This is a genomic window from Psychrobacter sp. TPE 89C, from assembly GCF_055522395.1.
Map to the genome: position 1 here is coordinate 1 of NZ_JBVFXW010000014.1, position 57,671 is coordinate 57,671.

General features: G+C 42.0%; 49 protein-coding genes (1 of these 49 running past the window's edge). 31 read left to right on the forward strand and 18 right to left on the reverse strand.

All coding sequences use genetic code 11. The features are described from left to right. The 4 genes from ACZW67_RS06200 to ACZW67_RS06215 all read left to right on the forward strand — a co-directional run. Positions 1-2,178, forward strand: a 2,178-nt coding sequence (locus ACZW67_RS06200; protein WP_465182559.1) for a glycosyltransferase family 4 protein, incomplete at its 5' end; no start/stop codon positions are given. Between the two features lie 37 nt (positions 2,179-2,215). Further along, positions 2,216-4,078, forward strand: coding sequence for a heparinase II/III domain-containing protein (locus ACZW67_RS06205; protein ID WP_465182560.1), 1,863 nt, complete (start codon positions 2,216-2,218; stop codon positions 4,076-4,078). A 22-nt stretch (positions 4,079-4,100) separates the two neighbouring features. Continuing rightward, positions 4,101-5,093 carry a hypothetical protein gene (locus ACZW67_RS06210; RefSeq protein WP_465182561.1) on the forward strand — a complete coding sequence of 331 codons (993 nt, stop codon included), beginning with the start codon at positions 4,101-4,103 and terminating at the stop codon, positions 5,091-5,093. Beyond that, positions 5,090-5,866, forward strand: coding sequence for a hypothetical protein (locus tag ACZW67_RS06215; protein WP_010200826.1), 777 nt, complete (start codon positions 5,090-5,092; stop codon positions 5,864-5,866). The genes ACZW67_RS06210 and ACZW67_RS06215 overlap by 4 nt, the downstream gene beginning before the upstream one ends. A gap of 59 nt (positions 5,867-5,925) precedes the next feature. On the opposite strand, the gene ACZW67_RS06220 is transcribed toward ACZW67_RS06215, so the two are convergent. Next, positions 5,926-6,375, reverse strand: coding sequence for a hypothetical protein (locus ACZW67_RS06220; RefSeq protein ID WP_465182562.1), 450 nt, complete (start codon positions 6,373-6,375; stop codon positions 5,926-5,928). Positions 6,376-6,468: 93 nt separating this feature from the next. Then, positions 6,469-7,797, reverse strand: coding sequence for a right-handed parallel beta-helix repeat-containing protein (locus ACZW67_RS06225; protein ID WP_465182563.1), 1,329 nt, complete (start codon positions 7,795-7,797; stop codon positions 6,469-6,471). Between the two features lie 180 nt (positions 7,798-7,977). On the opposite strand from ACZW67_RS06225, the gene ACZW67_RS06230 reads away from it, so the two are divergent. The 4 genes from ACZW67_RS06230 (at position 7,978) to ACZW67_RS06245 (ending at position 12,961) form a co-directional block, all read left to right on the forward strand. Beyond that, positions 7,978-8,907, forward strand: coding sequence for a CgeB family protein (locus ACZW67_RS06230; RefSeq protein ID WP_465182564.1), 930 nt, complete (start codon positions 7,978-7,980; stop codon positions 8,905-8,907). A 60-nt stretch (positions 8,908-8,967) separates the two neighbouring features. Beyond that, on the forward strand, positions 8,968-9,840 hold the full coding sequence (locus ACZW67_RS06235; RefSeq protein WP_465182565.1) for a UTP--glucose-1-phosphate uridylyltransferase: 873 nt from the start codon (positions 8,968-8,970) through the stop codon (positions 9,838-9,840). A 3-nt stretch (positions 9,841-9,843) separates the two neighbouring features. Further along, positions 9,844-11,535, forward strand: coding sequence for a glucose-6-phosphate isomerase (gene pgi / locus ACZW67_RS06240; RefSeq protein WP_465182566.1), 1,692 nt, complete (start codon positions 9,844-9,846; stop codon positions 11,533-11,535). A gap of 79 nt (positions 11,536-11,614) precedes the next feature. Next, the gene (locus ACZW67_RS06245) at positions 11,615-12,961 is read left to right on the forward strand and encodes a UDP-glucose/GDP-mannose dehydrogenase family protein (protein ID WP_465182594.1); all 1,347 of its coding nucleotides are present in this window, start codon (positions 11,615-11,617) and stop codon (positions 12,959-12,961) included. Between the two features lie 98 nt (positions 12,962-13,059). Here the strand turns inward: ACZW67_RS06245 and ACZW67_RS06250 are convergent, their stop codons facing one another. After that, a complete protein-coding gene (locus ACZW67_RS06250; protein WP_465182567.1) occupies positions 13,060-14,547 on the reverse strand; it encodes a phosphohexomutase domain-containing protein in 1,488 nt (495 codons plus the stop codon). 188 nt (positions 14,548-14,735) lie between these two features. Here ACZW67_RS06250 and mazG point away from each other — a divergent pair, with 188 nt between their 5' ends. The 8 genes from mazG (at position 14,736) to yjgA (ending at position 22,416) form a co-directional block, all read left to right on the forward strand. Then, positions 14,736-15,617: a nucleoside triphosphate pyrophosphohydrolase gene (mazG, locus tag ACZW67_RS06255; protein WP_201588896.1), complete on the forward strand. Its 882-nt coding sequence runs from the start codon at positions 14,736-14,738 to the stop codon at positions 15,615-15,617. Then, entirely contained in the window at positions 15,601-15,975 is a 375-nt protein-coding gene (locus tag ACZW67_RS06260) for a ComEA family DNA-binding protein (protein ID WP_465182568.1), read from the forward strand. Before mazG ends, ACZW67_RS06260 begins: the two co-directional genes overlap by 17 nt. 166 nt (positions 15,976-16,141) lie before the next feature. Beyond that, entirely contained in the window at positions 16,142-18,370 is a 2,229-nt protein-coding gene (pcnB, locus tag ACZW67_RS06265) for a polynucleotide adenylyltransferase PcnB (protein WP_465182569.1), read from the forward strand. Further along, entirely contained in the window at positions 18,363-18,896 is a 534-nt protein-coding gene (folK, locus tag ACZW67_RS06270; RefSeq protein ID WP_465182570.1) for a 2-amino-4-hydroxy-6-hydroxymethyldihydropteridine diphosphokinase, read from the forward strand. Before pcnB ends, folK begins: the two co-directional genes overlap by 8 nt. Before the next feature lie 92 nt (positions 18,897-18,988). Beyond that, entirely contained in the window at positions 18,989-19,789 is an 801-nt protein-coding gene (gene panB / locus ACZW67_RS06275) for a 3-methyl-2-oxobutanoate hydroxymethyltransferase (RefSeq protein WP_465182571.1), read from the forward strand. A gap of 39 nt (positions 19,790-19,828) precedes the next feature. After that, on the forward strand, positions 19,829-20,728 hold the full coding sequence (gene panC, locus ACZW67_RS06280) for a pantoate--beta-alanine ligase (RefSeq protein ID WP_465182572.1): 900 nt from the start codon (positions 19,829-19,831) through the stop codon (positions 20,726-20,728). 160 nt (positions 20,729-20,888) lie between these two features. Then, the gene (gene rapZ / locus ACZW67_RS06285) at positions 20,889-21,854 is read left to right on the forward strand and encodes an RNase adapter RapZ (RefSeq protein WP_465182573.1); all 966 of its coding nucleotides are present in this window, start codon (positions 20,889-20,891) and stop codon (positions 21,852-21,854) included. A 49-nt stretch (positions 21,855-21,903) separates the two neighbouring features. Continuing rightward, the gene (gene yjgA, locus ACZW67_RS06290) at positions 21,904-22,416 is read left to right on the forward strand and encodes a ribosome biogenesis factor YjgA (protein WP_110922009.1); all 513 of its coding nucleotides are present in this window, start codon (positions 21,904-21,906) and stop codon (positions 22,414-22,416) included. 195 nt (positions 22,417-22,611) lie between these two features. Here yjgA and ACZW67_RS06295 read toward each other — a convergent pair whose 3' ends face one another. Beyond that, on the reverse strand, positions 22,612-23,235 hold the full coding sequence (locus ACZW67_RS06295; protein WP_197099643.1) for a thiol:disulfide interchange protein DsbA/DsbL: 624 nt from the start codon (positions 23,233-23,235) through the stop codon (positions 22,612-22,614). A 462-nt stretch (positions 23,236-23,697) separates the two neighbouring features. Here ACZW67_RS06295 and ubiG point away from each other — a divergent pair, with 462 nt between their 5' ends. The 4 genes from ubiG (at position 23,698) to ACZW67_RS06315 (ending at position 26,664) form a co-directional block, all read left to right on the forward strand. After that, entirely contained in the window at positions 23,698-24,525 is an 828-nt protein-coding gene (gene ubiG, locus ACZW67_RS06300; RefSeq protein WP_465182574.1) for a bifunctional 2-polyprenyl-6-hydroxyphenol methylase/3-demethylubiquinol 3-O-methyltransferase UbiG, read from the forward strand. A 77-nt stretch (positions 24,526-24,602) separates the two neighbouring features. Continuing rightward, positions 24,603-25,313, forward strand: a complete 711-nt coding sequence (locus ACZW67_RS06305; RefSeq protein ID WP_197099645.1) for an HAD family hydrolase — start codon at positions 24,603-24,605, stop codon at positions 25,311-25,313. 146 nt (positions 25,314-25,459) lie between these two features. Continuing rightward, on the forward strand, positions 25,460-26,245 hold the full coding sequence (locus ACZW67_RS06310; protein WP_465182595.1) for a YciK family oxidoreductase: 786 nt from the start codon (positions 25,460-25,462) through the stop codon (positions 26,243-26,245). Positions 26,246-26,397: 152 nt separating this feature from the next. Further along, complete coding sequence (locus ACZW67_RS06315; RefSeq protein ID WP_110922005.1) at positions 26,398-26,664, forward strand: DksA/TraR family C4-type zinc finger protein; 267 nt, start codon at positions 26,398-26,400, stop codon at positions 26,662-26,664. Between the two features lie 61 nt (positions 26,665-26,725). Here the strand turns inward: ACZW67_RS06315 and ACZW67_RS06320 are convergent, their stop codons facing one another. Then, a complete protein-coding gene (locus ACZW67_RS06320; protein WP_465182575.1) occupies positions 26,726-27,949 on the reverse strand; it encodes a CobW family GTP-binding protein in 1,224 nt (407 codons plus the stop codon). Positions 27,950-28,028: 79 nt separating this feature from the next. After that, complete coding sequence (gene ompR / locus ACZW67_RS06325; protein ID WP_197099647.1) at positions 28,029-28,787, reverse strand: osmolarity response regulator transcription factor OmpR; 759 nt, start codon at positions 28,785-28,787, stop codon at positions 28,029-28,031. A 391-nt stretch (positions 28,788-29,178) separates the two neighbouring features. Between ompR and ACZW67_RS06330 the strand changes: the two genes are divergently transcribed. Beyond that, entirely contained in the window at positions 29,179-31,716 is a 2,538-nt protein-coding gene (locus ACZW67_RS06330; RefSeq protein WP_465182576.1) for a Tex family protein, read from the forward strand. A gap of 206 nt (positions 31,717-31,922) precedes the next feature. Here ACZW67_RS06330 and ACZW67_RS06335 read toward each other — a convergent pair whose 3' ends face one another. Both ACZW67_RS06335 and ACZW67_RS06340 read right to left on the reverse strand, forming a co-directional pair. Continuing rightward, positions 31,923-32,363, reverse strand: a complete 441-nt coding sequence (locus ACZW67_RS06335) for a hypothetical protein (protein WP_465182577.1) — start codon at positions 32,361-32,363, stop codon at positions 31,923-31,925. A 613-nt stretch (positions 32,364-32,976) separates the two neighbouring features. Beyond that, a complete protein-coding gene (locus ACZW67_RS06340; protein WP_465182578.1) occupies positions 32,977-34,263 on the reverse strand; it encodes a saccharopine dehydrogenase family protein in 1,287 nt (428 codons plus the stop codon). Positions 34,264-34,841: 578 nt separating this feature from the next. Between ACZW67_RS06340 and ACZW67_RS06345 the strand changes: the two genes are divergently transcribed. Next, the gene (locus ACZW67_RS06345; RefSeq protein WP_082624527.1) at positions 34,842-34,997 is read left to right on the forward strand and encodes a DUF1328 domain-containing protein; all 156 of its coding nucleotides are present in this window, start codon (positions 34,842-34,844) and stop codon (positions 34,995-34,997) included. Between the two features lie 127 nt (positions 34,998-35,124). On the opposite strand, the gene ACZW67_RS06350 is transcribed toward ACZW67_RS06345, so the two are convergent. The 4 genes from ACZW67_RS06350 to ACZW67_RS06365 all read right to left on the reverse strand — a co-directional run bounded on the left by ACZW67_RS06350 (position 35,125) and on the right by ACZW67_RS06365 (position 38,987). Beyond that, positions 35,125-35,418, reverse strand: a complete 294-nt coding sequence (locus ACZW67_RS06350) for a 4a-hydroxytetrahydrobiopterin dehydratase (RefSeq protein WP_110921998.1) — start codon at positions 35,416-35,418, stop codon at positions 35,125-35,127. A 420-nt stretch (positions 35,419-35,838) separates the two neighbouring features. Continuing rightward, positions 35,839-36,132, reverse strand: coding sequence for a GNAT family N-acetyltransferase (locus tag ACZW67_RS06355; protein ID WP_110921997.1), 294 nt, complete (start codon positions 36,130-36,132; stop codon positions 35,839-35,841). Positions 36,133-36,307: 175 nt separating this feature from the next. Next, positions 36,308-37,636, reverse strand: coding sequence for a fatty acid desaturase family protein (locus ACZW67_RS06360; protein WP_465182579.1), 1,329 nt, complete (start codon positions 37,634-37,636; stop codon positions 36,308-36,310). 103 nt (positions 37,637-37,739) lie between these two features. After that, complete coding sequence (locus ACZW67_RS06365; protein WP_465182580.1) at positions 37,740-38,987, reverse strand: flavin reductase family protein; 1,248 nt, start codon at positions 38,985-38,987, stop codon at positions 37,740-37,742. Between the two features lie 479 nt (positions 38,988-39,466). On the opposite strand from ACZW67_RS06365, the gene ettA reads away from it, so the two are divergent. Continuing rightward, positions 39,467-41,128 (forward strand): energy-dependent translational throttle protein EttA, encoded by a 1,662-nt coding sequence (ettA, locus tag ACZW67_RS06370; protein ID WP_110921994.1) that lies wholly within the window; start codon positions 39,467-39,469, stop codon positions 41,126-41,128. A gap of 115 nt (positions 41,129-41,243) precedes the next feature. Here ettA and plsB read toward each other — a convergent pair whose 3' ends face one another. After that, positions 41,244-44,012 (reverse strand): glycerol-3-phosphate 1-O-acyltransferase PlsB, encoded by a 2,769-nt coding sequence (gene plsB / locus ACZW67_RS06375; protein ID WP_465182581.1) that lies wholly within the window; start codon positions 44,010-44,012, stop codon positions 41,244-41,246. Positions 44,013-44,259: 247 nt separating this feature from the next. On the opposite strand from plsB, the gene ybaK reads away from it, so the two are divergent. Then, positions 44,260-44,748 carry a Cys-tRNA(Pro) deacylase gene (gene ybaK, locus ACZW67_RS06380; protein WP_465182582.1) on the forward strand — a complete coding sequence of 163 codons (489 nt, stop codon included), beginning with the start codon at positions 44,260-44,262 and terminating at the stop codon, positions 44,746-44,748. A 102-nt stretch (positions 44,749-44,850) separates the two neighbouring features. Further along, a complete protein-coding gene (locus ACZW67_RS06385) occupies positions 44,851-45,225 on the forward strand; it encodes a 5-carboxymethyl-2-hydroxymuconate Delta-isomerase (protein ID WP_194196135.1) in 375 nt (124 codons plus the stop codon). Between the two features lie 123 nt (positions 45,226-45,348). Here ACZW67_RS06385 and ACZW67_RS06390 read toward each other — a convergent pair whose 3' ends face one another. Beyond that, complete coding sequence (locus tag ACZW67_RS06390; RefSeq protein ID WP_197099653.1) at positions 45,349-47,169, reverse strand: acyl-CoA dehydrogenase C-terminal domain-containing protein; 1,821 nt, start codon at positions 47,167-47,169, stop codon at positions 45,349-45,351. Between the two features lie 410 nt (positions 47,170-47,579). On the opposite strand from ACZW67_RS06390, the gene ACZW67_RS06395 reads away from it, so the two are divergent. Next, positions 47,580-48,698, forward strand: coding sequence for an FUSC family protein (locus tag ACZW67_RS06395; protein ID WP_465182583.1), 1,119 nt, complete (start codon positions 47,580-47,582; stop codon positions 48,696-48,698). Between the two features lie 84 nt (positions 48,699-48,782). Here the strand turns inward: ACZW67_RS06395 and aroE are convergent, their stop codons facing one another. Further along, positions 48,783-49,643, reverse strand: coding sequence for a shikimate dehydrogenase (gene aroE / locus ACZW67_RS06400; RefSeq protein WP_465182584.1), 861 nt, complete (start codon positions 49,641-49,643; stop codon positions 48,783-48,785). Between the two features lie 478 nt (positions 49,644-50,121). On the opposite strand from aroE, the gene ACZW67_RS06405 reads away from it, so the two are divergent. Then, positions 50,122-50,790, forward strand: coding sequence for a hypothetical protein (locus ACZW67_RS06405; protein WP_465182585.1), 669 nt, complete (start codon positions 50,122-50,124; stop codon positions 50,788-50,790). A 15-nt stretch (positions 50,791-50,805) separates the two neighbouring features. Beyond that, positions 50,806-51,783, forward strand: coding sequence for an aminotransferase class IV (locus ACZW67_RS06410; protein ID WP_465182586.1), 978 nt, complete (start codon positions 50,806-50,808; stop codon positions 51,781-51,783). Between the two features lie 23 nt (positions 51,784-51,806). Here the strand turns inward: ACZW67_RS06410 and ACZW67_RS06415 are convergent, their stop codons facing one another. Beyond that, positions 51,807-52,001 carry a DpnD/PcfM family protein gene (locus ACZW67_RS06415; RefSeq protein ID WP_465182587.1) on the reverse strand — a complete coding sequence of 65 codons (195 nt, stop codon included), beginning with the start codon at positions 51,999-52,001 and terminating at the stop codon, positions 51,807-51,809. 153 nt (positions 52,002-52,154) lie between these two features. Between ACZW67_RS06415 and ACZW67_RS06420 the strand changes: the two genes are divergently transcribed. After that, positions 52,155-52,649 (forward strand): hypothetical protein, encoded by a 495-nt coding sequence (locus ACZW67_RS06420; protein ID WP_465182588.1) that lies wholly within the window; start codon positions 52,155-52,157, stop codon positions 52,647-52,649. On the opposite strand, the gene ACZW67_RS06425 is transcribed toward ACZW67_RS06420, so the two are convergent. Beyond that, the gene (locus ACZW67_RS06425; RefSeq protein WP_465182589.1) at positions 52,646-53,410 is read right to left on the reverse strand and encodes a DpnI domain-containing protein; all 765 of its coding nucleotides are present in this window, start codon (positions 53,408-53,410) and stop codon (positions 52,646-52,648) included. The two genes, ACZW67_RS06420 and ACZW67_RS06425, sit on opposite strands and share 4 nt — an antisense overlap. 170 nt (positions 53,411-53,580) lie before the next feature. Between ACZW67_RS06425 and mltG the strand changes: the two genes are divergently transcribed. Then, positions 53,581-54,861: an endolytic transglycosylase MltG gene (mltG, locus tag ACZW67_RS06430; RefSeq protein WP_465182590.1), complete on the forward strand. Its 1,281-nt coding sequence runs from the start codon at positions 53,581-53,583 to the stop codon at positions 54,859-54,861. 107 nt (positions 54,862-54,968) lie between these two features. Beyond that, entirely contained in the window at positions 54,969-55,670 is a 702-nt protein-coding gene (gene tmk / locus ACZW67_RS06435) for a dTMP kinase (protein ID WP_465182591.1), read from the forward strand. Positions 55,671-55,855: 185 nt separating this feature from the next. Here tmk and ACZW67_RS06440 read toward each other — a convergent pair whose 3' ends face one another. After that, positions 55,856-57,671 carry the 3' portion of a cation:proton antiporter gene (locus ACZW67_RS06440; RefSeq protein WP_465182592.1) on the reverse strand. It continues 506 nt past the right edge of the window, so the window shows 1,816 of its 2,322 coding nt (coding positions 507-2,322); its start codon lies beyond the right edge, outside the window; it ends in the stop codon at positions 55,856-55,858.

A 57,671-nucleotide genomic window follows, 5' to 3' on the forward strand; every position in this document is an offset into this window, starting at 1 on the left:
TCAGACCTTATCATCAAATCAAAAGAAATTTTCTTAGAGAAATCAGATAAGGAGTTTTTTGAGGAAAGTTTGATTCTTTTGCTAAGAAATGACATATCTAGTTTAATTGCTTTCTTCGAAGCAAGGTACATAGGTTTAGACAGCAAGCATAAATCTCGTCTATATATTCAGTTAATGAATTATGCAAAAAAGAATGATTTTAAAAAATCCAGTCTACAAGTCCTGAGTAAAATTGCTCTATCGCTTCATGAAGATAGATATACGTTAATGGCTCATGCGGGGATATGTGTAAACACTGGTAGTATCATAGAAGCAAATCAAGCGATTCTAAAGCTTCAGAATAAATATCAAGTTGAAGAGGAGAAAATAGCGAAACTCAAAACTAATTTACTATCTACGCTTGAACAACACATACATAAAGTTGGCTTAAAGGGTGATTCGATCAGTATAGTAAAAAGTGATAATAAGAAACTGCTTAATTTATCCTTTGAACAGAATCAGATATATAACGACAGATATACTGAAGAATATGTTCTTAATATATTACATAAAGAAGGTGCTGAAAGTCTTATAAAGCTTATAGATGTTGAGCTAATGAGTAATAAGGCTAAGGCCACACTTGCACTAAAAATGGCCAAAGTAGTACGTAATTATACGAATTCTCGTCCAGCAGATTTTGAAAAAGACACTAATTTGTTAGCATCGTATGCTTATAGCCTTGATAAAAGTGAGAGCACACTGCGTAACGTTTATTTTGCTTATCAGCGTACACTTGAATACGACAAGTTAGAGGAGATCATTGCTCTTTTACGTATGATCGCAGGAGACAACCCGACATCAAGGCAGCGTAAATTATTATGGTCAACACCTTCGCATCTCATTACCTTAGCCAGTCAGGTTCCTGAACGTCAGCAGGGTATGGCTTATGAACCTACACCGGGTAAAATCTGTTATGTAATTCATAACAGTTTGCCTTATTCCAGTGGTGGTTATGCCACTCGTGGACATGGTTTACTTACTGCGTTGAAGGGTCAAGGTCTAGACATCTATGCTATCACTAGGCCTGGCTACCCCCATGATATCAGTCAAGTCCAAATAGAAGATATAACGCCAGCTGATCGCATAGATGATGTTGTCTATAAGCGTTTATTATCACCTTCTCGCCGTGATTATTCAAATTATGAGTACATATTAAAAGCAGTAGAAAGTTATAAGCAAGCTTTTGAAGTAGATAAACCTGCTCTCATTATTGCAGCATCAAACCATCTAGATGGTATGCCTGCTATGTTTGCTGCTCGTACTCTTGGCATTCCATTTATCTACGAAATACGTGGTTTTTGGGAAATAACTCGTCTTTCAAAGTATCCTGAGTTTGAACAAGATCCTATGTTCGAAGTAGAAAAGCGCTTAGAAGCGGTTGTTGCAGAACATGCCGATCATATATTTACGCTTACTCAAGGAATGGTGGATGAATTAGAGTCGAGAGGTGTACCAACTAAAGATAGAGTCACCTTATTACCTAACTCGTGTAATATCGAACGCTTTAACCTTATGTCAAAAGATATAGAATTGGCTGCTGAGCTAAATATTCCCCTAGATGTGCCTGTGATAGGTTATGTTGGCACCTTAGTCAGTTATGAAGGACTTGATGATCTTGCTTTTGCTTGTTCAAAACTCAAGCAATTAGGCTATGAGTTTAGATTACTTATAGTAGGCAATGAGAATGCGACAGGGCAAGGCAAAGGTAGCATCATACAACAGATAGAGAAAATTGCCCAAGATACAGGATTTATGGATTGGCTGATCATGCCAGGTAGAATACCTTTTGAGCAAGTTGAGCGATATTACTCACTGATTGACATCGCTCCATTCCCTCGCAAAGCATGGCCAGTATGCGAGATAGTTCCTCCTATGAAAACCTTAGAAGCACTTTCAATGAAAAAGGCAGTATTAGTATCAAGCAATAAGGCTTTGACGGAAATGATCACTCATGACGTGAATGGTCGAGTGTTTGAGCGTGGTAATACAGAGGACTTAGTAGTGCAACTCAAATACTTGCTTGATCATCCAGAAAAGTGGTTAGGCTACGGTGAGGAAGGACGTATATTCGTTGAGAATGAACGTACTTGGCAGCGTACTGCTGAAAAGGCATCTCTAATAATTCGTGGCATTTTATAAGTTTCTGCTTGATAAGCATACTAGAGATAATTATTTTATGAAAATTCCTTATGAAAATCTGACAAGCAGAAAAAAATCGAAAGAAGAAGCGACTCTAGAAGCTTATGATATTCTTGAAAAAGGTTGGTCACGAAGGAACTATCCTTTCATAGATATAAATAATCCAATACCATGGGCGCTTAGTACCCAAGATGAGCGCTCATGGAACTTCTATATCCATTCTTGGGATATGATAGATATATTATTATATGCCTATGATAAGGCTCCAGAAGATAAAATATTTAACCCAGCATTAAATATAGCTTTAGACTGGATAGATCAGTATGTAGATATAAAGGCGAATACTCCAGTCAACTATGAAAATAGTACAGATTTTGCTTGGTACGATATGGCAGTTGGTTTAAGAGCTTATAGGCTATCCTATATATATGACGCATATACACAGAATGTAGAAAAGGATGATTCGATTAGTGCAAAGCTATGGAGTGGTATCTTAGCTCATCAGGCTTACTTAAATTTAGATAGTAATATAACTTTTCACAATAATCATGGTTATTACCAAGCTGCTGGACAAATTGCTATGGGGAGACGATTCAAAGAAACGTCTCCTATAATGGCATTTGCATTAGAGCAAGGTATATCACGATTCAAAATAATGTTAAACCAGCAGTTTACAGAAGATGGTGTCCATCGTGAGCATTCTCCAGACTACCACCGCATGGTTTACGATACATTGATCGGTGTAATAAAAGCCGATTTAATAAAAGATGAAGAAATTCTGTCATTCACCTTTAAGATAGAAGAAGCTCTGTCTTGGTTTATATTACCGAATCAACATATCGCTAATTTTGGTGACTCTGATTGGCGTTTAATGAGTATAAAAAGCTCAGCTGCTGAAAGAAAATGGCAAACTTCAATGATGAAGTTTGTCACGACGAATGGAAAAGTAGGGAAGCTAGGAAGCAATGAGCTAAAAGAGTTCAAAGAAGCAGGCTATTTTATTGTACGTAATAGCAATTCTGTCAAAGACTTAGGTTATGATAAATACAGTTATCTTGCACAAACTGCTGCTTTTCACTCACGTACTCATAAACATGCAGATGACTTGAGTTTTATATGGTATGACCGTGGGCATAATATCCTAATAGATGCAGGTCGATATGGCTATATTGGCAAAGCTGAAATGGGGTCAGAGCTATGGTCACAAGGCTACTGGTATACTCACCCTAACAGACTATATTGCGAATCTACACGCGCACACAATACGCTAGAATTTGATGACAAAGACTATATGCGTAAGGGTGTAAAACCCTATGGAAGTGCAACCAAAAGATCTAAGCAATATCCAAATGGTCTCACAGTACTTGAAACGGAATGTAAGCACAATAAGAGTATTAGACATGCAAGGGTGCTTGTATATATGCCTAATCAATGGCTAATTGTATTTGATTGGTTCAAAGATAATTTGGATGGTCTGCATGATGTTAAACAATGGTTTCATTTTGATCCAAAAATTGCGCTGACTCAATTCAATAACTCTTACCATTGTAAACTAGATGATGAAAATGAGCTGCATATTACAAGTTTGTTGAAAGGAGCTCAAGGATCTGAAGTAATGAATGGGATCAAAGAACCAAGGTTACAAGGTTGGTTTTCGCCTGCAGAGCGGGAGTTTATACCATCAGATTCTATTAACTTTAGCTTATCTCAAGTTAGTACTAGTTCATTTGCTACGCTGTTTAGCTTTAATGGCGCGTGTGAAGTAAAATTAGAATATAACTCTGTTAATACATCAGGTAGAAAGTTATATTTTACTTGGGTAGATGATATTGGTGTACATGAGTTTTCATTGCTTAGAGAAAAAGATTTAGAGTTTAAAGTACAATATATACTTAAATAGAAACTAATTTTTGGAGAAAGAAATGAAACTTATTGGCGAATTTACCTTTAATCCTTATCTAGAGAAAGAGTTGGATGAAAAAGTTAGATTAGTTATACATGATAACGTAAAAAATGAATTTAGCTTACTAAAGATATTAGAATCGCGCGAAGTATTTGTTTTAAACCATAATGAATTAGAAAGCCATTATAACTACAAGTATAAATATCAAAAACTTGATACAGATACTAAAAGATGGACAGATTTAGGGGATGGCTATCGTTATTTAATTCCAGAAATAGCAGATGAAAGTGGTTTAAAATATGCATTCTATCCTTCCCAGAATCCAAGTAGCTATCTGGTAGTTTGTTTCCAAGCTATACAAGCAGTTCCTAAATACAATTATATAAGAACAATAGCACATATTGATGCTCATAGATTATATATTAAAGATGGGTATGGAAATGACGAAAATACGCATTCAAGTTATTATCTAAATGAAAATAATCCTATTGCAGTAGATGATTTAGTACAGAGTCTTATAAACGCTTATGTTCTAGATTTAAGTATCCCTAAAGTTAATGCAATATTTATTGGATCAAGTAAAGGTGGTTATGCGGGGCTATATCATGGCTATAAGTTTGGAACAGGACATATTGTAGTTGGTGGCCCACAAACGATGCTTGGGGATTACTTATGCGTATACTCAGATTCCTCTATAAGATCTCCTATATTTAGAGGGATTTTCGGTGCAGAAAATGAAATGAATAAGAGTTATGCCAACAACCTTATGTATAAAGTTTTAGAAAACTCTAAAAAACCATTCCCTAATACTATGATACACGTTGGTAAAGGGGAGCCACACTATGCTGAGCATGCTGTTCCTTTCATGAAATGGGTCGATACGCTAGACATAAGTAATGTGAAGTGGGATTTTGGTGATTATGATACTCATGAAGAGTTGGCAGTTCACTATCCAATATTTTTAGAAAAATCAGTCAAAGAAATTATTAATAGTGGGGTAGCTCAAGAATGAATTCAAAATTAGAGTCTAGTTTCCAGATATTTGGTATCTATGGTTTGATAACTTATTTAAATCAAAATAACGAAGAAAAAAATCCAAGAGTTCAAGCCTATAACTTATTAAAAGCTGGTCGTGAACTGGCAAAGAAATCAGCCAATGAGACATTAAGCTATCTACCAGATATTGCTTTTGATTTGAGTAGACATGAGAGTGTCTATCGTATGTCAGCTTTATTTTATATCGAATTAGATAATACTCATGAAGCCTTAAAGTGTTTGTCCTATCTGCACTATTATTATGAGGAGCAGTCTGTAGAACCTCACAAACAGTATGCTCTGATTAAGCAGCAATTAGTCGATAACAATAAAGACGACGTCGATATTGAAGCCTTCATAGAAGAGTATCAGAAACAGTATCAATACCAGAAAATAGCAAATAACATTAAAGAATATTCTGAATCTATACCAACGGAAGATTTGTCAGAACAAAAAATGTATTTTAAGCGCTTATATCGTCGTTATGGTGTTGATACTTTAATATTCGCTATAGAAAACGACACTCGCTTTAATAACAGGGTAAAGGCGGTACTACTTATTAGAGCAAGTCGTGCAATAGGAGCCATTGCGGAAGAAGGAACAAGTATCGAATCAGTTTTTGCCAACAAAGCGCTTCAACTAGATGAGTCTAAAGCAGTAGTAGAGAATAGCTATCAAGCTTATCTGAGAGCTGGCGACTTAAATAAGCTGGCTCAGTTAAAAGAAAAGCACCCAGAAATTTTATTATAACTGAACAAAATTATACTGATGTACGTTTTAGACTACAGAACAAAAGTAGATGAAAACAATTAATCAGCTGGTAACAGAGCATTTAATCTTTTATTTATCTTAGGGCAGTCAGGCTTTAGCGTGGCTGCTTTTTTTATAAAGGTTAAAGCTATGTTTCGATTATAAAAAGCATAAAGGTTACTCGCATCTCCAAAGAAGAAAGATTCATGTCTAGACTCTGGGTATTTATCGCGTAACATAGTTAGGCAGTATTTCATGACGATACGTTCTCTAGCTTCAGTCATCTGTGGGTTAAGGCTCGACATAAACCGATGATAGCCTATATAGTTACGACGTTTTTTTAATGTCTTAAAATTTTTTGATTTAGATGAATGATAACTGTCTGTCACAATACTATTTAACATCAGATCTAGAGCGTCAATTTTAGTAAGGTGGCTAGGTATGCTATGGCCTATACCGGGAACTCTTATCTGTATAACTCGCGCACACTTTTTAGGAAAGGCTCGCATTATGAGTTCTTTATAAACCTAGTTTTGCTTCGATAGGCAATGATGCTATTGTCATAATGAGTCTCCATTAAATTAATTTAATAAAATAAGTCACTATTTAAAATTTTCATTAAATGTATTAGTAGTATTACCTTTTCTAATATTTCTATCGTTATTTGAACCTGTATTGTTAGTGACCTTATTATGTTCAGCTTTGTCAACTAGCCTAATAGCTACTTTAGAATCTGTAATAACGTTATTATTGATAATGTTGTTAGAGGAAGCTAGCGAAATCGCATACTCTTTACAGTGTTGTAAGTGGTTATCAGTGATGGTTAAGTAATTGAACTCCGTTTTATTAGCCATACATCCATAAGATGCCTTAATAATCTGGTTGCTTTTAATAATCATATGATCGCCATTACAACGTATAGAAACATGTTCAGTATCACGGATGATATTATCAGCGATGATACTAGACGAGCCAGCGGAAACACCATCATAGAAACCTATGACGGTGTTATTAGCAACCATACAATGCTCTGCCCCATTTAGTTTAATACAGGCTCCTTTCTCTTCAATGGTTTGATCGATATAATTGTTTAAAACGTGAATATCACGAGATTTTTGCTCGGGTAATTCAGCTTCTGATGACGTTTCTGCTTTTACAAGTGAGCGAATATGATGACCTATGCATCCTTTTATAATGCCTTTGCCAGAATTAAGCTCATATAAAATAGCGTCATTACCAACGTGTTCAAAGACACAAGCATCCACTATATTGTAACGACCGGAATCTTTGTCCTTGTCAGAGTTGAAGCGTCCAAACCTGATAACATGCTCTTTACAATGTAAAAAGCTGACACAATATACTTGATTATATTGCCCTTTGAAGGAGTAAATATTATTGCTTTGGCAGTCCTTGATAATGCCACCTCGCACTACATTGTGTGAAGTTCCTTGTTCGAATATAGCCACGTTGTTTTTAAAATTGTGCGCATCTATATTGTTTAGCTCAATTTGCTTGTTATTTTCGAACCTTAAAGCAACTTGATAGGATTTTTTGGACTGAACCGTAGTCTTACCATCGAAAGCAATATTTGATATTTCAATAGCGTTCGTTGATGAGTCAAACATGAGGTAACGATGGTTTGTATCTTGATTGCTCATAATACAAGCTTGATCACCAGAAAAAGAAACCCCTTTTATATCTATACCGGATACTAGATAAATCCCAGAAGGGAAAAAAAGAGACTGCTTTGTCTTAGCTGCTTGATTGAAAGCCACTTGTACGGCCTCACTATCATCTGTAGTTCCGTCTGCAACTACTCCAAATTGCCGTACAGATAGGGAGCTTTGTAGAGCTAATGAAGGTTTTGTATAAGCACTATTGGCTAATATTGCAAAACCTAATAAGCCTTTACCAAAATGACGTCTTTGCAAACAGTTTCTCCAGAATGACTTTAATCTGATAGAATTCCAAAAGAAATACTAATAGTATTATATTAGCTTTGTTATTATCCAACATTACAAATAAAAAACTTCTAAACTTTAAAATATAGGCCTAATACTTTGTTAAAGCTAGCACTAATTAGCGATGAGTTGACTTCCCAGTCCTTGAAAATGGTAAATTCTGTCAAATTACTTGAAGAGCAGTTACCGTATCAATTTTGGCGAAAACGTAAGCCTGACTTTATCTTGGTCGAATCAGCATGGCGTGGTCGTAAAGATAAATGGCGTTATAAAATAGCTAATTATCCTGATTATCCTGAACGTAATAACGTTGAACTGCGTAAACTTTTAGAAACGGCAGATAGACATAATATTCCTGCTGTATTTTGGAATAAAGAAGATGGTGCTCACTTTAACCGTTTTATAGACTCGGCCAGCTTATTCAAATATATAATGACCGTTGATGAAAACTGTGTTCAGCGATATCGTTCTATATTAGGTAAGAGCGTAAAAGTAGGGGTGCTACCATTTGCCGTGCAGCCTAAGTTTCACTATCCTACCTCCTTACCGCCTCGATATAATGAGAGCCTGTTTGTCGGTAGTTATAGTCAGCATATCCATAATGCGCGCCAACAGTGGCAGGATATGTCATTTACTGCTGCCTCACCTTATGGCCTGACTATCGTAGACCGTAACTCTGATCGTAAGTCTGACGTTTATCGCTATCCAGATTTACCGAATATGACTACTAAGCCTGCGGTACCTTATGATAAAACTGGCGAGCTATTTAGGCAGTATTCGTATTGCCTTAATGTCAATACTGTGACTGACTCTCCAAGTATGTTTTCCCGTCGTCTGATTGAGATTATGGCTTGTGGGCGACTGGCAGTGACCAATCCTAGCTTGTCGGTCAGTACCCGCTTTGAAGGTATGTGCGAAGTCATTGATAGTAAGGAGCAAGCAGATGAATTGTTTGCACAATTATCTAAAGGTTATACTACACAACAGGCAGAGATGATGCGCTATGCCAGCGACCATGTATTACAAAATTATAATTATGATCAATGGATTAAACAAATTGTAGAGTTTATTGAATTATAGCTCCTTATCAGCATATATTGTATTTCCTTATTTATATTTTCTTAATATAGCCCACACACTATGAAAAAAATCACTCACGCCGTTATCCCCGTTGCAGGCTTTGGCACTCGTATGTTGCCATTGTCTAAATCTGTGCCAAAAGAGCTATTGCCGCTAGGTAATCGTCCTGCTATTCATTATGTCGTTGAAGAGGCGATTGCTGCGGGTATCAAACATATTGTTCTAGTCGGTCATGCGCAAAAAAGTGCGATTGAAAACTATTTTGATATCAATGCTGAATTAGACAGTCAGCTTAGAGCAAAAGGTAAAGACGAGTTGGCGGATAGTTTAAACTGGCTACCAGAGGATGTGACGGTGTCGATGATACGTCAGGGTAAAGCTTTAGGTTTGGGGCATGCGGTATTGGCGGCTCGACCGATCATCGGTGAGCATGACTTTGCCGTTCTGCTGCCAGATGTCGTGCTTGATCCATTTACTGGTGATATGACTACTGATAATTTAGCGTTTATGATTGATGCTTTTAGCAAAGACAATCATTCACAAATATTGGTCGATAATGTTGCCGATGAAGATGTGCATAAATACGGTATTGCTAAGCTGAGCGATGCCAGTAATATTGATGAGCAATCAGATATTAACGCTAGCTTTAAAGTCGCAGGGTTTGTAGAAAAGCCTGACTTAGCCGACGCACCTTCTAAATTAGCAGTCGTTGGTCGTTATGTCTTTAGTAATAAGATTTTTGACTATTTGGCCAATACTAAAGCCTCAGTCGGTGGTGAGATTCAGCTGACGGATGCTATTGATGCATTGATTAGTGAATACGGAGTGAATGTCACGACGATGCTTGGAAATAGCTACGATGCAGGCGATATGCGCTCATATATGCAGGCATTTATCTATTTCGCCGAGCAGCAACTAGCAGATGATGAGTAGCTGATGAATGAGATAAAGGGCGACAAGACCTATCACAGTGCTCGCCATTCTAAATACTGGCAGCAACTAAAAACGCTTGCAAAGCATCCGTGGTCGCTTGCACAGCTGTTTGTACAGGATGACAGTCGTGCTACACGCTTTAGCATGCAAGCTGGCGCGCTGTACATGGACTATAGCAAGCAATGTATTGATGAGAAGGTACTGGCAACTCTATTTCAGCTAGCAGAGAGCTGTGAATTGTCGACACGTATTGATGCGCTTATGCAGGGCGCCTTGGTAAATACCAGTGAAGAGCGTGCAGCGCTACACACGGCACTACGTCTGCCAGAAACAGCCACATTACAAGTTGAAAGTCAAAATATCGTTGCTGATGTACATCATAGTTTAGCGCAGGTAGCGAGACTATCTGAGCGGGTTCGTAGTGGTACATGGCGTGGTTTTTCAGGTAAGGCTATCACTGATGTGGTCAATATTGGCGTTGGTGGTTCTGATCTTGGACCGCTCATGGCAACGACTGCGCTTGATGAATGGGCAGATACAGAGATTGAAGTACATTTCGTCTCCAACATGGATGGTACTCAGCTTGATAACTTGCTCAAACATCTAAATCCTGAGACAACTTTATTTATTATATCATCCAAATCCTTTGGTACTGTCGATACGTTATCCAATGCTAAGACAGCATTGTCATGGCTACTTGCCACTGCTAAGCTGCGGGCAGGTACTGAAGACAGCGTGTTACGTCGCCATTTTATTGGCATCTCTGCCAATAGTAAAAAAATGAGTGCTTGGGGGATTCATCCTGAGCATCAGCTACAACTTTGGGAATGGGTCGGTGGTCGGTTCTCTTTATGGTCGGCGATTGGATTGGCCATTGCTATTCGTATTGGTATGTCTGGTTTTAAAGAGTTATTGGCTGGTGCGCACAGTATGGACGAGCACTTTGCACAGGCTGATTTTTCGGAGAACCTACCGGTATTATTAGGGCTGCTTGCCGTTTGGAACAGTACCTTTTTACAGGTGAATGCACATACGGTACTACCTTATGATGGTCGTCTCAGCTATTTACCAAGCTATTTGACTCAGCTGGAGATGGAAAGTAATGGTAAGTCCGTTACTCAGCATGGCGATCATATTGACTATGATACATGCCCGATTCTATGGGGTGAAATTGGCTCCAATGCTCAGCATGCGTTTTACCAATTGCTACATCAAGGAACACAGCAAGTCTCTTGCGACTTTATCGCTTGCGTGCGCCGCTATAGTGGCGAAGTGAAAAACGCCTCATTACAACAGCAGCATGAACTGTCTTTAGCCAATTGTTTGGCGCAAAGTCGGGTACTGGCGTTTGGTAATGCCGCTGTTTCAGATGCTTCTAATAGCAATGAAGAGGCTAAAACAGCCACCAATGCCGATAAATATAAATACTACCGTGGCAATCAGCCTTCAACCACGCTGTTGATCGATGAGCTGACGCCGCATAGTTTAGGGGCGCTGATTGCGCTTTATGAACATAAGGTCTACGTCATGGCCAGTATCTGGGATATCAACCCGTTTGATCAATGGGGCGTGGAGATGGGGAAGCAAATGGCAGAGTCCGTACATCAAGCGATGCAACACACGCAGCAAGACTCCCAAGGTCAATTTGATACCTCTACTGACCAGCTGCTGCAACGCATTAGACAGCTGTCTTAATTCTGCTGCCGATACATTAATAAAGTGAAAGGGTAAGCTTATGAGCGCTGATTCTATAAATGAAAATATACCCAAATATATGCATGCGGCTAAGACACAAGGCGTTCATAGCAATCAGGTTTGTGTGCTGGTTGGTCATAGTATTGAGGCCATTACCAGTGCCGTGGTGCTGGCAAGCTTAGGCCAACGCATCCATTTATATGCGGATATGGACTTATTAACTCAGCAGATACAGCAATATGGCTTTGAGCATCATTTACAAGCGCTGTGGCAGATGTATGAGCAGCAGCAGGTTATTACCAGCAAAGTGCTACCCGATAGTGCCGATACGTTAATAAAGTGCTATGAATCGGCAAATCATGGCGAAGTTGATAATCAAAGCACTGTGGCATTTTACTGGTTATTTTTAGATAGCATCAAATTAGTATGGACGGAAGCCAGTTGGATTACGGCATTCAATCATAGCCATCAGCAGGTGCTACCTGTGGTTATGAGCGGTATTGAGCAGTTAGGGAAAGTCTCAGAACTGGCTCAGCAGTTACAGCGTGCTTGGGTATACTATTTGCCATTTGTTTTTTTGCAGGATGGTGATGCTTATAGCTCGATGTTGAATCCTTCATTATGGTTACTCGGTGAAAAGACTGCCAATAGTAGCCAACATCTAGAAGTATTAAAACCTCTAATGCAGCACGCGCGTGCCACCCATCACGCTGATATTGCGACAATAGAGTTTGCCCGTAGTAGTATCATGGCGATGCTCGCAACGCGAGTGAGTTTTATGAATGAGATGTCACGCTTGGCGGATAGTCAACAGGTTGATATCAAGCAAGTGAGTCGTATTATGGGATTGGATGAGCGGGTTGGTGGCAGCTACTTACAAGCAGGTTGGGGCTTTGGTGGTAATACACTCCCGACTGAATTGTCTAAGCTACAGCAGTCAAGCCAAACGCACAGTTTGAATATGCCGCTGTTGCAGTCAGTCATGCACATCAACGAAGACCAAAAAGAGCTGATATTCCGTAAGTTTTGGCAGTATTTTGATGGTTTTATCGATAATAAAACCGTGATGGTCTGGGGTGGTAGCTATAAGGCAGGATCAGGACGTACGGCAGGATCAGCCATTCATCCATTATTGGCTTTATTATGGTCTTATAATATTCGTACGATAGTCTATAGTGACAAAGCGCAGGCCGAACTTGCTGTGCTTTATCAGCAGCAACCCTTACTTGAGTTAATTGATAATCCTTATGAACAACTTGGCGAGGCTCAGGCAATTTTTATCGTTAGTTGGTCGCCACGAGACCAGTTAGATATGGCCAAAATCAATCAGCAAGCTATGCCAGTATTCGATGCGCAAAATGCGTTGACAAGAATGCAAATCAATAGCTTAGTTGGTGACTATATGGGCATTGGTCGTACTAAGTAAGTTTCTTAAAATATTTTTTAAGAAAAAGGCTCACTAATAATGATTAGCGAGCCTTTTTTGATTTCTAATCAAAGCTATTCTTATTGAACAGTATGAATTTACGCTGGTACAGCACCTTGTGCTGCTAACCATTCCTTTATTTCTTGTACCTTATTGGCTAACAATTTTTGATTGCCGCGACTTTCAATGTTTAATCTGATAAGCGGCTCAGTATTTGAAGCACGCAGATTAAAGCGCCACTCGCCAAAGTTAAGGCTGAGGCCATCAAGCGTCGATTTAATTGGTTGCTCGCTACTGAATTTGGTTTCAATAGCGCTAATAATCGTCGATGCATCGTGAGTGGTGAGGTGAAAGTTTAATTCGCCTGAGCTGGGATAGGCGGCAATATAGCCTGTGACCAATTCGGATAAGGTTTTACCTGTGATGGACAATAGCTCAATGGTTAATAGCCAAGGAATCATGCCGCTATCACAATAGAAGAAGTCACGAAAATAGTGATGGGCAGACATTTCACCCCCGTATACCGCGCCAGAGTCACGCATGACTTGCTTAATGAATGAGTGTCCAGATTTACTGATGACGGCCTTACCATCGTGTTCTTCTATCACCGCTTCGGTATTATAGATCACTCGCGGATCATAGACGATTGATTCACTTGGATATTTATTCAAAAAGGCTTGCGCAAGCATACCAACGATGTAGCTACTATCGATAAATTCGCCACGTTCATCGAATAGGAAACAGCGATCAAAGTCACCATCAAAAGCAATGCCAAGATCAGCATTGTTTTCCAATACAGCTTGCTGGGTAGCCACTCTGTTGGCTTCAATCATAGGGTTGGGAATGCCATTGGGGAAGCTGCCATCAGGGGCATGATGCAGTTTAATCACTTCAATCGGTGCATCTACTTGTGCTAGCTTATCAATTAATAAATCAACCACTGGGCCAGCACTGCCATTGCCTGAGTTAATGACCAGCTTGAGCGGCTTTAGTTTATCCGTATCAATAAATGTCATGACATGATCGACATAAGAACTTTTATCGGTCAATAATTGTAGTTTTCCTGATGGATTGTCAGTCGTGAATTTGCCAGATTCTGCAAGCGCCTGAATCTCTGCCAGCCCATCATCGGCACTGATCGGTTTTGAATGTTCTTTGACCAATTTCAAGCCATTATAATTGATAGGATTGTGACTGGCAGTGACTTCGATACCACCCAACGCCTGATAATGACTGGTGGCAAAATATACCTCCTCAGTACCAGTCATACCCAAATCAATCACATCAATACCAGCATCAATAATACCTGCTATGGCGGCTTGTTTAAGCTGTTCACTAGAATGACGAATGTCGCTGCCGATGACAATGGCAGGTTTTAGATTTGTCATATCATTGTCATGAGTCTCACTTACTGTACTATGACGCTGATATAGAATCTGCGCAAAGGCACGCCCAATACGGTAAGCAATCTCTTCATCCAGATTAACGCCAAGCTCACCACGTATATCGTAAGCTTTGAATGAGCTGATCGTAATAGGATTGAATTCAGTTTTTGGCTGATAGCTAATGGTCGCAGAAGTAGACATAATGGTAGAATTTCCTTGCGCGTGAGCAGCGGTAAAATAATAAAGTAGATAGCACAATTATAGGCCAATCAGGGTTCAATGATACACTAACCACTCAATGATGAACCAAACGCGCGCCAATAGTTATTGATTAACTTTATACTAAGCCATCGAATAAAATAACAAACAAAATGATAAGAGCCTCCCTTATGAATACTCTCGACAATAAAATCACAGTGCCTGTACCAGTACAAGGAACACCAGAAGCCACAGGCCAGCTTGATGATCTTTTAGCATTGATGGCGCGGCTGCGAGTTGATTGTCCATGGGATAAAAAGCAAAGCAATCATAGCCTCATTCCTTATGCCATCGAAGAGGCTTATGAGCTAGGCGAAGCGGTACAAAGCGATGATGATGAAGATATCAAAGGCGAGCTAGGCGATGTGCTACTCCAAGTTGTGTTTCATTGTCAGATGTATGCTGAGCAAGGGCGTTTTGATATGAGTGACGTTATTACTACTCTACAAGAGAAGCTGATTCGTCGTCATCCGCATGTATTTGAGGCCGAAACACTAACAGACGATGCAGCGGTAAAAGTACGCTGGGATGAGATTAAAGCGGAAGAGCAGCACGCACGCGAGGCACGCGGTAAACCAAAGCGACGTTTGGATAATACCAAAGCGGGTAGTGCACTCATGCAAGCACAAGATGTGCAAAAGCAAGCCTCAAAATTGGGGTTTGATTGGGAAGGAATTGCAGGGGCAGTGGATAAGCTGGATGAAGAGATTGCCGAGCTAAAAAATGAGTTGACGGATAAGTCTAAAGAAGCTGCTAAATACGACATAAGCAAAGCCAATATCAGAGAAGTTGAAAAAGAACTGGGTGATTGTATGTTTGCCCTAGTCAATGTCGCGCGCAAGTTAAACCTTGATGCAGAAACAGCAACGCTGACGTGTGTGCATAAATTTAAGTCACGTTTTGGTTATATTGAAGCGCAATTAGATGCAGCTGGCAAGCGTTTGGAAGACAGCGATATAACAGAAATGGATGCATTGTGGGAAGCGGCGAAACAACATGAACGCTCATCCTAAAATCTCGTTTGTTAGCGTAGCCAAGACAGCGATTTTAGGTTGTGTTTTGGCTATCTTGATGCTTAATAATGCTAATGCTGCGCCCTGTTTTGATAATCCTCAGCGTGCCTATGAGTACCTGTTGTCACAAGAAAATGCCAAAACTCAAGCGCGTGAGCAATATACTGTGAATATTAATCGTGCCAGCGAAGGTGAGTTGGTTTCACTCAATGGTATCGGCAGCAGCAAGGCCCAAGCGATTATTTTATATCGTGAGATGTTTGGCAACTTTAAGACAGTTGATGAGTTAGTAAAGGTCAAAGGTATTGGTGCAAAAACCGTTGAGAAAAATCGAGGACGTTTAAGCATACAAGATTAGAGGCATTATTTTGCTTTAATTAACCCCGATATTGACAAAATAGCACGTAAGTAAATGTCATAACACACCTACTGCGTCCAAAATTTGTTAAACTAGTGGGTACATCCGCCTGATAAACGCTGTGTTCATCAGGGGTGGTCAAAGAATACCGGCGAGGAGTAGATGCATGGCCGAGCGTGCCGCCAAGCAGTTAGAACTGAATAAATCTGAATTACCCAATTCCATTACTGAAGTAATTGCCACTTTAACCCGAGCTGGGTTTGACGCATATATCGTCGGTGGCGGTGTGCGTGACACCTTATTGGGTCTGCGTCCAAAAGACTTTGATGCGGTCACTGATGCTAAACCGCATGAAATCAAAGACGTCTTTGGTAAGCGCTGCCGTATTATCGGTCGTCGCTTCCAGTTGGCGCACGTGTATTCAGGCAGAGAACTGATTGAGGTTGCTACTTTCCGTGGTCCGCCAACGAGTGATGCTAATACCAATCAAGATGGCATGATTCTGCGTGATAATGTTTGGGGTGATATCAAACAGGATTTCTCTCGTCGTGATTTTTCTATCAACGCACTCTATTATCAACCGCTTAAAGGTGTGGTTCATGATTTTTGTGGTGCGCTTGAAGATATTGATAACAAAATCATTCGACTGCTTGGCCATGCGCCCGTTCGTATAGAAGAAGATCCAGTACGGTTATTACGTGCCTTACGTTTTAAGGCTAAGCTCGGTTTTGAATTTGATGAAGCATTGTCTGATCAGTTTCATGATGGTAATTGGGCGCTACTTGAGCAAATATCACCGCATCGCCTCTATGATGAAACGCAGAAGATGTTTACGGGTGGCTATTTAGTACCACTGCTGCCGTTGTTGTTTGAATCAGGTGCGATTGACAGCTTAATTATTTATCCACCGTCTGAGCCAAGTGCGCTAGTCAAACAAGTAGCCATCAATACGGACAAACGTATTGCAGCGGGCAAAAGTATCAATCCTGCGTTCTTTTATGCCGCGCTATTGTGGGAAAACTACCTTCATCAATTGGCAAAAGCTAAAAAACGTAATATGCCATTTGCTGAAGCACAAATGCACGCTGCTGGTAAAGTGATCGATCGTCAACGTATTAAGACCGCGATTCCTAAGTTTGCAGAGCAGTTTATCCGTGATATTTGGGTATTACAGCCAAAACTTGCCGCCCCACGTAGCAAACAAATCGTCCAGCTCTCTGAGCATCCACGCTTTCGTGCGGGTTTTGACTTTTTATTATTGCGCGAGCAATGCGGTGATGCTGAGCATCCGTTGTCAGAGTCTACCAACGGTATGGGCGACTGGTGGCAGACGTATCAGACACTGTCTGAGCAAGACCAAGAGCAAGCTGTTGATGAGTTTGACGAAAATATTCGCCGTGGTGCCTATAAGCAGCAGGGACAGCGTGGTCGTGGACGCAATCGTCAAAAGCCAGAGTCAAACAGTGGTGATAACACAGTCTCTCATCAAAAAAACACCAAGCAAAGCAAAGCGAGTAACAGTGCCGAGCAGGGTAGGAATGAGCAGACAATGGTAAATGATGCGTCAAATATTCCAGCACGCCGTCGCCGCGCTGCTAGTCAATCAGCTCCTGCTAAGCAGTCTGGTAGCAACAAAAGCAATAGCCATGAGTTTCAGCAAGCAAAGCAAGACAGTAATGAGCTTGCCCAATTGCAGCAGTTGTCTCTTGCCAATACTAGCAGCCAAACGGCAAATAAACGTCATCATTCTAAGCCTGCGCCGTTATTTGTTATAGAGCATGAGAAAGTCGTGCCACCATTACAAAAGCAACTGTCAGGTAATGATAAGTCTAAACGTTCTAATGAACCTGTGCAGCAAAAAGCAGCAACTCAGAACACGTCGTCTAAGAAGGCGGAGCGAGTAGAAGGTACACGTCCGGCTCGTTCAAATAGTGTTCCATCATCTAGCGCTAAACCATCAGAGACTCAGCCTGTATCTACAACACATATTACTCGTTCGGTGGCCAGATCGCCTGCACTAGTAAGTATGAACAATGAGCCGATACCGCATAAGCGCCGTCGTCGTGAGCCTACTGTAGGCAGTGTAACGCCTCAGATAGCGGCTAATAACGAGCAAGCTACTGCTAGTGCTAAGTATACGAAAAAAGTACCTAAGTCGGCAGTTCAGTCCGCTGATACAGCAGATACTAAAGCCAAGAAGCCGTCAGAACATAAGCAAGTAGCGAAAGTTACTGCTCCTGCAACAGCTAAAAAATCAGCAAAAGCGGTAGAAAGCAAAGCTGCTAAAACCAGTCAAGCGGCTCATAGCAAGGTTACTGCTAATAACGTGAGTGACAATAAGGGCCCTGTGCCATCGAAGCGTCGCCGTCGTCAGCCAAGTATTGAAAATGCCTAATATGGATAACAATACGGATAATACTGGTTGGGTTACCTGCTATATAGGTTTGGGTAGCAATCTCGCTAATGAGCTGGGTTCACCAGCAGAGCACTTGCAGCAAGCAGTTGCAACGATGCGAGAGCATGAGCAGGTGCGTGAGATTCAAGTATCCTCATTTTATGCATCAGCACCGATGGGGCCGCAAGATCAGCCTGATTTTGTCAATGCAGTTGTTGGTTTTGAGACGACGTTACCCGCGCTTGAGCTGCTTGCATTTTGCCAGCAGTTAGAGTCGCAAGCCATGCGTGCACGCCTACGACATTGGGGAGAGCGTAGTCTCGATGTCGATATTTTATTGTATGGTGACGTGCGCATTGCAGAGCCACAATTAAGCGTACCGCATGTTGGATTGACTGAGCGTAACTTTGTACTGATACCGCTTCGGGAATTGGCGCCAAACTTGATAATCAAAGGTATGCCGATCGGTGAGTATCTACAGAGTGCAGATTGGACAGGTTTGAAGTTACTGGCAAACGACGCATGATTTTCAAATGTTAGAATAGTCGTCGTTAGCATTGTTAATGACTGATAAAAAATATTAATGAGTAGCTGCACAGCAGAATAATTGAGGGTCATATGACGACGTTATCTACTTTAAATAAATTTAAAAAAGAAGGTGCTAAGTTCACTTGCTTGACGTGCTATGACTCTATGTTTGCACGGATGATGGACAAGGCAGAGATTGATACCATCTTAATCGGTGATAGTTTGGGCATGGTCGTGCAAGGTTATGACTCAACGCTGCCCGTGACGGTCGATGATATGGCTTATCATACAGCCAATATTGCCCGTAGTAACAGCCATGCACTCATTTTATCTGATCTGCCGTTTATGAGTTATGTGACACTGCCAGAAGCGATTGCTAATAGCCGTAAGCTGATGCAAGCTGGCGCGCACGTGATCAAAATTGAAGGCGGTAGCGAGCTTTGTGAGTTGGTCACGACATTAGCACAGGCAGGCACACCCACTTGTGTGCATCTTGGTCTGACGCCGCAGTCAGTCAATGTCTTTGGCGGCTACAAAATTCAGGGTCGTGGTGATGAAGCGGCGGACAAGTTGCTTACTGATGCCAAAGCAGTTGTTGCTGCAGGTGCTGCACTACTAGTATTAGAATGTGTGCCTGCTGAGCTTGCAAAAGCAGTGACAGATGCAGTTGCTGTGCCAGTTATTGGCATTGGTGCTGGTGCAGATACTGACGGCCAAGTCTTGGTTATGCATGACATGTTAGGCATGGCTCACGGCCGTGTGCCACGCTTTGTTCATGATTTTCTGACAGATGAGCGTAATACTGCGCACAGTATTGAAGGGGCATTTGCCCTTTATCAGCAGTCAGTACGTGAAGGCAGCTTTCCTACTGAACAGCATCAATTCAATTAATAGTTAGTTTTACGATTATAGATAGAAGAATATTCAATCATGCCTATTATCCATCATCATATCTCAGGACTGCGTGCTGCTTTAAGGCCTTATCGTGGTCAAGAAAACGAGAATCAGAGCAGCCAACCGCGTATTGCCTTAGTACCCACGATGGGTAACTTGCATGATGGCCACCTTGAATTAGTGAAGATTGCTAAGCAACATGCTGATATTGTAGTGGTTAGTATTTTTGTCAATCCTACTCAGTTTGGAGAAGGAGAGGACTTTGATAGCTATCCTCGCACACTTGATGAAGATGTTGCAAAGCTAGCCACTGTTGATACAGACTATGTCTTTGCGCCTAGTATTGATGAGATGTACCCAGTATTACCGCCACCGACCTCCGTTCTTACTGGTGCTATTACGACTCAGTTATGTGGTCAGTCGCGCCCAGGACATTTTGATGGTGTTGGTATTGTCGTTTCCAAATTGTTTAATATCGTACAACCTGATGTTGCTGTTTTTGGACAAAAAGACTACCAGCAGTTAGCGATTATTCAGCAGTTGGTACGTGATTTAAGTTACCCCATTGATATTATCGGTGCACCCATTGTCCGTGCTACTGATGGCTTGGCACTATCATCGCGGAACCAATACTTAAGCGCTACTGAGCGTCACATAGCACCAGTATTACATCAAGCGTTGCAGTATTTAGCAGAACGGTTAGAGACTGGTGAGCAGAATCCGCAAGTTGTTCAATCATTGCTAGCAGAAACCCAACTGCGTATTACTGATGCTGGTTTCACGATTGATTATTTAGAAATAAAAACTGACACGCTAGACTCGGTCGTTAGTGAGACTGATAATTTTAATGTAGAAAATAAAAACTTGATTATTCTGGTTGCTGCTTGGCTAGGGCGTGCGCGTTTGTTGGACAATCAATTGGTGATAGTAGGTTAGCTACTGTTAGCTATAGTTGATTCAGTTTAAAAGAGAATCAAGGCAACCGAGTGTAGATGTATATGTAATACTTCAAGCGAGGTTAACGCTGTCACTCTTTTATAGAGGATTGACTATACATGGCGATTTGTTAGATGCAATGAACTAGGATGGGTAGAGCATGGATATAAATCAAGGCGAAAACAACGATCAGTCTGAGCCGGCAGCACGTAGAGCAACCTCTGACACACTTAGTATTCTCGTTGTATCGGGCCGTTCAGGATCAGGTAAAACCTCGGTATTGAATATCTTAGAAGATTTGGGATACTACTCTATCGATAATCTACCACTGTCCTTGTTACCCGATGCAGCGCATAAATTGGTCAACGAAAGTGGTATTCATCGTATTGCGCTTGGTGTCGATATTCGCACGCCGCGCGCTGATTTATCTAACTTTGCACAAACACATGATCTGCTCAAAAAAACGTATGGCGCAAACGCTGTTCAAGTGCTCTATGTGACTGCGCAAGAGAGTACACTAATCGCCCGTTTTAATGCAACTCGCCGGGTACATCCTTTGATGTCACAGGATACCGATAATGACAATGCGAAACATATTACTTTCAATCTACCGGCTGCGATAAAAAAAGAAGTTGAGTTATTAGAGCCAATAGCTAGTCATGCCGATATTAGAATTGATACCAGCACGCTGAATATCCATCAATTAAAAGACAGTTTGCGTGAACATATCGGTGTCGACAATCAGATAGTCATTAATTTGCTGTCTTTCGGTTTTAAATACGGCAGTCCTATTGATGCTGATTTTGTATTCGATGTGAGAATTTTGCCCAATCCACATTGGAACCCTGAACTACGTACGTCGACAGGTCTAGATACTGAAGTGGCAGCCTTCTTTGCCGATTATCCAGAAGTCACCGAGATGACCGATGATCTCGAAAAGTTCCTAACACGTTGGCTACCAGATTTTTTGCACAATAACCGCCATACGGTGACAGTGGCGATTGGCTGCACTGGTGGCAAGCACCGTTCCGTATTCATCACCGATAATTTACAGCGTCGTCTTGCTGATGTTATGCCGAAAGGCGTAAAAGTGCTGGCTAAACATCGCGAAAAAAGTCGCTGGTAATAGCAGCAGACACTATTCATTTTATTATTTACTATTTTGGAAAGCTTTTATGATCGACTGGAAAGAACAGGATATGCGCGTCTCGCGCACAGAACTCAAAAAAGCCCATGAGCGCTTGCAGCAGTTATCGATACCGCTTGCTAGTTTGTCAAAAAAACAGCTAAAAGCCTTGCCTGCCAGTGATTATTTTATGGCAGAGCTGATGGCACTTGCCGATATTACTAGCGCCAATGCACGTAATCGTCAGACCAAACGTGTTGGCAAGCTTATGATTGAAGAAAATCGTCATGAGCTGATCAAGGCATTATTTGATTCATACTTTCCTAAAGAGCAAGTTTCTAAGATAGAGAGCTGGTATGAGCGTCTCAATATCAATGATGAAGGTACGCTCAAGCAGTTTGTTAAACAATACAAAGCTTCTGAGCACCATAGTATGTATCAGCTATTGCTTTGGATTGAGTATGCTAAGCATACAAATGATGATGAGCTAATGTCAGAGTCAAAAGCAGATTTGGCCAGTTATATTCGTGAAGTGGCCATATTGTCACAGCTAAAAAAATAACGAACGTATAAACTTGATAGTCAGGCTTAGTTTATAGACACCACAGTTTATAGGTACACAGTGTTTATAGACCTACAGGCTAGCTAAAATATTTAATCAGCAATACTGAAACACAAAAAAGCCAATCATATAATGATTGGCTTTTTTGTATGGCTTAATATCTCTCTTATCTATATGTAATAGATACAAGCTATATTATTTCTTCTTTTCAGCACGAACTTTATCGACTAGAAAGTCAACGATCTTAGGTACAGTAGCGTCTTGACCACTGATGACATATTTACCTTGTACCACAACCGTTGGTACACCTGATACTTGATAGCGTTTGGCGCCAGCTTGTGAGCGACCAATTTTTGTACCAACAGCGAATGAATTATAAAGGCTGTTGAATTTTTTCTCGTCAACACCTTGCGAACCATACCATTTGCTTATTGACTGTTGGTCAAACAGTTTTTTACCATCTTTGTGGATTGCGTCAAACATGGCATCATGTGTTTTGCTTTCGAATCCTAATAACTGTGCTGCATAGAAACCACGAGCATTGGTTTCCCAAACAGGATTCATTGCTGCTGGGGTTTTGAAGAAAGCAACGTCTTTGTCTTTGTTCTTTGCCCATTTTTCCATATGTGGATTCAACACGTTACAATGCGGGCAACCGTACCAAAAAAACTCACGAACAATGATAGCATCACCGCTAATTTTTTCTGGATTGTCTAGCACGCGATAGTCTTTTCCAGCGACATAATCAGCGGCTTGTGCGCCTGTAGTGGCAAGACCAATAGCCATGGCTAGACCAGTCAGTGTGATGACACGTTTCATACTTTATCCTTGAGATGTAGAGATTTAGGGTGTGTTAGGAGGCTTCTATAGCAATAGTTTTGAGTGTATAAACGGTATAGCGTCGAGTATAATCTAACTATAATAGCGTATCGACTATGATAATGTAAAATGTGTGTACTTGTGAATCTGATTCTTAACCAATGGTTGTAAAGCTGTGAGCTATTATTTAAGGTATATTGCTTATTGTTCTATACGCTCATTATTATTGATTTTTATGGTTTTTAATCTTGTTTTTTAGAGTTTGGCCGCCTGAATGGTATGCTACTTGAGCTTATTAGCAAGGATGGCTACCTAAACGATTTAAAGTAGTGATTGGCTAGAGTTTGTGATTACACTTCACAATCGGTGACGATGTCCTCACAACAAAATTGCTGCTCGCATGCTAATATTAAACGCATAATTGCGTACTGTACATGATAATGACAATAAAGGAAAAACGCTATGAGTTCAGCTCTATCTTCCCAGCCTTCTTTGAATGAGCAAATGAATACCACTGCCGATGACATCCATGCTAATGCTATCAATGTCGATCCTAGCGAAGTTGAAAAATTTAATAAACTGGCCAGTGAATGGTGGAGCAATACGGGCGCGTTTGCAACCTTACATGAAATCAATCCATTACGCTTAAATTGGATAGAAGAAAATGTTAAGCGCAGTTATCAAAGTCATGACTCTAGCAAGTCAGCTGAGACTGGATTAGCGGGTAAAAAAGTGCTGGATGTCGGTTGTGGCGGCGGTATATTGTCAGAATCAATGGCACGTCGTGGCGCTGATGTGACGGGTGTTGATTTAGGTACTGAAAATCTAAAAGCAGCAGCGTTACATGCAGAGCAGAGCGGTTTAGAGGATACCTTGCGTTATCAACATATCCCAGTAGAGACCTTAGCACAGACGCATGCAGGTCAGTTCGATGTGGTGAGTTGTATGGAAATGCTTGAGCATGTTCCTGATCCGAGTTCAATTGTGCAGGCTTGTTTTGATCTGCTAGCACCAGGCGGGGTTTGTGTGCTTTCGACCATTAACCGTAACCCCAAGTCATACTTGTTTGCCATTGTTGGAGCAGAATACGTACTGCGCTTACTCGATCGTGGTACCCATGATTATGCCAAGTTTATTACCCCAGCCGAATTAGATAAAATGGCAGGCAATGCTGGATTTGTGCGTAAAGACATCATTGGGTTGCATTATGATCCATTGACCAAGCGTTATTGGCTGGCACAGAATGTCGATGTCAATTATATGATTGCTGTACAAAAACCAATGGCGTAAAAATCTGATACTGTGTTCGGTTGCTTTTGTGACATCATATTTTATTAATCTTGTTATTCACCTTGAGAGTATTTGCTATGGCCCAATTTGTAAAAGCAGTGTTGTTTGACCTCGATGGGACCTTAATTGATACTGCTGCTGACTTCGTCCGTATCATCGGTAAGATGAGCCTCGAAAACAATTGGCAAGCACCACCTGAGTCGGAGATACGTGAGCAGGTTTCTGCCGGTGCCTCAGCGATGGTACAGTTGATGTTACGACATAACGAGCAACTCGATGTCAGTGAAGAAACCTTGCTTGATTTTCGTCAGCAGTTTTTGGATGATTATGAGGCAGATATATGTGTCGATAGCTGTGTATTCGCTGAATTAGAGGAAGTGCTTACAGACCTCGAAGCGAAAAGAGTGCCATGGGGTATCGTGACTAACAAGCCGCGTTATTTGGCAGAGAAACTATTAAGCACAATGCAGTTGGACGAACGCTGTGCTGTGTTGGTCTGTCCTGATGACGTGTCTCGCCCAAAACCTGATCCAGAGCCTATGTATATGGCGCTCGAAAAGCTAGGTATACCTCGTGGTGCGGCTGGCTGTGTGATTTATGTTGGCGATCATATACGCGATATCGAATCTGGCAACGCAGCTGGCATGCCGACGATTTTGGCAGCATATGGTTATATCCCGCCGCAAGATCAAAAAAACCTAAAGAAGTGGGGCGCAGACTACATTACCGAGACACCTGAGCAATTGAACAAATTGCTGCTGTCATCTGGTAAATTTGATTATTTATAAATTATTGAGTAAAGGTTTGGATATAAGTGATACCCAATAGACAGTTTTGAATCAGACAATGTAAGAAAACATTCCAACCTATTAAACGATAAGCAGTGAGCAATTACATGAGCGCAAATATTGACCAATCGGCTGAGCAACAAGATATGCAAAACACCAAGAAACCTTTAACTCATGATGATATTCGTCGTTTTATGCCATCTGATAATTGTTTAGATGGTAAAACTATTTTGGTGACAGGTGCCGGTGATGGTATTGGTCGAGTCGCTGCACTAACCTACGCTCGCTATGGTGCAACGGTGCTGCTATTGGGTCGTACCAGTAGCAAGCTGGAATATGTGTATGATGAGATAGAGAGTTTTGGTGGTAAGCAACCAGCGATGCTACCGATGAATCTAGAAGGCGCAACGTATGCTGAAATGCAGCAGCTCGAAGGATTGATTGGCAAAGAAGTCGGTAAACTGGATGGTATCTTGCACAATGCAGGTCTGCTTGGACAGCTGACGCCGCTTGAGATGTATGATGTTGATACCTTTGCTCAAGTGATGAAAGTTAACTTCACCTCGACGTTTATGCTCACTCAAGCGTTGCTACCATTACTTAAAGATGCGGATAATGGCTCTATTGTCTTTACGTCTAGCACAGTTGGCACACATCCTCGTGCATTTTGGGGGGCTTATGCGCTCTCAAAGCAAGCCGTAGAGGGTATGAGTGATATCTTTACTCAGGAGACGCAGAGCACCACTAACTTGCGTTTTAACTGTGTCAATCCTGGCGGTACTCGTACCAACATGCGCGCCCATGCATACCCAGGTGAAAATCCTATGAGCCTAAAAACACCTGAAGATATCATGGCAGGCTATGTTTGTCTGATGAGTGATGACAGCATCGGTGTACGCGGGCAAGTGGTCGAGCTGCAACCAAAAGATTGATAGTGTGGTTTTCTGCTAGGGAATATCGTTATTTAGCACTTTCATACATAGCTTTTGCACCTAGCAGTAGGTTGTAATCAGTTATAAACAACCCCATCTATCTGTTATTAAAGTGATTTGTAATATCTAATGATAATAAATAGGATGGAATTATGGCAGGTGGCTGGTCAAGAGATGGTGCTGAGCACGAGCAGATGGATGCGACCGTTAATGATGCGTTAGAACGGGCACGACGTTCACTGCCAACGGGTGATAGTGCTGAGCTGTGTGATGAATGTGGCAATCCTATTCCAGAGGCAAGGCGTTTAGCCGTACCAGGTATTCAACACTGCGTAGGTTGTCAGACAGAACTTGAACAAGAGGCACGCGCTGCCGAATTGTTCAATCGTCGGGGCAGTAAAGACAGTCAACTACGCTAAAAAGTAAAAGGGCGGACATTGCTATTTTATATCGCAATGTTCGCCCTTTTTTTATCTATTACTATATAACCAATGCCATTAGCTCAGTATCGTATGATTCCCAGTCTATAGAAGAAAGCGCTGTCTTATCTCTTTCTTCTGAACCGTCGCTTTCTACCGCTGAATCGTTGTCATCATCACTAACTTCATCCAACTGCAAGATGATTTCCAATCGACTATCTACCTGAGGGCTGACCGTGCTCGTGGTCAAGCTGTCAGGAGTAAAGTTAATCTGTAGCCAGCCATCAGACGTACGTACCACGCCTTTGATGCGTTGCCAGCTTGGTAGCCTTAATAGCCAACTCTGTAATTCATCAGCTTTCAATACATAGTGTGCTGGCAGTCGCCATCCTGCCAATAATATGTCTTGCTGCGTTTCATGATAGCGGTAAGGCTGCTCTGTATCGGTAATGGTCTCATCGTCATTGTCTACTAGGGCGTTGGACGATGGGGAAGATAACGAAGCAGCTGATATAGCGCCAACCCGAGGTTGTAAGCCAATCACTGACTTGTTAGGGCGAGCGATATTTATCGTGCGTTGTTTTGATATAGTCTGACTAGGCTTGGTCAGTTGAATGCCTAACTCTGATAGGCTTGATTTTGATAGATGGATATTGGATGAGTCACTCGTATCATGAGATACCTGCTCAGATACTGTCCAAATGATATTTACCTGCGGATTTAAAGTGATTACCCACGCTTGTAATGCCTGTTTTTCGCTACCGCTTAGTTGGATATAGCGGTTAATCACTAACACATCAGCATCGCGGACATGCGCTTGAAACCCATCATGATTGCGATATTTATCTTGTTGCCATTGCGCACCACTAAGTACGGTTATCACCGCTTGCATTTTCAGCGCTGTCTGCCAATGCGGAGCACTGAGTTGCATGATAAGCTCACGTGGATGGGCAAGTCCTGTCGGCTCAATGAGCAGGCGCTGTGGATGGTGCTCACTAAGTAGGCGGCTGATAGCTATTTGTAAAGGCAGTTGACTGGTACAGCAAATACAGCCACCGCTGACCTCACGAATCGCAATGTTCTTTTGCTCATTCAAGTTGTCTTGTGAGCTGGCTAGTAATGCACCATCAATACCAATACGACCAAATTCATTAATCAGTAATGCCCAGCGTTCATCAGTTGGTTTTGTTGCAAGCAGCTGATTAATGACAGTGGTTTTGCCAGCACCCAAAAACCCCGTCACCAAGGTGCAGGGTATGTTTTGAAAGATAATAGGGTTTTTCACAGATATGCTCATCATATTGGCACGTGTTTGCTTGTTTACAAACACGGCCTATATTAAAAGGAATGACATCAGCCAAAGGTTATTCACCCTTAATGGCTTCTACTTCAGCTTCATCAGGGACGAATACATAGCCCACGCCCCAAACAGTCTGGATGTAGCGTGCTTGAGATGGGTTATCTTCGATCAGGCGACGTAAACGTGATACCTGTACATCGATAGAGCGCTCCATCGCACCCCATTCACGACCACGTGCAAGGTTCATCAGTTTGTCACGGGTCAATGGCTCACGTGGATGCTGTACTAAAGCTTTTAGTACCGAAAACTCACCTGTTGTTAAGGTAACAACGTTGCCGTCACGTTTGAGCGTACGAGTCGATAAGTCTAATGTCCACGGCCCAAATTCAACCACTTCAAGCTGATGGCTTGGTGCACCAGGTAGCTCGCGGTTTTGGCGACGCAGTACGGCTTTGATACGGGCCAATAGCTCTTTTGGATTAAATGGCTTAGGCAGATAATCATCAGCACCCGCTTCGAGTCCTGCAATGCGATCTGCATCGCCACCTTTAGCGGTCAGCATAATGATAGGGATGTCACCATTGTCTTCGCGCAGACGTTGGCAAATACTAATACCGTCTTCGCCTGGTAACATCAAATCTAGTACGACTAAAGAAAACAGTTCGCGCTGCATTAACTTGTCCATCTGACTGCCATCATGAGCAGTACGAACGACAAAACCGTCGTCTTCCAGAAAGCGTTGTAACAACGAGCGCAGACGTGCATCGTCATCGACGACTAAAATACGCTGAGTCAAAGTATCGGGGCTGGTATTATCAGGCATACAGGCATCCTCTTATAAAAATTATTATTAGCAGAAAATATACATAACAACATGTGTAAAACATGTGTGAAAAATTATGAATAAAAATAGTATCATTATCTAATTACTGGTCAGAAGCAATATCTTCACATAATTGAAAACTATTGTTCAATGTATCAGAACATACCGATATTTTAGTTATTGATACTTTAGTGTATAAGATTGCACAACTAATTGCATCACTCATAAGGACAAATGCTGTATGCGTTTGTTTAACAAGGCGACAGAACCTATGATATTCGGCGATTTTTGATATAAAACACGCGATAAATAACGAAAAGATAAAAAGGATTTTTATTCATGCAGCTTTTGCTATAATGCAAAACTACATTTCTCAACGATTGATACGTATATGAGTAGCACTGATACCTTAACGCCATCTCAAACCTCGACAAATGCAAAGGTTTTGGATGCAACCACACACGCGAATATTCACGACAAGCTTGCTCGCGCGCTTGGCATTAAGACTGCTCAAGTCAATGCGTTTGTCAAACTTTACGATGAAGGCGCGACTGTTCCGTTTATTGCCCGTTACCGCAAAGAGAAGACTCAGGATCTTGATGATGCGCAATTACGAGCGTTAGAGAAGTCTCTCAATTATGAGCGTGACATGGCCACCCGTCGCCTAAAAATTACTGAGCTGCTCAGCACGCAAGGTAATTTGACCGATGAGCTACAGTCGCGTATCGATAATGCGACGTCTAAGCTTGAGTTAGAAGACATCTACCTACCGTATCGTCCACGTCGCCGTTCACCTGCTGCTAAAGCACGTGCTGCTGGTCTCGATGTTGCTGCCCAAGCGGTGCTAACACAAGAGATTACCCCAACAGACGCACTAGCAGACTATCAAGTACAATCTAGCATTACCGATGATAGTGGTAATGAGATTGACGTTGATTTCAGCGATATCGAAAAGCAATTGGCTGGTGTACAAGCCATCATCGTTGATGAATGGACGCAAGCACTAGATTTGCTAGACAACTTGCGCAGTGGTTTCGCCAAGACGGCCAGTATCGTATCGAGCGTTGCTAGTGATGAAAAACGTGAAGTCGGTGAAAAATTCAAAGATTACTTTGAGCACAGCGAAAGCCTAGCTCGTCTGCCTAATCATCGCCTATTAGCGATGCTACGTGGTCGCCAAGAAAACGTTTTGGGTCTGAAAATTGAAGGCGAAGACGCACCGTTTATCGAAAAAGCTATTAGCCATTTCAGTGTTGATGCTACTGTACCAGCAGCTCGCCGTGAGTTTTTAACAGAAGCGGCTAGCAGCCTATGGAAAGACAAATGGCGTCCGCATATTGAACATCGCTTATTGACTGAAAAACGTCTGACCGCTGAAGCAGATGCTATTGATGTATTTGCAAATAACCTGCAGCACTTGTTAATGTCAGCACCTGCCGGCCGTAAAGTTATTTTAGGTGTCGATCCTGGTATTCGCCACGGTGTCAAAATGTCGATTGTCGATGCTCAAGGCCATGTTATGCTAGACAGCGAAGACAAGCCTGTTGTTTCAACCGTCTATCCGTTTGCCCCTGATAATAAAATGGGTGAAGCCAAAAAAGTCATTGATGAATTGTTAAGCACTTATAACGTCGATCTAGTGGCTATCGGGAATGGTACGGCAAGTCGCGAAACAGATGCGATGATTAAAGAGATTTTGGCAGCCAATTCTGAGTTAAAGGCCAAAGCGGTTATCGTTAATGAGTCGGGTGCATCTGTCTATTCAGCCAGTGAGCTTGCGAGTGATGAGCTTGGCAATATGGACGTCTCTGTACGTGGCGCAGTATCTATCGCTCGTCGTCTGCAAGATCCATTGTCAGAGCTCGTTAAGGTTGATCCAAAAGCCATTGGTGTGGGTCAATATCAGCATGACGTGAATCAGACTCAGCTAGCAGATAGTCTAGACAAAGTGACTCAAGATAGCGTAAACGCGGTTGGTGTCGATGTGAACACTGCTAGCCCTGCTATTTTGGCACACATCGCTGGTCTGAATCGCAATGTCGCTCAACAAATCGTGACCTATCGTAAAGAACATGGTGCGTTTGACAGTCGTGAGTCATTGAAAAATGTCCCACGCTTGGGTGCTAAGACGTTTGAACAAGCAGCAGGCTTCTTGCGTATCCATGATGGTAGTAATCCACTTGACGCCACCGGTGTGCATCCAGAAAGCTATGCGCTGGTCGATAGCTTACTTGCGCAAACCGGCAAAGCGTTGCCAGAAATTATCGGTAATGATGGCATATTAAATACTATCGATGCCACTTCGATTGCTGCTAATGATGACAATATCAGCATAAAAGCAATCTTAGACGAACTGGCTAAACCAGCACGTGATCCACGTCCTGAGTTTAAGACGGCCAACTTCCGTGATGACGTAAATAGCATCAAAGATTTAGAAGAAGGCATGCAGCTTGAAGGTGTCGTGACCAACGTGACCGCTTTCGGTTGTTTCGTCGATGTCGGTGTTCATCAGGATGGTTTGGTTCATATTTCACAGATGGCCAACGATTTCGTCGCTGATCCTATGAACCGTGTCAAGCCGGGTGATATCGTGTCAGTACGTGTCATCTCTATTGATGAAAAGCGTGGTCGTATTGGTTTCAGCATGAAGCCTGAGTCTGAAAAACCAGCACGTCCAGCAGCAAAACCTACTGTGAAAGAAACTGGCTCTGATGAGAAAGTTAGTCGTCCACGTAGCAATCGCCCAAATAGCAGCCGTCCAGCTGTTGACAAGCGACCAAGTAAGCCACGTGGTGATCGTCAGGACAAAGGCAATGCTAGCAATAATCGTAGCAAAGCGCCAAGAGCTGAGAAAACTGAAGCGCCTAGCAAGATGGGTACCCTCGGTGCACTGTTGCAAGAAGCTGGTGTAACCAAAACCAAGAAGTAGCCTAATGGGCAACTAAGTTTTATAAGACAAAAAAAGGCAGCCATCAGGCTGCCTTTTTTTGTCTATCATTTATGTCATTCGCAAAAAATAAAGTATCTTAAGATTGGTTAGGTGCGTGGTCATTAATACACCACCGCTGCCTTTTATTTTTGGAAGCACAACATGAAATTACGGCTTTACGTAATTCGTTAGCTGATATTGCTTAACTATCTGATGATAGGTTGTTGCATATTTGGCTGTTGCATATTTGGCTGTTGCATATTTGGCTGTTGCATGTTTGGTTGCTGCATGTCTGGTTGTTGCATGTCGTCTGGCTGTTGCATGTCGTCTGGCTGTTGCATGTCGTCTGGCTGTTGCATGTCGTGCGGTTGTTGCATATCTGGCTGCTGCATGCCTTCTACTTGAGTAGCCATGCCTGCATTGCTATTGGTTCGCGCAATAGAAATAGTTTGAGTTTCACTGATTTGAAATGGGCTAGATTCAGCAGAAGCGATCTCACCCTCTGCACTTTCAACGTTAGCTTGCATCGCGCTATCAGCAGCTGCTTTTTGCATATCTACTGGTTTCATATTTGCAGGTGCTGCCATTGCCAAACTTGGAAGAGTCAGCGCTGCGCTGATAAGGATAGATAAAATACGTTTTTGCATGGATTAATTCCTTGAGTTACAAATTTAATGTGCCAGTTCAAAATAGTCTTATTAAAAACTCTTAAACTAACCAGTGTTCAATATTATTTCGTATAACTTGTTTTGTATAACATAGAGCTGTTTATAATTTTAAATATATATATTTAGTATATTTAACAAATAATATATAGGTAAAATAAAATCATGATAACCGCTATGTTGGCTATCATGATTGAGTAAGATGATATTATTAACTGACTATTGACCAGTCATAAACTCTGTAGAGGAGAATACCAATTAAGCTCACATTAATTCAGTAGTACATAAATTAATAGTCTCACAGCTTGATGTTTTCATGTGACATCGTGCAATGACTGTATTTTTGTTGTTGTAATGGAGCATGTATTGGTAGTTGCGATGTATTTTTCTCTTCCTTAAAATCGTTATGAAATCTCAATACTAAGAAACCGTACCTCGATATCAAGATACGGTTAGAAGAGTACTAAAAATTAAATTTCTTACTAGCTATCGTCGTTCAAAGAGAATTGGAAAGTAAGAAGGCTAAGTAAAATTGCTACAGCTGCTAATTTGAGCAAACTTCATGCTATATCTCTTCTATATAGGGTTAACGACATTAATGGTCGATGACTTCGAAACTCAATCCTGCATGCTCTTCTAAGCGTGTAAGTAACTGATCACCCATCGCAGATGCTGGTGTCCAAAAACCACCGCCAACAGTCTCTTTACTGACATCTTGTGCCAAACACAGTGCTGCTTGAGCCAGCATGCGCGAGGTGCTTCCGTAGCCAGGATCTTTATCACCCGTGACTTTGGTATTAATCGTGTCTTTCTTGGTGGTTTGTCCAAAGAGACGAATATCAAAATAGCCGTTTTTCTGCTCTTCTTTAGACGGGCCAGAACCTGATTTGGGCAATACGTGTTTGGATAATAACTCACGGCTCGGTGTAATCATCATGGCTGTGGCAAATCCAAACAAACCTGCGCTCAAGGCATAGCTTGATAGCTTACCCTGCACCCCATCTTTCATCCACATTGCTTCGTCATATTTAAAGCCACGACCATATTCATAGCCGAGTAGCTGATTGCTACGATGTACGATACGAGTATTGATACTTGCCATCACAAAAGGTGCAAGCCAACGCTTATGCTCACTGTCGTATTCTGGCTTGCTGACATTGTCTTGGCGCACGTTTGGTGCATCTGTATCATCATTGAGTAAATAAGGGTTTGCTACCTGCTTACGACGTGATTTATCTTTCCCGACTTCTTCAAAAATAGTCGCCATTGAGGCAATGGTACCGCCCGACAGACCACCTTTTGCTGCTTTTACACGCATATGAATCACATCACATGCTTCACCAAACTTTTCTTCTGCTTTTATTTGCGTAAAGTAGACACCCAAGTCTGATGGAATAGAGTCAAAGCCGCATGAGTTGACGATGCGAGCACCGCTTTGTTTTGCTGCATCTTGATATTTATCCATCATGTCTTTGATAAAGATGGCTTCACCCGTGAGGTCGACATAATCTGTACCATTAGTACTGCAAGATTTAATCAGAGGTTCACCATACTTGAGGTAGGGGCCGACGGTAGAAATGATGACTTGGGTCTGTTTGGTCATCTCATCGAGGCTCGCCGAATCATTACTGTTAGCAATAATGATATCTACTTTGCTAGCTAGCTCTGACTGTAGCTCATTCAGTTTTGCTTCGTCACGACCTGCTATGGCCCACGTGACATTAGCACCATTTGCGTCTTTGGCATTGGACAAAAACTCTGTTAGATAATGTGCCGTAATTTTTCCAACGAAGCTGGTTGCACCGTATAGAACAACCGCGTAAGGACGGTTTTTACTACTGCTTTGTAGTGTGTTGTTGGAGGTTTCCGTATTGGTATCCATATTTATTATCCTTAATAGGTTATTGAATGAGTCACTTTAAAATGAATGGTTTCTTGATGAATGACTTAGCACAACTAAGACTAAGCCAAATTATCTATACGAATGAAATATTTATCTGACTACGGCTATCATAATTGGCATTTGTTTTTTACAAAAAACTGTCTTGGAAGGTAATAATGATAAATAAAAGGTATTTGCTACTTACTGTTTATATCAGATTATATGGTGAAAATGATAGCCAATAAAAACCAACTCACTCTCTCTATACACAAGTCCTATAAAACTAGAGAAAAATGCTAGAAAGCTAAGATTTGCTACAAAGATTACATAACTTACCGATTTTATTACCAAAGTGAACGTTTTTTGAAGATGAATATTGCTAATCTAAGGTCGTAAGCAGTTATTACTAATACTAAAAATATCACTAATACTAAAAACAAAAAAGGAGAGGTCAGATACAACAGGATGAATATGGATAATAGCTATTGATTGTACTGGTCAGCATTTTCCAGTTTTAATTGGTACTTATCTTATGAGTCTTATGTCTGATTTTTCAATAACTATTTAAGGAGAAGATTATGTTTCGTTGGGCTATTATTTTTGCTGTAATCGCATTGTTGGCAAGTTTTTTAGGTTTTGGCGGTGTCGCTGGACTGTCTGCTAATTTGGCATACATTTTCTTAGCTGTAGCTGTCATTTTATTCATCGTCGCGTTCGTAAGCCGCAAGATGTAATAATTAGCCATGGAATACTAAATAAAAATAAATCGTTAAAAAAAAGTCCTCATATATCATGAGGACTTTTTTATGGCTAATTTTCTTTGAACTGTTTATTCAAATATCAAAAGTTATTCACACATTACTATAAGCGTTTAGGTTGGATAATATATTCCATACGTTTGGCCAGACGAATATCATGACTGGTAATGCCGCCCGTATCATCAGTGGTGAGTCGCACTTCTACCACGTTATAGGTATTACGCCACTCAGGGTGATGCTCAAGTGCTTCAGCATAAAATGCCGCTTGATTCATAAAGCTCATGGCTTCAATAAAATCGCTAAAGTGATATGTTTTCACGATAGCATTGCCATCACGCTGCCAGCCTGGCAAATCTTCTAGCTGCAAATCCACTTGTTTATCAGATAGACTACTCATATTAATAACCTTTATTGTTATGCTGACTTGGTTTATTAAAACTTATATTAGGGCGTGTCCTCATTTTAAAAATGGTGATAAAAATGAGATAAATTGCCGTCAAACGAGGAAAATAGTGCAGATAATATCGAGATATTGACCAACTATTTGACGATGTTTGGCAAGATTTAGCTGTTTTTAGCCCATTTAGAGGACACTCGTTTGAATTGAGGACACGCCCTAGATAACATCTAATACGGTGCGACTAACGATACAGAATAAATGTAAAAGTGCCTTATTCTATAAATTATTATAAGAAATAAACCGCTCCTGTATTTGTCATCTTGCCATATATTTAAAGATAAATATACGAGTGCAGACAACAAATAAAAAAGAAGGTAAGGCTGAATTTTTGCTTAGAATATATTTGCTAGTATTGGATTACAGCAAGTCTTTATATTCTGGATGTTTATTGATGTATGACGATACAAATGAACATTGTGGCACCACTTTCTTATCATTCTCACGTGCATAATTGAGTGCGTGTTTGACCAATGTTGACCCGACACCGCGTCCGCCTAAAGCTTGCGGTACGATAGTGTGGTCGTAGATCAGTTTGCCATCACGCTCTTGATAGCTGATATAGCCAATGTGACCGTCGATAGCAGTCTCAAATCGTTTGGCTTCTATGTCGTGGCTAATTTTTATAGGTTGTTCAGCAGTTTGATTACTCATAGCTACTCTCCATTATTTATTAAGTGTCATTATTGTCAGTTATCGTTTGTGTCTATATTTCTACTTCTTATTATGCGTATTTTGTCATCTAATCTATAGCTCTTTACCGTAAGAGTAGATAGGCCAAATGTTAAGAGTCGTTGGAACAACTGACTATGTCTATGTTGGCGATGCCCTACAAATAAAACAAAGCTTGGCGCATGACAGGGGGGAGGTGCTTTCCTAACCCACGGATGATTGGAGCATCATCTTGCTCTTCTTTAGCAGCATGAGTCGATTTGGTAGCTTGCGACTGTAAATACGCCTGCCATTCCTCGGCGCTCGGCTTACTAAAATGACGTATGCGTCCGATGACCTGACGCAGCTGGCGACCAAAACGGCCAGTATTGTAGGGTAGATTGTATTTGCGGCATATGTCCTGTACTTGCGGTGATATGCGAGCGTAGTGGTTGGCTGGCATATCAGGAAAGATATGATGCTCAATCTGATGTGATAAATTGCCGGTCAAAATATGGAATAACTTGCTACCTTGGATATTACTAGAGCCGAGAATTTGCCGTATATACCAGTCACCTTTACTTTCATTGGTATCAAGCTCAGTATAAATATGTGCTTGGTCTGTGAAATGCCCACAAAATATTACTGCCCAGGTCCATAAATTGCGCGTCATATTTGCAGTGATATTACCGCTCAATGTGGTCATCGCACTACGTCGACCTAACGCCAGCCCCGCTATAGTAGGAAATGCGATATGGTCTTTGCCGACCTGCCTTGCAATTTTGGCAAATAAACCACGAGATTTTGGTTGCATTATCTCTGTGAGCTGCGGCGAATCAGCATATTCATCAGCACTAATTTGAATATCATGAAAGGCGACTGCCCACTCAAACCCCAAGGCCAATACCATAGTACTGAACAGGTTATAACGGTCGCTTGGTGTCCAAGGCTGCTCGTCAGTCACGCGAATTAAATGATAGCCGACGTCATGGTCACGGCCAACGATATTGGTAAACGTGTGATGCAAATAATTGTGTGAATGTTGCCATAGCGGTGCAGGGCAAACGATGTCCCAATCAAATTTTTGACTGTTGAGATAGGGATGCTGCATCCAGTCATATTGCCCGTGCATGACGTTATGTCCAAGCTCCATATTATTCAAAATTTTACTGAAGCTCAGTAGAGAGGTACCAAGTAACCAAGTAGCAACCAGACTGCGTTTCGATGGCATACGCCCAGCCACTGCAAGTAAACCACGAGAGACAATCTCGCTATAGACTACAGTGGCATGTACACGTTGAATATAACGCGCATCATCGCTACCCAGTGAATCCATGACACTTTGATATAGCGTGTTCAATTCATCGGCTAGCGCATCGCTTTGGTCTTTTGGTAATTGTGCACCCGTTAATGTTGGATAGCGCTTTTGTTTTAATTGCATATTCGTGTCTGTCGAAAATGTAGATACGGCAGATTGTGCAGTGAACATAGGCGGTAATAAACGCATAGAAATTCCTTAACTAAGGCTATTAATATCGAATGTCATAGGGTTGGTTTCATCAGATGTCTAGATCTTATTGGACAACCATGACTCATGGTTTTTAATCATCTTATATATCTAATACCACATCTGTCATGGCAATATTGATGCAGGTTTGAATCGATTCATAGCCGTCGCTACTTATTTTTCCCGTCTCAATATTCTTGACCACACCGCTGGCTTTGTTACAGCGACATAGCTGACAGATACCTTGCCTACAGCCGTGACTGAGGGATATACCTGCTTGTTCAGCACCGATGAGTAATGTGGTATTGGTATCAAATTGTCGCTGTCGACCGCGTAAGTAGACCGTTTGTTTTGCTATACCATTTTTTGCGTTGTCCGTATTATGGCTATTGTCATCGATAGCAAGCTCATGTGACAGATTGCCAAAACGCTCATATATAATGTTATCTCGCAACGAGCGTCTATCGTTCAGTGAGTCCATATCTGACAATGTAATGGCTTGAACAGCATCATATAGTCCGACTAATAATGCTTGCGACCCACAAACAAATATCTGTGTATCTGCTAATGGCAAACTAAGTGCTAACAAGCTTTCCGCGCTTAAATATCGCGTATCCGCTAAATAACTATTAGGGTCTTCTGTATTGATAAAGTGATAGGTAAAACTTGAATAACTGTCTTTTAATTGCTGCCAATGCTCTAAAAAAGGCGTCTCTGCCAGTGGCATGCGACTGTAATATAATAACGTGACCGTATGGCTTTGCGATAAGGCTTGTGTGATAAGACCTAGCATTGGGGTAATGCCGCTGCCTCCTGCTATAAACAGTAGCGATGAGGGTGCAAGAGGTAAGCGGTTAGCACTTTGTGCATCAAGCTTTGCCTGTGCTAAGGTGAAGTCGCCGCTGGGCAAACTACTATCGAATATGGTGCCCAGTGGTGCTTGCTGTGTTAGATAGTTGGATACCAATCCTTGAGGTTTGATTGCAATGGTAATGATATGCGACTGTAACTGTTTATTTTCACTATTCTCACTATTGTCGATGTCCGATTGCAGATATAAGGATTGCTTTGGCAAACCCACTAACGAGTAATGGCGCTGATGGTAAATGGCATCAATAATGGTCGTTAAATTGATATGTTGACCACCATGCCAACCGCCGTCTGAATCAAGTACTTGCCGTTTAAAAGCATGATTGCCTTCGAACTGAACTGCAATCAAATCATCATTGAGAGCTTGCCGTGCAATCAACCGTAATTTAGGACGGGTCAACGACCAAAATGGATGCAAACGTGACCCAATAAGGTCAACAAACGCACGTTGTATAATTTCAGGGCGATAGCCAGTGGCCATAAACTCATTACCTCATTTGATGCTTTTTAGAGATGAATATCATATGTTTTATAATCAGGTCTAATGACTTAGGTTTAATGACTCAGGTTTAATGATTTAGGTTTAGAGCTTTTGTATTGAGTGTATTTCAAATTAAATGACGTTACCTTATTAAGGTAAGCTAATATTCTAAAGGCTATTCGTTAAGTTTTCGAAAGGTTTGATGCTATTTTTTGTGGTCTTTATAAAGCAGTAATGAGTCAAAATGTTAAACGAGGCGTCTTGATAATAGATTTCGTTGCTGCTTTTAGGTAGAAAGCGTCATGCTAAATGCCAAAAGCTGCAAAACAACCGCTAAAACAATCTGTTGGCTTGCAGGGTATGCGCCACAATGCGATAATGGCTCATAATTTGTAACCCTGATTTTGAGGTACGGCACACTTGGCATCATTGCCAAGTATGATTTGCTTGCCTCTTCTATGCAGTCTATCGGAGTGTTAATGGCTCAATATATCTACACGATGAACAACGTGTCAAAACTTGTTCCACCTAAGCGTGAAATTCTAAAAAATATTAACCTATCGTTTTTCCCAGGTGCCAAGATTGGTGTATTGGGTATCAATGGTTCAGGTAAATCGACCTTGCTACGTATCATGGCAGGCGTTGACACTGAGTTCAGTGGTGAAGCACGTGCACAAGCTGGTACCAAAGTCGGTTATTTGCCGCAGGAACCACAGCTTGATGACAGCAAAGATGTACGCGGTAACGTTGAAGACGGTATGCGTGAAGCGTTAGATGCACTGGCTCGTCTAGATGCGATCTATGCTGAATACGCTGAGCCTGATGCTGATTTTGATAAGCTTGCTGAAGAGCAGGGCAAGATGGAAGACATCATCCAATCGTGGGATGCGCATAACTTAAACAATCAGCTAGAAAAAGCGGCCGATGCGCTACGTCTGCCACCATGGGATGCAGATGTTAGTAAGCTATCTGGTGGTGAAAAACGCCGTGTGGCACTATGCCGTTTACTATTGTCACGCCCTGACATGCTATTACTTGACGAACCGACCAACCATTTGGACGCCGAGTCTGTCGCATGGTTAGAGCAGTTCTTGCAGAACTATAGCGGTACTATCGTTGCCATTACCCATGATCGCTATTTCTTGGATAATGTCGCCCAGTGGATTTTAGAGCTTGACCGTGGCCATGGCTATCCTTATGAAGGTAACTATACCGAGTGGTTAGAGCAAAAGAACACGCGTCTAGAGCAGCAGAACAAGCAAGAAGAATCGTTTGCTAAAGCATTGAAAAAAGAGCTTGAGTGGATTCGTAAAAATCAAAAAGGCCAACAAGCCAAGTCTAAATCTCGTGTACAGCGTTTTGAAGAGTTGAACTCAACAGAGTTCCAACAGCGTAATGAGACGGCTGAAATTTACATTCCACCTGGTCCACGTTTGGGTAACAAGGTTATTGAGATTAATGACATCTCGAAATCATTTGGCGATCGTTTACTTTATGAAAACCTAAGCTTTAATGTACCAGCAGGTGCCATCGTAGGTATCATTGGTCCAAATGGTGCGGGTAAAACCACGCTATTTAACATGATTACCGAGCGCGATACGCCAGATACTGGAACCGTGGATTTGGGCGAAAGTGTCAAAGTTGCCTATGTCGGTCAGGTACGTGATCACTTAGATGATAGCAAAACCGTTTGGGAAGAAGTATCTGACGGTCTTGATATTATCACTGTTGGTGAATACACCACGCCAAGTCGTGCTTATATTGGTCGCTTTAACTTTAAAGGCTCAGATCAGCAAAAGCGTGTCGGTCAGCTATCAGGTGGTGAGCGTAACCGCTTGCAACTGGCGAAGACGCTAAAGCAAGGCGCGAACGTATTGCTACTCGATGAACCATCAAACGATTTGGATATCGAAACCTTACGTGCACTAGAGGATGCGATTCAAGTATTCCCAGGTACGGTAATGGTCGTATCGCATGATCGCTGGTTCCTTGATCGTATTGCCACTCACATTTTGGCATTCGAAGAAGAAGGTCCAGTTTGGTTCGACGGTAACTACTCTGAGTTTGAGACTTATCGCAAAAAGACAATGGGTGATGACGCCAGTCCTAAACGTGCGAAGTATAAGAAGATTACGAACTAATACGGCTGTTTAGTATATTGCAATCTAATAAAAAAGACCTCTAATCGTTAGAGGTCTTTTTTTGTTTGGGTTATTTGGCTAGACGTTAACTCTAATTAGAGACGGTCATCAAAATCTAACGCTTCCGCCCAAATTTACGCTGCTTTTTATTACTGATTTCAGTAATAGCATGGTTAATTTCATTTTCGTCTAAGGTAGCGACTTGCTGCAAAATTTGCATCATGTCAGGTGTTAGGACGTACTTAGCATGATGGGCAATGTCATTGATACGGTGATCAAATGTCAGAACGCCAGTCTCTTCCTCTTTCTGTAAATAATCAAGACGCGTCAAAGCACCAATGAAACTAGTGAATAAAGCACGGTCAAAGAAGTCAGGAATGTCGTCTGCATATAGCACAGATAATCGTTGACCAAGTAAATGACACAAGTCAACGACTTCATTTTCGGTCAAATTTCCTGAGCCTTGCTGAGCAAGTAGAGCAAGTGTCATAAAGTAACGCTCAAGACTTTGGCCAACTGGAGTCGCCAGTACTTGTAGCTGCTGATAGGACTTGCTATTTGATTCAGGAACGCTAAGTATGCCGTCGCCCAATTCAACGATTAGCCCATGAGAGAGTAAGCTATCCACTTTTTTATTGAGTGTATCAGCTAAGCCGTGTGCTGGATAATATAAGAATAGCTCACTTTGTAGGAACGGATACAGCTGCTCGGCAATACTATCTAGACGACTGCGTTTGATACGGCCATTGCGTGCGACTAATGCTGACAAAAATGACAACAGAATGAAGACATGCAAGATGTTATTGCGGAAGTAACTGAGTAGGGCAGCCTGCTTGCCGACAACCTGAATGATATCTCCTAGGATATGCGGAGTTCGCTCGATCAACTTGAGCTTAATACCGTAATCAATGATTTGCTGCGGGGTCATGTCTGTGATGACGGTATCATCTGAGTAAGCAAGTTGCTTAGCCAAGCCTTGATAAAGCTCGATTTGCTCTCGGCAGCTGTTTTCATCTAGTGCCGCTTTGGGCGCTGACAATAACACCAGTGATAACAGTGATACAGGTGTGACCACGGCAGCTTTATTGATATGCTGCATAATTTTCACGCCGATATTATCGACCATTGCACTGGCTTTCTCATCGAGCGGGGTATCGGTACGGTCAGAAGGTAAGCTGTCTGCAGACACATCAAACTTTGTCATAAATTCAGTGAGATGTAGTGGCGTCCCAAAGCTTAAGTGTACGTTACCGAAAATACGTTCAATTTTGCGACCTACTTTGAGCAGACCAAGCAAAGATTCAGATTCTTTTGGCTTGCCCTTGAGCTCACCAACATACGTGCCGCCTTCCATAATACGTTCGTAGCCGATGTAAGTAGGAATGAACACGACAGGCTTATTGGTTTTACGCAATTGACTGTGTACTGTCATCGCAAGCATACCCATTTTCGGCGGTAGCAGGCGACCTGAGCGTGAGCGACCACCCTCGATAAAGTATTCGATGGGCGTATTGCGTGTGATTAACGTGTGCATGTATTCGCGTAATACAGAGGTGTATAGTGCGTTACCACGGAAACTACGACGGATAAAGAATGCCACGGCACCGCGTAGCATAGGGCCTAGTACTGGTACATCAAGGTTATCACCCGCAGCGACATAAGGAATACTCAAACCGCGTTTGTAAATAACATAGGACAGTAATAGGTAGTCAACGTGGCTACGATGGCACGGCACATAGATAATTTCGTAGTCGGTTGCTAGCTCTCGTACTCGTTCAAAATGGTGTACTTCTACGCCATCATACAACTGCGTCCACAACCACGTTAAGAAGCGGTCGAATACTCGAATGATAGGGTAAGAGTAGTCGTTTACCATCTCGTTGGCATAGCCTTTTGCCAAGCTTCGTGCCTCACGGGTAGTCGTACCTTTTTCTGCAGCTTCCGCTTCTATTGCATGCTTGATAGCGGGCGAATATACCAGTTTGTCTACCAAATTGCGTCTGTCCGACAAATCAGGGCCGAGCATGCTAGCGCGTTGTTTGTCTAAATAAATCGAAAGCTGTTGCTGCAACATGCGCACCAGTTCGCGATTGCTATCGGCAGTCGCTACCAGCGCGTAACTTGGTGCATCGTCAGTATCTTCCTTTATAGAAGCATCTTTGACAGAGCTATCTTGCAAGTCAGTGGCTAGCGAATCAAAAATAGAAGGCCCTTCTACATCGCCTTTTAGGCTATTATCGATAAGCGTGCGCAAATCTTGTGGTGGATGAAACTGTACAAAGGTATCACGTCCCATGACCCCGATATTAAATAACTGCTTAGTAATGCTTGGGTCTTCCCAGTTATCAGTAGTCAACAGCTTAAACAGTGAATCTTCTTTTTCTGGTGCACGCCCCCATAGGATAGAGACAGGGACCAAACGCACTTTTAGCTCTGGATATTGCAGTACAGCCGATACCAAGCGTGACAAGCGCGGTGATAACTGACTGTCTTTAGCACCTGGATGATTTAAAAAGATAATAGCTGCATTTTCTTTAATATTATGCTCGGCATCGTGTACCCCGACCAATGCTGGCGGTAAATTGTGCTCTTGCGTCTGCAAATCGATCAAAATACTGTTGGAGCGGGAATAGTCTTGTAGAACATAAAATCTTAATGTCTGATCGTCAGCATCAAAATCAGGCAACGCACCTAACAGTTTAGGTTTGACAGCAACGTCGAGCATGTGACCCGATAGCTTGCGATATAGCTGATTGATCGGAACACCCGAATAGGACTTGGCGGCGATTGGATTGACGTCAGTATTGGAGCCACTGTCAGTAGTGACGGGCGCTTTAAAAATCCGTTTTTTTAGGAACTTATTCTTTAAGAAACTGGGTATCATAATGGATATCAAAAGTAGTTAAATATATTGCGCTTATGATGCCATAAAAGCCATCAAAGCGATATATAGTGTCTGTATATACTACTAATATTCGTACAGGCTGTTTACTATCTTGTGAGCTAGCTGCATACGAAATACGCTTAATTATTTGAAAAATAAGGTCTTTAGCATAACAATATTGTGGTATAAAATACGATAAATACTATTTTTCCTACTCAATCACTTCACTTAATGATATGAAAGTATTATGACTCCAGCAATCAATCTTGCCAAAAAACGTGGACTTGACTACCAATTGCATGAATATACTCATGACAGTCATGCGGCTTCTTTTGGCTTAGAGGCTGCCGAAAAACTCGGTGTAGACGTAGCACAAGTTTTTAAAACTTTGGTAGTAGCGACCGAAGTGGGTACGCTCGCTGTTGCTATTTTGCCAGTAGACAAGACTTTAAACTTTAAAAAAATGGCCAAAGCTTTATCTTCTAATAAAATACTGCCCTGCAAAAAAGTACAAATGGCAGATCCCAAGCAAGTAGAGCGTAGTACAGGCTATGTACTGGGTGGTGTCAGTCCACTAGGACAAAAGAAACGCTTAGCGACTATCATAGATAGCTCGGCTGAAGCGCATACAACGATGTATGTGAGTGGTGGTCGCCGCGGTTTAGAGATTGAGCTGCCACCTCTGCAATTGGTTACGGCTCTATCGGCACTTTTTAGTAACATTACTGATGATTAAAAAGCATTGTCGCTGATATCAAATAAGTTTATCCTTTTGAGTGTTCAACAGACTCCAATCATTTAAGTCCTACCTTCACTTATATTTTATAAGGATATATTCATGCCACATTTAACCCTGCAAGTGACTCCTAATGTCAGTGTTCCTCACGAAGAATCATTGCTTAAGTCTTTGAATAAAGCGCTATGGGATACTGGACATTTTGGTAAACCAACGGATATCAAAGCCCGCATCGTACCTCTTGAGACTTTTTTGGTAGGTGTTGAGGATGATGAGCAAGCAAATGGCATGGTTTATGCGAATCTAAAGATGATGGCTGGTCGTGATATTGCGACTCGAAATCAACTTGCTGAGCTATTGATGACAACGATAGAAGAGCAGCTAAGCGCAGAGCAGTCAGGGCGAGCAGCACTGCAAGTGTGCGTGGAAGTAGAAGAGCTTAGTGCGGTATATCACAAAAAAATGCTAGGTAGTTAGGAATTGGCTATTGATTAGTTTTTTTAGTACGAGAATGCTGACTTCCATTAGCCATAAAAAAGCGCCTATATTTAGGCGCTTTTTTATGAGTCATCTATTAACTTTGTAATCTTAGTCTTAATTTTAATCTAGGAAAGCAAAACTTTCGATTGGCATTGCCATCATGCTTTCGCTTGGTGCAACCATACCTTCGGCGTGACCTGAGGTACGTGGTAACAGCTTATCAAAGTAGAATTCTGCCGTTTGGATTTTGGCTTTATAGAACTCTGGGGCTTCTACGCCACCGTTTTTGAGTTTGTCATGAGCCACTGCTGCCATACGTGCCCAGTGGTAACCCATCATTACATAGCCTGAGTACATTAGGAAATCATCCGATGCCGCAGAGATAATTTCACGGTCTTTACGTGCCATTAGCATCAAGCGAACGGTCAAAGTATTCCACTCAGCACATAGCTTGGTGAGTGCCCAAACAAATTTACGCATGTCTTTGTCTAGCGCATATTCACCACACCATTTCATGATGCTTGAAGTATAGTCACGAATGATTTTACCTTTTGACTGCAAAATCACTTTGCGGCCTAATAAGTCTAACGCTTGAATACCAGTTGTGCCTTCATACATAGTGGCAATACGAGCATCACGAGCAATCAGCTCCATACCCCATTCTTTGATATAGCCGTGGCCGCCGTAAATTTGCTGACCATGTTTGGCTGCTTCAATACCAAGCTCGGTTAAGAAGCCTTTTAGGATTGGCGTGTAGAAGCCAAGTTTGTCATCCCATTTTTCAAACTCTTCGTCATCACCATTAACGATGCCTTGAGCCATTTTGTCCGCATAGCGTGCTGAATGATAAATCATTGAGCGGCCGCCTTCGGCAAAGGCTTTTTGAGTCAATAGCATGCGGCGTACATCGGCATGATTGATGATGGCATCAGCCACCTTTTCAGGCTCTTTAGTGCCTGATAGCGCACGCATAGAACGGCGATCTATGGCATAAGGTAGGGCGTTTTGGAATGACAGTTCAGTGTGTGCTAGACCTTGAATGCCAGTACCGATACGTGCCGTGTTCATAAAGGTGAACATAGCTTTTAGGCCTTTGTTCGGCTCACCAATCAGGTAACCGACCGCATCATCAAAGTTTAGGACACACGTTGCTGATGAGTTGATACCCATTTTGTGTTCAATAGAACCACAAGTGACGCCATTACGCTCACCAATCTCGCCTTCTGCATTTGGCAAGAATTTTGGTACGATAAATAGTGAGATACCGCGAGTACCTTCTGGTGCATTTGGTAGACGTGCTAGTACAATATGCACGATGTTTTCTGTTAAATCATGCTCACCGCTTGAGATAAAGATTTTGGTGCCACCAAGCTTATAAGTGCCGTCTTCTTGAGGAATGGCTTTAGACTTCACCTGACCCAAATCGGTACCACATTGTGGCTCAGTCAAGCACATGGTGCCCGCCCAAGTACCTTCGATTAGTTTATGCAAGTAGGTTTCTTTTTGCTCATCAGTACCGTACTGCAATATGGTGTTGATACAACCTGTCGATAGACCAGGGTACATTGCCCATGGCCAGTTAGCCGTACCAATCATTTCAGCTTTAATTAGGTTTAACGAGGTCGGTAAGTTCATACCGCCGTATTCTTCTGGGTAAGAAATACCTTGCCAACCGCCTTCTACAAACTGGTCATAAGCATCTTTAAAACCTTTAGGCGTAGTCACCACGCCATTGTCAAAATGACAACCTTCTGCATCAGCCGGTTGATAAAGAGGAGCAAGTACGTTTTCGGCAAAGTCAGCCATGCCTTGCAAAATCATATCGATTGTTTCAGGGTCAGCATTTTCGCCATTGTCCAAATCTTTATAATGTGTTTGAAAGTCAAAAACATCATTTATCAAAAACTTGATATCACGTAAAGGCGCTTTGTAAGTTAACATAGTTGCTCTCTTTAATTTGTTGGTGTCGATTTATAGGTGAGATATGCGTTAAATATAAGTGTGTTTAGAAATGGGTTGGTTAAGGCGGTTTCTTCGATGCTTTTATTAGACGATATGTTCTATTTGATAACGTGCAGTGGTGTATAATTTTTCTTATTATAAATCTTTCTTGGCAACAAATACATATTGTATAAATAATATTCATGAGTATTCTGTTAATTAATAAAAATTATTTATAATTAATAGTTTTTTGCTATGAATTAATCGTCATGTATCTGCTGAAAACTTAGATTCCTTATACTTCTAGGTAAGCTTAGCTTTTTATAAAAGTCATTCATAGAATATCATCACATACTTATTAACCGCCATTGTGTTAATAACGTTACGTTATTTCGTAAGGACAGGGTTTCATGGTTGTATCCAAACCAATGTTGTCGCTCAAGCGACGGGTTGCTACCCTCAAAACTTTTATTATAAATCTGATCAGTAATGAGCTTACGCATTTAACAGCAGTCAACAGAAGCCTTCGACCGTGGCATATTCCATTATTTTCTGCGCTAACTATTAGCTTTCCTGTCTTTGTGGGTGCTTATTTTGAGGTGCTATCGGCAGGAATTATCAGCTCGTTAGGGGCGATGGTTGTTTTGAACTTGCCCCTAGTTGGTAAGCTGCCATATCGCTTGGTCACTGTGATGGCTTGGGGATTCAGTATGTCGCTATGCTTTGCACTTGGAGTGATAACGCAGCAGATTCCTATTTTAAGATTGCCTATATTTACTTTGATGGCATTTGGTATCATTATTTTCGGCCGCTATTATCAACAGCCGCCACCGGGAGGGCTGTTTATTATGATGGCAGGTGCAGTGGCATTATTTATGCCTATTCCGCTTGCTCAACTGCCACATACCGTTGGCCTTATCATGCTTGGTAGTGCATTCGCAGTGCTGATGTCATTGCCATACTCTTTGTTTTTATTGCTGACACGTGAGTGTAAACCTGCGCCTATCTACACCTATCAGGCTGATACTATTAGTGAAAGTGTGATTGTGGCAGGGTTTGTGAGTTTGTCACTAATCGTTGCAATGACCCTAAATATATCTAATCCTTATTGGGCGGCAGTTAGCTGTTTTATTATTATTCAAGGGATTCATCTGCGTACGATATGGATTAAGCAGGTACATCGTTTGCTTGGGACATTGGTGGGTGCAGGGCTGGCCAGTTGGATGCTGTCTTGGAGTCTACCGATATGGGGAGTCGCTATTGCAGTATTGGTTATGATTTTATGTATTGAATCCTTGGTTGACCGTCATTATGGCTTAGCCGTGATATTTATCACACCACTGACCATATTTATTGCAGAATATGGTAGCGGCTTACCGCATACGTATCAACAAGTAACCTACGTACGGCTGGTGGATACCGCCATTGGCTGTATGGTGGCTCTGGCTGGCGGCGTGGTGATGCATTCTACCAATTTACGTGTGCCATTACGGCGTATGGAAAACTGGCTACTGGCACGTTTTGGATAAGAGCTAGATAATAACTGGATAAAAAAAAGGCGTATAAATTCAATTTATACGCCTTTTTTATTTGTAAAGCCTGTGTCTTTTATCTTAACGACCGCTTAAGGTGTTTGTGGCTTGCGTCACATCAACGGTATGACCCGTCCAACGCTCAAAGCTTAAGGCCGCTTGTCCAATCAACATGCCGTAACCTTCGGATGTTTGCGCGTCACGTGCCGCAAAATGCTGTAAGAATGGTAGCGTGCGACCGTACATCATGTCGTAAGCGTAGTGGCAGTTTAAGTCATTATCCAGTGGCAAGGTATCACCTGACAGACCGATAGAAGTGGCATTAATAATGATATCAAATTGTCCGGTCAATTCATTGGTCGCACAAGTCTCAATACTGTGTTTACCGATAGTTTCACTTGCGGTACTCAGCTCATCTACTAAATTGGTCGCCTTGCTCAGTGTGCGATTGGCAATGGTTAAGGCCCCGATACCCGATTGAATCAATGGCAATACCACGCCTCGCGCCGCACCGCCTGCACCAATGAGTGCCACACGCGCACCTTTTAATGGCCAGCCTAAGCTCGTGATATGATTGACGAGACCTTGACCATCAGTATTGTCACCATAGAGGGCGTCAGCGATTGGCGTACCACTCTCTAATAGTGCTTTATTAAACAGTAGAGTATTGACTGCACCTGCAACTTTGGCATGCTCAGACAGACCGCCACGCGCCACGCAGCAGTCATAAGCGATCTGCTTAAAGGGAACCGTTACGTTTGCACCGACGCCGCCACCATGAAAAAACGCTTCGACCACTGCGGTAAAACTGGCAGCATCGTCAGGGCAGTACTGGCGCTGGTAGCTGATATCAATAGCTGCTTGCCCTGCAAATAGCGCATGGATTTCAGGGGATTTACTGTGGGCAATAGGATTGCCAATAACGATAAAATGCTGGGTCATATATGGTCCGCGAGCTATAAGAGGCAAAAAAGCATTAATAAGAGAGTCGTTGAAGCGCTATTATCATAAGGGATAACGCGATGTTTGACAAACCGAGGCTTTCGTGAATAAATGCTTGAATAGATGGCATTTTTTTATGCGTTAGGTATTTAACAAATATGTACTCTCTAGGAGTGTTATCCGTAACGTAAAGGGTGGTCAAGTATCAAGCAGTTGGGTAAACTATATGACACGCCCTATATAGTCATTCCACTATAAAAGTATGACAGCGTTAACCTCGCTTGACGTATCACATATACATCTACACTCGTTTGCCTTGTACTACTTTTAAATTAAATCGACTATAGTGGTTATTACATTATAAAAAATTGGCTTTGAAAATGTGAAGTCATAAAAAACATTATTCATTAGCAGCGGCATATTTGCTTGCTCGCTAATATTCTTTTGAGATCAATCTGAAAGTGTGAGTAAATTGCCCATGTGGAATAATAGCCTACAGACCTTTTTGGCCAGTACGATAATGGCAGTTGGTGTGTCGTTGAGTGGCTGTAATAGCAATACAGATGATGACCAAAGCGTCGATGCAGGAGCCAGCGAGCAAGTAGTCGCTGAGACTGCTTCAGCAGATGATAGCGCTGCAACGAATACTGAGGTAGAAGCTGGAAAGGCCCAGCAACGCACACAAGTAAAGTATGACGTCTCGGCATGGGGCAACGAAAGCGTAAACTCAATCAACGTCGGTGACTTGGAAGGTATCCAGTCGACCTTTGGTAAGGTTTTGAGCACCGATGAAAACAGCTTAGACTATGCCAGTAATCCAGCAGCCAAGTATCGTTTTATGGATACTGAAGCGCCTTATTTAGATATTATTGATTCTGAAAAGTATCTTGAGCTTGGTTGGTATTTTGCGAATCCTACCGACTCTGATGAAGAAAAAGAGCTGAGTCAAAATCATGCCAAAAAGGCCTATCAGCTCGCGCGCAAATTGATGGGTGATGAGGGTGGTAACCTCGTAGCTGATATGCTCAATGTACAAATCATCAAAAACAAAACCATCGGTGGTCAGAAAGTAGAACTGGCAAAATGTGAGTTCTATAGTTGTATGTTGGTCATCAATAAAGCAGATGCCCAAACAGATAAGAGCTAAATAAGGCAAGTGTCGATGCCACATTCAATAGCCAGTGCCATACCGCCAAGTGGCTGGATATGTCTAGATTCATCAGGCAATACGATAGAGCCATCAAAGGCTATCATGTCGTTAGACAATCGTGGACTGGCCTATGGTGATGGGTTCTTTACCACTATGGGTGTCATCGACGGTCAGATATTGTGGCTAGATTATCATCATCAGCGCCTTGTCTCTCATGCTAATGCGTTGCAGCTAAATATAAACAGCGAAGAGCTATTAGCAGTATTGCAACTGTACGCCCAGCAATTACAGCAAGGCATGCTCAAGCTGATTGTCACGCGCAGCACGCAAGACATCCGTGGTTATGGCTATACGCCAAGTACGTCTGGTAGTGCCTGTGATATTTGGCTGAAATGCTCTGCGATGACTGTCGCGACCGCTGAGCCGCTATGTCTACCTGATGGTCGCTCCATTCCTATACAGCCTAGTAGTGCTGCTATTTGCTTATCTTCGCAGCTCTCCTGCCTACCACCGCCGCTTGCAGGACTCAAAAGCCTTAATCGTCTTGATAACGTGCTGGCGAGTGGCGAGTTACAAGGTATCAAAGCTCAAATATCAAAATCTAATACGGAACAAAGCATCGGCGAGGGTCTGTTACGTGATATGAGTGGGCAGTGGGTCGAAGGTACGATGAGCAACGTATTCTATCAATTGTCAGAAGCACCACTGTCAGAATCCGAAACCACTTCTAGCGCTTATGAAGATAATGAAAATTACCTAACCACTGGCCAGTGGTATACGCCATCTATGGCTCAATCGGGTGTCGCTGGCGTCATGCGGCAAGTGATTATCGATGCTCTATCAAGTACGGAATATCCAGTCGTGATAAGACCGTTAACAGATGAGGACTTACCCAAACTAACGCAGCTTTTCTTTTGCAATGCATTACGTGGCATCATGCCAATGAGGAGTTTGACACTGTTGTCAGGTGAGGTTGTGGGGTTTAAATAACAGTCATGTATAAGCTAAATAGTCTATCCTCTTCCAATAATATTAAATTTAGTGTCGATAAAATCATCTGGATATAAAACAACTTCCTCATTTCGATACATCTCTTGCGCTTTTATCAATGCATCTTGCTTATCTTCAGCAACCACTTCCACGATATTACTCAGCGTTTCAACAATTTCTATTTGAAATTTTTGCGCTGTTTTCTCATCTTTTTTCATCGTATTCACTTTCATTTCTCACAAATAACTTCAGTTATCAATGCCAACTAGATTAGCAAAAGCACTCAAAAGAAGTGATCGTCTTTTGTTACGTGGTCTTGTGTCTTAGAGCAAATCGATCAATGATCCTGTTTTTTAAAAGGATAAAATTGCATGCGCTCAGTCTATGAAGAAACTAGAATTCCACTACAAATTCGTCGCTTGATGGTTTTTGATGAAATTTGCCAACTGGCTAAAAGTAAGCCTGATGAAATGATTCACTTACCTTGTTATTCACAGATAGCGTTTAGTATTGTTTATTCTAAGAAAGATAAAAAATACACAGCATTTGGGAGTATGTTCAAGTATGCGCATACTCTTCAAGAAGTCATAGAACAAGGTTTGGATAAAAGATTTCATGAAGATACTGTGATGTGTGCAATTACAACCGAAAGACAAGCTTTTACTAAAGCTTCTCGCACTCCGTTAGGGCTGCTAATGAGCTGGAATAAACAGGTAAAAAATCGAGCTTATACTTGTATCGATGGCAATGTGAAGAACTTTTTTAAAGTAAATGATGAGCTAGAGCTAAATTACCCTCCTCATAAATTTTATGGTCGTTTGGTTGCTGCCAAGGATTTGCCATTATGGGATGATAAGTGTTGTTAGTATGACTTTCGATAGTGGCCACGGCTCACAAATTCAATAATGCCTTTATCACGTAGTATCTGTAATTGCTGACGGATTTTATCTGGGATGTGGTTGTTTTCAGGGTATTTAAGTTTTAACTCGTTAGCAAAAGCATAAACCTGCTTTAGCGAAAAGTGAGTATCGAGTCTATCGATACACTGCCAGATATCGAGTGTCCAACCACGAGAAGCGACAGACTGTCTTCGTAAAAATAAGGTTTTTTGAAATTGTTGGCTGACATCTTCGCGTGGTATGACTTGCTGATTTTTGACCAAAAATACTTTGCCTGATTCTGGTACTTGGCGCAAGTCGATGTTGCATCCGACCCAACCTGCGCGTTTGGCAGTCGCTGATAACGGCTTACGTTTGATAATAATATCTGGCTTAAAGAACTGCTTAGGAATAATCAGAAAGTTATTGACGGTATATTCTTTTGAATATGTCAGGAAGAAAAAATTGGGATTGTCCTCACTGTTGATGCGTTCAATCATCGTCTTATAAGCACCGTCATTAATGATATGACTTAATTTAGATTTTTTACTGTTTAGCTCATATTGCTCACTACAATGTGCACAATAAAAATCAGCGACAGGTTTGCCGTTCGTAAATTCTGATAATGGTTGGGTATTACAGTTAGGGCAGTAGCTATTGGTTGCAACCCAGTTTTCACTTAATACTCGAATTATTTGACTAGGTGATTTATAGTTTTTGGCAAGACTTTGATTAAAATGTAGGTTCATAAGATATTTTCATTATTGATAGATAAGCTGAGAATACTGAAAAAAGCGCCTGAGTATCAAGCCATATAAATGAGCATCAATAGCAAGATAATTCATAAGCTAAGCAAATAACATTGAAAATCGCACGGTTCAGTGCTAAATTCTAGCAAACATCTGCCTTGCGAGTTGCCATGAGCACACCTACACTTGAAACGCCTCCAGAACGTCCTAATAATGAGCCATCTAATAAGAAAGATAGCAGCGTTGAGGAGCGTGTCGATACCACACTACCAGACTCTCAGCCGGTAGTGGATAAAGTGGAGGATAAGCCCGCGACCAATGTCTCACTGATCAGCGGAGAGGGTAAGCCGCGCCAGTATAGAGTGGATAATCAATCGTTCTTTATGCAGCGTGGTTATCAGGTATTGCTCGTGCTTGGGTTGATTGCTGCGTTTTTCTTGGTGATGGTCTATCAGACATTGTTTGGACGTATCGAACAGCCAGCAAAGAAGATCACGATTGAGCAGGGGCAGACTTACTATGGTCTATTGCCGCAGTGGCAACAGCAGATTCCGTTGTTTTCTGCCAGCGTGGCCAAGCTTTATATCAAGTCGCAAGTCGATGCGCCATTACATTCGGGCATTTACCAGCTACCAGAAAATCCCACGATTGCCGAAGCGTTGCAAGTGCTAGCACAAGGTGCGAAAGCGGCGATGGTAAAGGTACAAATTATCGAGGGTAAAACCTCTAAAGACTTGTACCAAACACTACGTGATAATGATGGTATCAAAAAAGAAGTACTGACTGCTGATAGCGACAATGCCAGTATTGCCAAAGCGTTGGAGTTAGATGGCATCTTGCCAGCATCGGTCATCAACGACAGTGATCCTATCGTCAATCACAATCTCGAAGGGTGGTTTGCCCCTGATACTTATTATTATGGTGAGGATACCACTGATAAGCAGGTACTGACGGATTTGTACAAGCGTCAGCAGCAAGCGTTGACCGAAGCATGGGAAGGTCGTGCGCCCAACTTGCCTTATAGCACGCCTTATGAAGCGTTGGTGATGGCGTCTATTATCGAAAAAGAAACCAGCGTGGCAGAAGAGCGTCCGTTGGTGTCGGCGGTATTTAGAAACCGTCTGAACCAAGGCATGCGTATGCAAACTGATCCGACGATTATCTATGGTATGGGTAGCCGCTATGACGGCAATATCCGTCGCAAAGATATCAATGAAAAAACATCTTATAACACCTATCAAATTGATGGCTTGCCACCAACGCCAATCGCGCTGCCATCGGCTGCTTCTATCGAGGCGACTTTGCATCCTGCAGACAGCGAAGCATTATATTTTGTAGCGACTGGTACCGGTGGACACAAATTCACCAATAGTTTGGCTGCACACAATCAAGCGGTAAAAGACTATCTAAAAGTCATGCGAGAAAAGAAAGCACAAGCCGCATCACAGTAAATTAGTATATATAAAAGCAGCACCTTCATTTCTTTTTAAAAACCTATCATTTACTGAGCGTTATGTAATTATCTACATAATGCTCATCAATGACACAAGGTCATATCATGTCAGCACCTATGCAAGACCAGTTATCTCAAACAACATCCCCCAAAGAAACCCATGACACCATGCCTACTCAAGGATGCTTTATCAGTTTTGAAGGTACCGAAGGCGTGGGGAAAACCACCGCGATTGAACAGTTATGCTTGCGATTAGAGGACATTGGCATCCAGTATCTGCGCACCCGAGAGCCAGGTGGCAGTCCATTTGCAGAGCGTTTACGAGAGATGCTATTAGATCCTACGACCGATATTAATGATGATACGGAGCTGTTGCTACTATTTGCCGCCCGCTGTGATCATCTACAGCAAGTGATTATACCTGCGCTACAACGTGGCAAATGGGTAATATGTGATCGTTTTACTGATTCAACCATCGCCTATCAAGGCTTTGGTCGTGCGCATGGGGATGAGGCAGTACGAGCCAAGATTGATGTGCTCATCGAGCAGTTTGTGCCACAGCTGCCCGAGCTAACATTGTGGTTGGACTTGCCAGTATTAGAAGGTATGGCACGCGCTAACAAGCGCAGCGCTGCAGATCGTTTTGAGCAGCAAGCGACCGATTTTTTTACGTGGGTGCATGAAGGCTTTAGTCAATTGGCGAGCGAGTCTCCTGAGCGCATACAGCGTATTGATGCGTCAGGCACTGCCGATGAAGTAGGTGCGCGAATATGGATGACGGTACAAAATAAGTTGGATATTAAATAGCTGTTTTCATAGTGAAATTCTAATAAGCTAGCATTTGATTATTTTCCATGTTAGGGAGATTATCAAAATCGTTACCATAAAAAGCCCCAACATTACGTCGGGGCTTTTGTGTTTCTTGAACCATCAATATAGTAGATAAATAGTCACTCAAAGAGTGGGCGTCATTATTTGCTAGCTATTCACTATTACTTCTCTTTGTTCTCTACTTCATTATCTACCTTGCTTTCTAAGCTCGTTGGCTTGGTATCATTAGCAGTTTCGATGTCAGCACTTTTGGCATTGTCTTGACCAGAGTCAGGTAAGCGACTTGGATCAAGCGCGCCTTTCTTGGTCTTAGGTGCATTACCATTACCATTGGTATTGCTATTGCTAGATACCTTAGTTTTGGAGACAGCGGTTGAGTTCGCTGACATGACCCCTTTATTAGCAGATTCGTCTTTTGGTTCGATAATTTTGTCAGTAGTCGTTGCTGGCGACGTTGAAGAGTCTTTAGACTCAGCATCGTTGCTTGAATGACTCGATGAGTCACTAGCGGTGTCTTGCTCAATGTTTGTCTGCTCAATACCTTTTTGTTTGTTGCTATCCGTTGCTTGCTCAGTTGCATCAGCACTTTCATCGCTCGGCTCTTTCTCTTTACGTTTTTCCGGTGCTTTTGAGCTGGATTCAAAGTTGGCATCTGCCGCCATGCGAGCTTGCTCTTGCTTCGGTGTCACATCTACTGGCTTAGGTTGCACTTCATCTTCTACTACTAGCGAGATGAGCTTGCGATCGCGTGGTACGATGCCATCGAACTTATCAGTAATAACGTGCAACTTGCCTTCTTTGTCTATGGTATAGAGCGGGACAAATTGTTTGTTATCCGCTTTATATTGTTCAAAGCTGTAGCTATCAGTGATGTTTGTAATTTTGATACGTGCCTTTTTAGACAGCATGCTGGCAAGCTTGGTATAAGTTGCATCTTTGCCGAATAGCCACTGCGATTGAAAGCTCGACTGCTTGTCTTCACGTTCGCTTCTGGCCTTTTCATCGCTGAATTTGAGACGATATAATTTGCGCTCACCAAATTCATGACGATAATGAATCTCGGACAAGGTATTCATTTCTTTGTCCATACTCATGGCAAACAAACGCCCAATACCGATAAGATCAAGGTGATGATCGGCATGGTCAGAGATGGGATTACCAAAATAAGTACGCAAACCACTCATGCGTGCACGGGCAATGTTGGTATAGTTGTTGTGCGCAACGATGACATCAAAGCCTTGGTCTTTTAAAGACGTGGCTATCAGTAGTGCGATGGGGTTTGAACCGACGATAAGAATACCGTTGGTCTCAGGTTCACGGACGCCAAGCAAGTTGCCGACCACTTTTGAGCCTAAGCCCTGAATCATAACCGTACCAATAATGACCATAAATACTAATGGTACGAGCAGCTCAACGCCTTGAATAGCATACTCTTGCAAGCGAATCGCAAATAGCGAAGAGATAGCTGCCGCGACGATACCACGCGGCCCAATCCAACTAATCATCAGCTTTTCATTGGTCTTGAGGTTTGAGCCGATAGCCGATGCCCAAACAGACAGTGGGCGCGCTACGAACATCACGATAGCGAGTAGCACCAATCCTGCAAAGCCCACACTCATTAAGCTTGCTAATTCTACACGTGCGGCAAGAATAATGAAGAGCACCGAAATCAGTAGAATAGTTAAAGATTCGTTGAACTCTAGAATGGTCTCACGTGGGAATTTTGGCCAGTTTGCTAATGCCACACCCAATACTGTAACGGTCAATAGACCAGACTCATGCTCTAAATGGTTCGATATTGAGAATAGAACCAGGACAAAGGCAAGGGTAAAGACATTGCGTAAAAACTCAGGAATCATATGGCGGCGCATGAGGAACGCGAGCAGCCAAGCGCCCGCCATACCCATTGCTGTCGCCAACACAACGATTTTAGCAAACAGTAATATACTGCTAGCTTCGCCGCCCGAGATAATATAT

Coding starts and splice junctions, on each gene's coding strand:
- ACZW67_RS06205 (WP_465182560.1), top strand. CDS start 2,216: ATGAAAATTCCTTATGAAAATCTGACAAGCAGAAAAAAATCGAAAGAA.
- ACZW67_RS06210 (WP_465182561.1), top strand. CDS start 4,101: ATGAAACTTATTGGCGAATTTACCTTTAATCCTTATCTAGAGAAAGAG.
- ACZW67_RS06215 (WP_010200826.1), top strand. CDS start 5,090: ATGAATTCAAAATTAGAGTCTAGTTTCCAGATATTTGGTATCTATGGT.
- ACZW67_RS06220 (WP_465182562.1), bottom strand. CDS start 6,375: ATGCGAGCCTTTCCTAAAAAGTGTGCGCGAGTTATACAGATAAGAGTT.
- ACZW67_RS06230 (WP_465182564.1), top strand. CDS start 7,978: ATGGTAAATTCTGTCAAATTACTTGAAGAGCAGTTACCGTATCAATTT.
- ACZW67_RS06235 (WP_465182565.1), top strand. CDS start 8,968: ATGAAAAAAATCACTCACGCCGTTATCCCCGTTGCAGGCTTTGGCACT.
- pgi (WP_465182566.1), top strand. CDS start 9,844: ATGAATGAGATAAAGGGCGACAAGACCTATCACAGTGCTCGCCATTCT.
- ACZW67_RS06245 (WP_465182594.1), top strand. CDS start 11,615: ATGCATGCGGCTAAGACACAAGGCGTTCATAGCAATCAGGTTTGTGTG.
- ACZW67_RS06250 (WP_465182567.1), bottom strand. CDS start 14,547: ATGTCTACTTCTGCGACCATTAGCTATCAGCCAAAAACTGAATTCAAT.
- mazG (WP_201588896.1), top strand. CDS start 14,736: ATGAATACTCTCGACAATAAAATCACAGTGCCTGTACCAGTACAAGGA.
- ACZW67_RS06260 (WP_465182568.1), top strand. CDS start 15,601: ATGAACGCTCATCCTAAAATCTCGTTTGTTAGCGTAGCCAAGACAGCG.
- pcnB (WP_465182569.1), top strand. CDS start 16,142: ATGGCCGAGCGTGCCGCCAAGCAGTTAGAACTGAATAAATCTGAATTA.
- folK (WP_465182570.1), top strand. CDS start 18,363: ATGCCTAATATGGATAACAATACGGATAATACTGGTTGGGTTACCTGC.
- panB (WP_465182571.1), top strand. CDS start 18,989: ATGACGACGTTATCTACTTTAAATAAATTTAAAAAAGAAGGTGCTAAG.
- panC (WP_465182572.1), top strand. CDS start 19,829: ATGCCTATTATCCATCATCATATCTCAGGACTGCGTGCTGCTTTAAGG.
- rapZ (WP_465182573.1), top strand. CDS start 20,889: ATGGATATAAATCAAGGCGAAAACAACGATCAGTCTGAGCCGGCAGCA.
- yjgA (WP_110922009.1), top strand. CDS start 21,904: ATGATCGACTGGAAAGAACAGGATATGCGCGTCTCGCGCACAGAACTC.
- ACZW67_RS06295 (WP_197099643.1), bottom strand. CDS start 23,235: ATGAAACGTGTCATCACACTGACTGGTCTAGCCATGGCTATTGGTCTT.
- ubiG (WP_465182574.1), top strand. CDS start 23,698: ATGAGTTCAGCTCTATCTTCCCAGCCTTCTTTGAATGAGCAAATGAAT.
- ACZW67_RS06305 (WP_197099645.1), top strand. CDS start 24,603: ATGGCCCAATTTGTAAAAGCAGTGTTGTTTGACCTCGATGGGACCTTA.
- ACZW67_RS06310 (WP_465182595.1), top strand. CDS start 25,460: ATGCAAAACACCAAGAAACCTTTAACTCATGATGATATTCGTCGTTTT.
- ACZW67_RS06315 (WP_110922005.1), top strand. CDS start 26,398: ATGGCAGGTGGCTGGTCAAGAGATGGTGCTGAGCACGAGCAGATGGAT.
- ompR (WP_197099647.1), bottom strand. CDS start 28,787: ATGCCTGATAATACCAGCCCCGATACTTTGACTCAGCGTATTTTAGTC.
- ACZW67_RS06330 (WP_465182576.1), top strand. CDS start 29,179: ATGAGTAGCACTGATACCTTAACGCCATCTCAAACCTCGACAAATGCA.
- ACZW67_RS06335 (WP_465182577.1), bottom strand. CDS start 32,363: ATGCAAAAACGTATTTTATCTATCCTTATCAGCGCAGCGCTGACTCTT.
- ACZW67_RS06340 (WP_465182578.1), bottom strand. CDS start 34,263: ATGGATACCAATACGGAAACCTCCAACAACACACTACAAAGCAGTAGT.
- ACZW67_RS06345 (WP_082624527.1), top strand. CDS start 34,842: ATGTTTCGTTGGGCTATTATTTTTGCTGTAATCGCATTGTTGGCAAGT.
- ACZW67_RS06350 (WP_110921998.1), bottom strand. CDS start 35,418: ATGAGTAGTCTATCTGATAAACAAGTGGATTTGCAGCTAGAAGATTTG.
- ACZW67_RS06355 (WP_110921997.1), bottom strand. CDS start 36,132: ATGAGTAATCAAACTGCTGAACAACCTATAAAAATTAGCCACGACATA.
- ACZW67_RS06360 (WP_465182579.1), bottom strand. CDS start 37,636: ATGCGTTTATTACCGCCTATGTTCACTGCACAATCTGCCGTATCTACA.
- ACZW67_RS06365 (WP_465182580.1), bottom strand. CDS start 38,987: ATGGCCACTGGCTATCGCCCTGAAATTATACAACGTGCGTTTGTTGAC.
- ettA (WP_110921994.1), top strand. CDS start 39,467: ATGGCTCAATATATCTACACGATGAACAACGTGTCAAAACTTGTTCCA.
- plsB (WP_465182581.1), bottom strand. CDS start 44,012: ATGATACCCAGTTTCTTAAAGAATAAGTTCCTAAAAAAACGGATTTTT.
- ybaK (WP_465182582.1), top strand. CDS start 44,260: ATGACTCCAGCAATCAATCTTGCCAAAAAACGTGGACTTGACTACCAA.
- ACZW67_RS06385 (WP_194196135.1), top strand. CDS start 44,851: ATGCCACATTTAACCCTGCAAGTGACTCCTAATGTCAGTGTTCCTCAC.
- ACZW67_RS06390 (WP_197099653.1), bottom strand. CDS start 47,169: ATGTTAACTTACAAAGCGCCTTTACGTGATATCAAGTTTTTGATAAAT.
- ACZW67_RS06395 (WP_465182583.1), top strand. CDS start 47,580: ATGGTTGTATCCAAACCAATGTTGTCGCTCAAGCGACGGGTTGCTACC.
- aroE (WP_465182584.1), bottom strand. CDS start 49,643: ATGACCCAGCATTTTATCGTTATTGGCAATCCTATTGCCCACAGTAAA.
- ACZW67_RS06405 (WP_465182585.1), top strand. CDS start 50,122: ATGTGGAATAATAGCCTACAGACCTTTTTGGCCAGTACGATAATGGCA.
- ACZW67_RS06410 (WP_465182586.1), top strand. CDS start 50,806: ATGCCACATTCAATAGCCAGTGCCATACCGCCAAGTGGCTGGATATGT.
- ACZW67_RS06415 (WP_465182587.1), bottom strand. CDS start 52,001: ATGAAAAAAGATGAGAAAACAGCGCAAAAATTTCAAATAGAAATTGTT.
- ACZW67_RS06420 (WP_465182588.1), top strand. CDS start 52,155: ATGCGCTCAGTCTATGAAGAAACTAGAATTCCACTACAAATTCGTCGC.
- ACZW67_RS06425 (WP_465182589.1), bottom strand. CDS start 53,410: ATGAACCTACATTTTAATCAAAGTCTTGCCAAAAACTATAAATCACCT.
- mltG (WP_465182590.1), top strand. CDS start 53,581: ATGAGCACACCTACACTTGAAACGCCTCCAGAACGTCCTAATAATGAG.
- tmk (WP_465182591.1), top strand. CDS start 54,969: ATGTCAGCACCTATGCAAGACCAGTTATCTCAAACAACATCCCCCAAA.